Source organism: Paenibacillus sp. DS2015 (genome assembly GCF_050433705.1).
In the GTDB taxonomy this organism is placed as follows: Bacteria; Bacillota; Bacilli; order Paenibacillales; family Paenibacillaceae; genus Paenibacillus_AQ.
The window spans coordinates 1-57,671 of record NZ_JBNPWS010000007.1 but is presented as its reverse complement, the minus strand read 5'-3'; the positions used below and the strand labels follow the sequence as shown (position 1 = coordinate 57,671).

Here is a 57,671-nt window from a genome sequence, read left to right as displayed (position 1 = left end):
CCTGCTTGGAACAGATTAGTCTTGGACTCCACAATTTCTCCAACAATCCCACCAGCAATGACTTCATTAAGGTTATAGGGTGGAATATATGATTTGGAATCATTCATTCTTCCGCGCATGTAGGGGTCCACCGATAAGTAAAGAGTACGTACAATAACCTGTCCTTCTTGTGCCTCAGCCACAGGAATATCTCTGAATTCAAAATCCTTCTTCGTTGGCATACCTGTAGGACGCGAAGCTAAGAGGACTTGTCTATTTTGATATTGCTGATTCATATGATCACTACTCCATTTATATAGATTTTTAAAAATACTATAAAGATTATTTCCCTACAATGATAAATTGTAATACAATGACTATCACAACTTATAATTAAATAGTTTTAAAACTTTCAAATCATTGCTCAAAAATGACGGGTTTCAGGACATATTATATGCTGTCCAAGAAACCCGGTAAATATTCGGTGAAAGTATCTTCTCTAAGATGACCCATCTTATTCTGACCATTTCGTATGACACTTACTAGATCAGCTTCATATAAAATCTTGAGATGGTATGACACATTGGATTTGTCCATACCTATCGATTCAGCGATGGATCCACAGGTATTGTTGTCCCGATGCAGATGAAGATATCGAATCATTTCAATTCGTTTCACTTCTGCTAATGCTTTAAAAATCTTAGCCCTTTTTTCATCATCTTTTAAAGAATATAGTTTGATAGTCATAGAACTATTGTATTCCTCTGTTCTACTTAAGTCAACAAGCCTAAGGATAACGCCCCGCTACTGTCATGAATACCACTTAAGGAAAACCTCTGCTATTGCCTTCCCAGCAGTACCATTAGGATGAGGATCATAGGTTGAACTCATATATTCTGACTTAACTAAATGATCATCAGGAGCATCTTGCGACAGAACTTCTGCAAGGTCAAAGACACGATCTACCCCCACTGGTGGCTCAGTACGAATCTGTTCATTCACTTCTCTCCAGGCTCGTTCCTGTGCTCCATTGAAGTTAAACGGAGAAACTGTACACAGTATAATAGAGGTCCAAGGGTTATTGTTCTTGATTGTAGAGACAATCCTTGTAAGCTCAGTTATGAGTTGTACAGCGGTGCGTTTACCTATATCAAGATCATTGACACCCAAAGCGATTACGACTTCATTCCCCTGTTGTGCTTTATTGAGCCAAGGACCCTCATCCACTGCATCATAGGCTCTCGCCCAACCGGAGCCGATATTCCACACACCCACTGACGCTCCAAGTCCATCCGCAATCCGAGCGACCCAGTATTCATAGTTATCTACCCCTGTTCGAACACCTTGAGTAATAGAATCACCAAAGAATAATAGTTGCTTCTCCACCTGTTTGTTGTAACCTATAAAGCTAGGCAATACTAATAGATTCTCCGATTTCTGAAAAGAAGTAGATGATACCTGTTGCGCTACATCTCCGGGAGTATCATATGCAGTAACTAACATTTGCTCTGTGTTATAGGGTACTGTTTTTCCAGATGATGTTGTTGAAATTGCCCATGTAAATACTAGATAATGTCCTTCAGGAATATCAATGTGAACCTCATCACTCCAGAATTCCTCCCCGGGCAGAACGGTTTTGTGAACTTGACCTTCAAAAGTAATAGGGACTTGGGTGCCCACGACCACATCGCCAGTAGGCTCTACTCCACCATCTCCCACAAAGGCTGATTCTATTCTCCACTCTCCCCCTAGATCACTAGCGGAAGCGACCCCTCCATTGTCCCACGTTGAGTCAATGGCATTGCTGTGCCAGAACTTAAAACGCTGTAGACCACACTCTCTAAGTCGGATATAGGTTCTGTAAGTATGGGTAAACGGCTCTGTTCGGTTCATGATAAAGTTAGTGGCAGTTGATACAACTGTGGCGGATGTATAGTCATTCTGTATTAACATTTTAGTGGATGGATCCAGCTCTTCTATTTGTTCGAAGCAAATTTTTTTCAATTCATCAATCACTGTATCGACTTCAGCTGTAGTGGAGTACCTACCCAGACTGAATCGAATGGCACCTTGTCCAACCTCTTCGGATACGTTCATGGCCTTCAATACAGGTGAGATCGAAGTTTCTCCAGCATGACAAGCAGATCCAGTAGATGCAGCCACATCTGCTAGGGAAGCTATCATTTCATGACCCACTGCCCCCATAAAACTGATATTGAGCGTATTTGGTAACCTCTTCTCTGGATGACCATTTAACGTGATTCTATCTCCAAAAGTCTCTGTTAGTCGTTCATAGAAATAGTCTGTTACTTGCTTAACATGATTTCTAGGCGCTGGGTCCGATGCAATTTCACAGGCTTTTCCTAATCCAACGATATAGGCTGTGTTTTCCGTTCCAGCACGTCTTCCCTGTTCATGACCTGCGCCATGGATCAAAGGTTCAATGTTAATTCCATCTCGAATATACAGTGCGCCGATACCTTTGGGAGCATATAATTTATGACCTGCAATGGTTAAGAAGTCGACTCCTAACTCCTCAACATCCAAGGGCACCTTTCCTGCTGACTGTGAAGCATCTGTATGAAATAGCACACCGTGTTCTCGACAACATTTAGAGATCTCTTTGATGGGTTGAATCGTTCCAGTCTCATTATTCGAATGCATAACCGAGACCAAGATCGTCTGATCCGTAAGCTGCTGTCTAACGTCGTCAACGTTAACCATCCCATACCGATCAACTGGCAAATAAGTAACGCGATAACCCATCTGTTCTAGAAACTGACAGGGTTGGATAACGGCCGGATGCTCAACAGAGGATATGATAATATGCTTACCTTTATCCCTATAGGTGTGGGCTACACCCTTGATTACTGTATTATTGGCTTCGCTACCTCCGCTAGTAAAAAGAACTTCCGTAGGTGCACAATTCAGGAAATCGGCAACCTGCTTCCTTGCTTGAACTACGACAGACTTCACTTGTGTTCCTAAGGTATGACTGCTTGAAGGATTTCCAAAATGACCATATATGTATGGAATTATAGCATCGGCTACTTCCTTATCGACAGGTGTTGTAGCGTTATAGTCTAAATAGATCATTTCTTCAACCTTCCTCTAGTTCATGTTATATGCGAATACTATAGTAACGCGAAGGCTCCATTCACAAGTTGTGAAAAGAGCCTTAAGTTTAACATCATTTTTTCATAAAATAATCACATATCAAGTATTCTGGCTATTTACATCGTTTAAATAAGAAAGAACAGCAGCTTCTGCTTCATCTAAATTGTTTACCGAGATAATAATCTTCTCGATGTCTTCATACTGATTAGATGAATGCTCATATTTGGGGTCGTAATAATACTCTAGCAGTAGCGCCACAGCCTCACCGAACATATCAGCCTGCAGATTCTGTTCGATCTCTGCCGCAATCGGTATATGGATACGCGATTTGATGTTATGAAAGGCTGTAATATATTGTTCTTTAAATTGTTCAGGTTTGTAATCCTCAAGGATCTGTTGCACTCTAGATTCCATCGGCAGTTCTATCCAAATCTGTGTTCCTATTTCTTTCTGGTGAGCCAAGAACTGCGGCATCACAATTTTCCCAATTCTTTTGCTCTCGGCTTCAAACAGTACGTAAGGTGAAGGCTCTAACGCAATTAACTCCTCCAAAAGAAGAGCATCAAAAGTCTTCTGATTGTTCGCATGGAGTCCAATCTGCCCAAATATGGAGCCGCGGTGCCCTGCTAACCCTTCCAAATCTAATATGGGATGACCTAGATTCTTCAGGCGGTGCAAAAGGTTTGTTTTACCTGTACCGGTATACCCATGAATCACGTAGGACTTCGGTTTGAAGTCGTAGGTATCCAAGCTCTCTAATACCCATTTACGGTAAGCTTTGTAGCCACCAATCAATCGGTAAGCATGGATATCCATTAAGGATAATACCGTTGCAGTTGTACGACTTCGCATCCCACCCCGCCAACAGAAGACAGCCTTATCCCCTTCAATGGCTCCAAACTCTTTAATGAAGGTAGGTAACTTAGCCGAGACAATCTCTAGACCACGTTCTTTCGCAGCATGAACACTGACCTGCTTGTACAACGTACCCACTTCAGCACGCTCTTGATCATCGAAAAAAGGGATATTCAGACTGTCCGGCAGTGTTGAGTCTTGAAATTCGGAAGGTGAGCGGACGTCAATGACGGTCATCTGCTTCCTGTTCTTTAGCGCTCTTAACTCTTCTAGCGTAATATCCTGAAACAAATGTTGTCGCTCTCCTCTTATATCTAACAGTCATGAGAATCTTCTGACTAGATTTGAATTGTTATTGTGCAGCTATAACCGTAATTTGACCTGGGTGATCGTTCGTTACTTCTCCGATTAATGCTGCTTCTACACCCGCATCCGTAAGCTCTTTAAGCAATTGTTCACTTTGTTCTGGTGCGATGGAAATCAACAGTCCACCTGAAGTCACTGCATCACATAAGATGTAGCGGTTTAGTATATCCATCTCTTCTGGATAAAGTATAGATCCTTCTAGATGAGCATAGTTATTCTTCGTTCCCCCTGGAACAAAGCCCTTCTCAGCAAGTTCTCTTACTCTCGGTAGCATAGGTACAGATTCTTGTCGAATAACCAGCCCCAGACCACTTCCCTTTGCCATTTCCGAGGCATGTCCCAATAATCCAAAACCCGTAACGTCTGTACAAGCATGCACTTCATAAGGTGCCATAATTTCGGCAGCTGTTTTATTTAGTGTCGACATAACTGAAGTAAGACGCGCTGTTTCTTCAGGAGATAGCTGATCTTTCTTAATCGAAGTCGTTAAGATGCCGACACCAATGGGTTTTGTCAGAATCAGCATATCACCCGCTTGCGCTGCTGCATTCGTTCTTACTTTGTCTGGATGCACGAGTCCTGTGACGGCTAAGCCAAATTTCGGTTCTTTATCATCAATAGAATGACCACCTACAAGCGTAGCCCCTGCTTCCTGTACTTTATCGGCGGCTCCACGCAAAATATCTGCAAGTATGCTTTTATCCAGAACAGAAATAGGAAAGGCTACTATATTAAGAACTGTAAGTGGCTTACCACCCATGGCGTAAATATCACTCAATGCATTAGCTGCCGCAATTTGACCAAACGAATAGGGGTCATCCACAATCGGTGTGAAAAAATCAACGGTTTGCACTAACGCTAGCTCATCACTCAAACGATACACGCCCGCATCATCACTTGTATCTAATCCGACTAGTAAATCGGGGTTACTAACGGTGGTAGGCAGACTGCGAAGAACCTCCATCAGATCGGCAGGACCAATTTTGCAACCGCAGCCCCCTTTTGAAGATAATGAAGTTAACTTTATAGTTTCAGCTTGAGACATCATGACTCAGCTCCTTTAGTTTTAATGAACTACATATAATCTTACACGATGTAGCGAGCATTGTACAAAAATTTTAAGTACCTTCACTTATTCTTTTATGTTATGATATTAATCTTGAATTTTAAGTATATGGAGGTCAATATGAATTATGTCAGCAATTTCCAATCCTTCTCCGCTTGGCAACAAGCGTCCTACGAACTATAAATCAATACTATTAGTGTTCATATTTGTGCTCATTGCGATTGCAGGTCTATCCTATGTCAAATGGTGGCCATACTATCACAAGGCTATAAAGGCCGCAACCGAACATTCAATCGGTTCTTCGATATTAACAGGCGATCTGGCCACTGCACCTGCTCCTTCTATCCAAGCAGCATGGGATTATGCAGTCGCATATTTCCAATCCGTGTGGAAAGCAGCCGTTCTCGGAATTTTGCTGGGCTCTTTGGTACAGGTACTCATTCCTGCGAAGTGGCTAATACGAGTTCTAGGTAAAACAAGTTTTGGAAGTACCGCGATAGGTGGCCTCGCATCTATTCCAGGTATGATGTGTACCTGCTGCGCCGCACCAATTGCTGTAGGTCTGCGTAAAAGGAATGTTTCCGTAGGCGCCAGCCTGGCATTCTGGCTCGGTAATCCCGTGCTCAATCCGGCTACACTTATCTTTATGACCTTCGTGCTCTCGTGGAAATTCACAATCATGCGTATCGTGTTTGGGTTGATACTGACGTTTGCAGTTAGTTATTTTGCGAATCGATTTGCTGGTGCTTCCACGGTTCCGCAAACGGTCGATGATGCGGTTCATAAGACGTCCGAACCCGAAGGTCCGCTTATGTCACGTTGGTTAAAAAGTGCGGGTACGATGCTTCTAACGGTTGTTCCTGCCTACTTCATTAGTGTCGTTCTCCTTGGTGCAGCACGTGCGTGGATGTTCCCTGTTCTCGGAGAAGGCGCTATGAATGGTATTCTTGCCATTGTTATTTTTGCGATTGCGGGTACGTTGTTTGTTATTCCAACCGCCGCTGAAATCCCGATTATCGCTACGTTCCTTTCCTTTGGATTCGGTACGGGCGTGGCGGGTGCGTTGCTTGTTACGCTTCCGTCTATAAGCCTTCCCTCTCTGCTTATGGTGTACCGGTCCTTCCCTCGTCGGGTGATCTGGTTCGTATGCATTTCTGTCGTCGTTTTGGGTTTACTCAGTGGCGTAATAGGAACGTTCATATTATAAAAAAATAGCCAATAAAGATTATTATCCTTATTTTCCCCTTTAAGCAGACACTCCAAAAAAATCCCTATCTTATCATAGGGAAAGAGTTAACTTAGAGGGGATATTTTTATAGAAAAATAGGACAAAATTGTCCCTTAAATAACCCTTGATATTACACACCAGATACACCGGATATTATACACCCAAATAGTAATGTTTGAGTGGTCTTAATTGATCATCAAATTCATAGACAAGGGGAATTCCAGTTGGAATATTTAAATCTGCAATGCCGTTAGAGGGGATATTATCCAGGTATTGGACAAGTCCTCTAATGGTATTCCCATGGGCAGATATCATCACCTTCTGATTCGCTAGTATCGAGGATTTGATAACGTTGTGCCAGTAATTTAGAACTCTTCGCTCAGTGTCCGCCAAATTTTCAGTCATGGGAATCTGACTGACGATATCTTTGTATCTGGGATCAAGTCCATCATACCTCGTATCACTTAGTTCAAGTGCAGGGGGGCTAACGTCAACAGATCTTCTCCAGAGATAGACTTGATCTTCACCATACTTTGTAGCTGTCTCTGCTTTATTCAACCCTTGTAGCGCGCCATAGTGCCGCTCATTCAACATCCATGACTTATGTACAGGAATCCACATCAGATTCATCTGATCAAGTATGATCCATAATGTTCTTATTGCTCGTTTAAGGACAGAGGTATAAGCCACATCGAACGAGTATCCATTTTCTTTGAGAATCTCTCCGGCCTTTCTTGCTTCGACTAGTCCGTTTGTAGATAAATCAACATCCGTCCATCCCGTAAATCTATTTTCCAAATTCCATTCACTTTGACCATGACGAACGAGCACAATTTTCCGCATCATTATCCCCCTGTATCTTATCTGTTTAATTATTGAAGATTGAATCTCTGGCTTATCCTAAGGGACGTAATCCGATAACGAAGTTTAATGATACGTGGTGGTCCACTTACTAATGATTAATGTTATGATCATAAGTTTTCCGTTTAATACCCGATCTATGAAAATATGAAGGATCATTAGAAAAAGAATCGGTAAAAACCGAGAATAGCCGGCACCTGCCAGCTATTCTCATGACTTGAATAATATGAATACTAGTCCATTCTGGAACCAGTATTGACCTTCTCTAGGATCAGTTCTGCTGTCTTCTCACCGTTCGCAATACAATCTGGAATGCCAACACCATAATAAGAACATCCAGCAAGGATAACATTCGGATAGCTCATCGCCATCTTCTTCTCGAGTGATTCGACGATCTGATGATGTCGGATGTGATAATTTGGCATCACATCATGCCATTTCGTCACATCATAGGTTACAGGATAACCTGTTATGCCAAGACTAGTCTGAATGTCTTGCAGTGCCACCTTCTGTAGCTCCTCTTCAGAGAGTTTGATCAGCGCAGCATAATGAGGTCCAGAACTTTTATAAAAGAGTCTGACAAGCAGGCGTTGATGTTCTGATGTATGCGCCCATTTGCGACTTGTCCACGTACAGGCATTACATTTCACATCATCACTGTTGGCTGTAATGAATCCCGTACCATCCGCAGGTAATTGACTATCAGGGATATCGAATCCTAAATAGACACTAATTAGTGAACTGTTAAATAACTGATTGAAATCCTCATTCAATGACTCGTCTTGAAGCAGAGCTTGTGCTGTGGAATGCATTGTTCCGAGTACAACCATATCAGCATCTAAAGTGCGTCCATCAGCAAGAGAAACACGGTATTGCTCTCCTCGCTTTTCGACTTTTTCCGCCGGAACGCCCTTAATAATCTCTGTATCAGACAAGTGCTCATCCATAGCGTCAATCAAAGCAGATACCCCACCCTTGAAAGACATAAACTTCTTATCGCCATTTCCTTGGAACTTCGCCTTATTGGCAGATAGACCTTGAATAATACTGCCATATTCATTCTTATAATCGATTAAATAAGGAAGGGTTGATGCAATCGTAAGATCATCTAAATTCCCAGAGTAGACTCCCGAGAGGACCGGAGAAATTTGCTTTTCAACGAGTTCTTTTCCAAAGCATGCTTCCAGAAATTCACCCACAGAGTCATCCTTCGTGAACTTATCATTCGGAGTGTATAAATCTTTCAGCGCTTCAACCTTTCCTTCGGCAGAGATGAGTTCCGTGCTGGCAAGTGACTCAATAGTTAGCGGTATGCCAAAAACAGAATCCTTCGGAATTTGCTTCAACTTACCCTCTGTATAGATATATGATATTCCAGTTGCGTTATACACAACCTCATCTTGTAGCCCAAGCTCTTCAATCAGAGGTGCGACGTTGGTCTTACGCGTTACAATAGAATCCGCTCCTGATTCCATTGTGAAATCTCCATCATGTAGCGTTCTGATCTTACCGCCTAATCTTTCACTGGCTTCAACCAATACGATCTTAATGTCCAAGTTGCTATTCTGCATGGATCTATTTAAATAGTAAGCGGTGGACAATCCGGTCACACCCCCACCGATCACGACGACTGTTTTCAAAGCGATGACACCTGCTTCCGTAGTTAATTTCTGTTTCAATGCAATTGAGTTCATTATATCATAGGGTCTTACAGAAAATTATATCCCCATCGTGACGTTAATCTGACAATGGTTGCTTACAGAATAGGTTACAAGAAAAGGAGCCAGCCGTTAGGATGACTCCTTTGTTATTATATTTTACCAAATAATAGTTCCCTACGCTTTCCTGTCAATAATCTAACAAAAATCCCCTCTACGTTTCACTCATTCCCGCATGATCACATGAGGTGTTGTTCGAGTGTTAACTTAAGGGGATTAATGTTACATCTGTATTATTCTTGAGAGGGTCATCTACTAATTAACACGTTCTTAGTATGCGCTCCAACCTGAATCTGCGGCAATAATCTGTCCATTCACGAAACTTGAATCATCAGAAGCTAAGAATAATGCAACAGTAGCAATTTCCTCCGCCTTACCCATACGTGGGTTAATAGCCATCCCAAGCTGTTGACGAGAAGCACCAAATGGATTGATATTCGTCATAGATGAACCAATATTGGTCTCAACTCCACCCGGTGCGATCGCATTACAGCGAATTCCCTTTTGTGCATACATGAAGGCAGTGTTTTTAGTGAAGCCAACAACAGCATGTTTAGAAGCGGTATAGGCAGCTCCTGCACGAGCACCAAATAATCCACCAGCAGATGCAATATTTACGATTACACCATTTCCTTTTTCTAAAAAGATAGGCAACACTTTACGTGTCGACCGCATAACACTCGTTGTGTTAATCGCAAATATTCGTTCCCAGTTATCATCTTCTATATCTCCAGCAGGTTCAAAATTATCCATAATACCCGCATTATTCACTAGGATATCCACTGTGCCGTATGTACTAACCGTGGTGTCAATTAAACGCTGGATATCTTCTTCTACAGCAACATTTGCCTTGACTGCTATAGCCGTTCCACCATTGGACTTAATTTCCTCAACAGTTACATTTGCACCATCTAGATTTAAATCAGATACGACTACTTTAGCACCTTCCTTAGCGTAAAGTAGTGCAATAGCTTTTCCCATTCCTGAAGCTGCTCCCGTTACAACAGCAACTTTGTCTTTGATTCTCATAGCAAATCCTCCAAATGTTCGAATGTGGAACTATCGTGATGTTATTGAACAGGTGTTTATTATTTAAAATCTATTTATAGTATAATAAAGAATATTAAATTTATACAATCGGCAAAATGAAGGATATTTGTTGGTTAATAGACACTTCAATAATGATCTGTTCAATATTTTATTTTTTTGTCGAACAAAGGAGACTTAATATGCTTAACATCGCGAGTAATAATGACAGAAGAATTAGAAAATCAAAGACAGCTCTCAAAGAATCACTACTATCGTTAATTCACGAGAAAGATTTTATAGACATTTCTATTACGGATATTGTTACTCGTGCAGACCTGAATCGCGGGACATTTTATAAACATTATCAATATAAAGAAGACCTTTTGGATGAAATGATTAATGATGTCATGGCTGAATTAATTGCATCGTACCGTGATCCATATCGAGATATTGAAGTTTTTGAGATTAAATATCTTACTTCTTCAGCAATCAAAATATTTGAACATGTTAATGAAAATTCAGATTTTTACGCACTTATATTGAGAGCGAATAAATTACACTCTTTGCAAAATAGAATATGTACTGAGCTAAAAAAACTCTTCTTACATGACTTTTCCAATAGTCAGCCTAATTCTAAAATAAACCGTGAATTCCTTGCTAGTTTCAAGCCCATGCGATCTTAGGGATCATCACGGAATGGATGAATAGTGGGTTTAAATACTCTCCTGACTATATGGCTGAACAACTAATCGAAATCATAAAGTATTATCCGATAGATGGAATTTATCATATAAATAACAAGGATATGGCATGAATCAAAGTAGAAATATGAGCTCACGCCTCTGACCGCCTATCGCTACATAAAGTTACCAGAACAATAGAAAGACCGCTTCCCCGATAGATACCGAGAAGCGGTCATGGCTTAATAATTCCTATTTAGTTGTCTATATGATCGTATCCAACCCTCTCATACGTACATCCAAGAATATTAATTAATGTAGTTAAACATTCACATAATTAACCCTGTTCCCACTTCAATAATACCATCTATTTTAGAATAAATGACTCGATAAAATATGATCGTCGACCTTGACTAAGATCTTCGTGATTTTCTCTTTGCCATTCATCAAATAGTATAGAATTAAACGTTAACTTCAGTCTTCAACGTATTCAATTCAGTTACACGTAATCGTACACCCCGCCGAATATTCTGTACCGACTGTGCGAGAGTTTGGGAATTCGTACCCTCTAGATCTAATGTAGAAACAAAACTCATCGCGTCTAGATGAGGAATACTGCTTACCACGGTATCTCGTGGGATCTCCGTCTCTGTACGAATGGAGACGCCTTCCGATAGGAGACTGTCCAACTTATCATATCCCTTGTAGCGATATGTGCATGATGGATCAAGAGGGTTATCCTGTAGATAAATACGCATATTGCAGCGAGACTTATCCGCTTGGTTTAACAAGGTATGCGGCAACCCTAGCGAATCCCCATTCATTAATATTTCCGCCCAGACCTTCGTCATATCCAGACCAAAGACATCGTTAATTTGCGGAATAATATTCCACCCCCCGAAACGGGCAGCTGTTTCGATAATACCCACTTGCCTGTTCTTCATTAGCTTGACTTCGGTATGAGTTGGGCAATACTGCAGGCCCAGACTTTCATTCGCTTTGCGGCAGGCATCTACGATGATTCCTTGGGCTTCAGCATCCAGTACACTTGGCACAATATGTGACGTTTCCGTAAAGGAAGAGAGCATCGGTGTCTTATCGGTAATGGCAACGGGATGGTATTTACCATTAACCATCATTCCTTCTACAGAGACATAGTCAGCATATAGAGGATTATCATACCAATCCGTATTGCAACCTTCCATATATTCTTCTACCAAAAACATGCATTCTTCATTAAAGAGCTGCGAGTCTCTCGTATTTGTCAGAATATCCTTCTGAACCTCACGAAACACCTCTACCGGATCACGTGTACCATCCAGAAGTGTTACCCCAATAGAGCAAGCCAGATATGTGGGTTTGAGTACCAGTGGATAACCAAGTTCTCTTACAGCGGCTAACATATCTCCTTCTGAGCGGATAGCACGAAATTCAGGAGATGGCACGCCCACGATGCGAAACATCTCACGCATGGTATGCTTGTTACGTGCTCTGCGTGCTGCATCAACTCCAGCAGAACGAAACCCCATTGCTTCGGCCGCCCGAGCGACAGACAGAACCATATTCTCGGCTCCCCCAAATATCATACCCTCGACTTTAAATAATTGAGCATAGTGAATCATCTGACCTACCATCTCTTCTTCAGAGAGTGTATAAGCCTCAGCCCCCGTGTATGTCACCCAATCCGGATGATGAAACCCACCGGAGGTATACCCCCTGCCTTCTTTGACGACGCCCGAGGCATAACGGTTAATAGAAGCCATATAATGGCTAGTTACAGCACTCGGACGGGGAATATAGACGAACACATTAGCGACTGCAGATAATGATTGCAAAGATGGCGGAAATCCGCCCAGATCACTGACAAGCAATATATTTTTCATTAGAGGCTTCTCTCCTTCAAGTCGGAATAGGTTCAAACGGACAACATACTAAATGAAAGTAGAGAGACTATATAGGTGAAGGTTCTAAAGGTTTAGCTTCGATATGGAACAGATCGATGGCTTTATGAATAGCGGCTTCAACCTTCGCTTCACTATCACCACGGAACATATATCTTCCACTAATATGATAATAAGAGCCTTTTCCATCCATAATCTCACCGGGCTCCGGTATTTGTTCATGAAATATTTCCGGGATTAGTCCCTTAAGGCTACTCACTTGAACAACTTCAGCCGGTACACATGGGGGTTCAGGAAACTGAAGTAAGCCACCATGAATACCCATCTGCGGAATGGTTATCTTGTTGAACGTTCCAAGTTCAATTTTGATCCATTCTTCGCACAAATTAACTCCGTATAATTCAAGTGTAAGGAATGGCGTCTCTGCTCCACCCATACGGGCGCCAATCTCTAAGAATACAGCTTCGACACTATCCCGATCAATGACTTCTAAATGAAAGCATCCATTTCGGAGTTCTAAAGAGTGCAGTACCGCTTCTGTGAACCGGGTCATTCGATTCTTCAAAGGAAGCCTGTCCGTTACGATAAAAGAACCATTAGGAATTCCCTGAGAGAAAGCCAAACAGCCATTAACATATTGAGATATAGCAATAAATTGTAATTCGCCATGCTCAATTAATCCATCTATATGGAAAATTGGACCGTTGATGAATTCCTCACATTGATAGTTCTGTGATTCATTAGCTTTTTCGATAGAGGTAAGAGCCTCTTCAAGCTCACTCCGGTCTGAGACGCGTCGCACACCTTGACTGGCAGCACCTAGTCTAGGCTTAAGAATAAGCGGATAACCGGTCTCCTCTCCGAACGCGATCGCTTCTTCAGGAGTTTCATAGTCCAAGAACCTCGGGATACGCACTCCATCCGCTTTGAGACGCTCCTTCATCACAATTTTATCGCGATACAAGGCTACCTTTTCTTCAGAAGTGCCCGGAATCCCGAATTGTGAACGAAGCTTGGCCGCGTTAATTAGATCATACTCAGACATCGCAATCACAAGATCCACTTGTCCATACATGTCTATCGTTTGCTTCATCGCAGCTTCTAGAGATGTGTAGTCTTCAATATCTGCTAATTCATGTACTTGTGCCGCTTGATCATGATAGGCTTCTATATCTTTGTAACCACGCGCATTCACTAGGTAAATCACATGATGGGTGCTATGATCAATCACTTGACTGTAATTCACAAATCCTCCTAGAATATAATCCCCAAAGCGGTGAATAGCGACAATTACTTTCTCCTTCTTCATATTCAGGCCTCCGTTTTTCTAAATTGTTATATAGTCCATTTATCGTACTCCTGGGTTATAGGTTGTTTCGAATATTTCTCTGACTGTGCGGTAAAGAAGATAGCGGCAATAACAATCCCCATGCCCCCTAAATGATTCCATCCCATCGGTTCGTGCAGAAGTATGTTCGAAAGGAGGAGTGATGAGACAGCAATCATCCCAGTAAAAGAGGCTGAGGTGGCGGTTGAGACTACGGATATACCGTAATACCAGAGCACGAACCCAATCACGGTAACAACCACTGCTAAATAAACAATACAAAGCCAATCTGTAAAAGAAGGTCTTCCAAAATCATACGAGGCTGCCTGATATATACCCATTGGAAGAAATAAGGAGAATCCCCATGTGGTCACGTATGTCGTGATTGCGAGTGGAGATAATTTCCCTGACAGACTTTTACCAATTAACGTAAACAGTGCCTCACTAATTACTGCAGAACATAGGAGCGCATAGCCTATCCACACTAATCCTCTACCCTCAACTGATACTGAAGTTGTGTCTAGCCATTGAATTGTTGCTACACCCACAACTGCCATAACCACTCCGATCCAAGACCGTAAGGACATCTTCTCCTTGAAAAAAAACCATGAGAGCAGTGAGATAGCCATCGGAGTCGTGCTAGTGATAATGCCGCTCTCTATAGCTGGGGTCCGTTTCAGACCAAACAACAAACATATGTTGAAGAGAAAAACACCTGTTAAAGCTTGTATCAGCAGAAGAAGGAATTCTCGCTTGCCTAATTTAGGTAAGCCTTCTTTTAGAATAAGAATAAGTATAAGTAGCATAGACGCTAATCCAAACCGAAGAAGAGAAGCCAGAAATACAGGGAATACCTGGGTAACCCATTTGCCCACCACGATTGAACTTCCGACAGTTGTCATTGCAACGGACATCGCTATATATGCTTTTGTGGCACCCTTCATCCCTGCATTCCACCCCTCGTTGACGTTTCGCTCTTGTTGCAACCCTCGAATCGATGTTCATGTGGGTTTGCCTACACGCTGCTGCTCCTAATCACACAGGACTAACTTCTCGGTGTTCAACATGTGTAGTTTTTGATCATGAAGTTTTTGAATACTCTTGATCTATGTTAGATAACTTTCCTCATTTACTGGATTGCGCAGTCTGTTATCTACTTTTAAGAACGATTCCTTTTGCCTCTTTAGCCAGCGAATCAGCAGAACCTGCGCTGTTCCTGACACTACGAACAATACCCCTAGAAGTGTAAACATCATCGTTCCATTCCAAGTCGTGTATATAAGACCGCCAATTACAGGTCCAAAGGCAAGCGGGAGTTGCATATGCAGACCGAAGATTGAGAAATAGAATCCTCGTTTGCCTTCTGGAGCCAAGCTCGAAATTTCTTTTTGTAAGTGTGGCCCTACAAGCATCTCGCCGATAGAAAAGATAAATTCGAAGATAAACAAGAGTGCTATATATCGAGAAAATCCGTAACCCATAGCAACAGTCGCGAACAAAGCATAAGAAAGGCCAATGATTCGATAGGTCAACAAAAGTTCTGTCTTCTTGGTTAACCATAGTTGCAAGGTGATAACCATAATGCCATTAAAGGTCATAAGTGAAGCTAGAATATCGGTCGAACGTGCAAAATGATCAGATAAATGAAACGGAAGAATGGAAATAACCAGAGCATAGATAAGCCCAATGGGCATTGCTAATAAAGTTATTCCATAAAGAACTTTATGATCTAATATACGGTCATATGTCCGTACAGTGGTCGTATGATGTTCCTGATGCAGTGACTCTGGCACTCTAAGAAATACCAGAAACATATAGGCTAATAGAATAGTCGCACTGGCTACAAAGACAACCGTACTGTTCCATTGAAACAAGAGTAAACCGATCACAGGACCGAAAGCTGCGCCGACATTGGACGCTGTGTGTAATAAAGCGAATACCTCTGTCTGCTGCTCCTGCGAAACGACGTCCGAGATCATAGCATTCGCTGCCGGTGTAAATAATGCAGAACCGATACCCATAATAGCGGTAATGATAGCGAAAGCCCACACACTATCTGCCATGGTATATGCTCCGAGACCCAGAACCTGAATCAGCAATGCAACAAGCATCACGGGTTTACGCCCGAAACGATCACTGAGTCCCCCGCCGAAGATTCCCATGATCATCCCGGCGAAGGGTTGAAGACCCATAACCAGCATGGCACTGACTAAAGAACCGCCCAGTTTATCATATAGATATATGGCCAGGAATGGCCGGATAATAAAAGTTGTCATGGCGTTGAGTGCATTGCCTAATACCCGAATCCAAATGGCCATATCGTAACGGCGTATAAGTGAAGTACGCTTGTTACCGTTATTCATTGGCGTCTGCACTCCCTTCAGTCTGCAATAATGAGCGTCGTCTCACAGCGATAAACACGCTTTAACAACTCTAACGCTTCTGTCAGTGCATCTTTAACTGCCTTTTCTTCTACTCCCGGAACCTGACAGCCCAGAAGCCAGACGTCCTGCGTAGTGTCCTTCACCTTCTGTGATTCACCATCCCGATAGCAAAAGCGAGACAATATTTTCTCACGATCCGCGAGAACTAATAATCCTTCCGGCAGTTCCTCAGGTTCACTCTCCCCTAGTCCCTGAAATGCCTCTCCCCCCTGGGTAAACGTCAAATGAATTTCCCCACTTACACATTCAGCATCGAATACGCCAAGTGGTATCAAATGTTGCAGGGCAGCTACATTAACTGCATCCACGATGGGATGGATACGGGGAAGCTTGTCCAGCTCCTCTTTGATGAAAAAGCGCTGAATCAAATTTTGCACAGAGGGGGGATATTTTTTAGGATTCAGACCTATAAGCTGATAAAAATCCTGATAAGCTGCCATGATCGGTGTTGCTGCTACTTCCGTTTTACTTTTGCCACGCCATGTGGAATGGATCAATTCCCATTCTTCTGCAAAATCCACCTTAGATTCATGCTCAATTGGAGAAAGTTGAAGATGTAAACCGTAAACTTTAACTCCTACTAAACGATCCTCAACTTGAGGGCTCATTGTGATTAGACTGTACATATCCATGCTCCTCTGTAAATATATCTATTATATTCCGACAAGGCTGGGTTCATTTATGGCTGACATAGAATCGCCTATTCTTACAACGGTTGGAACATCAAAGGCTGCGAACGCATTACGAGTATCCAGAATAGGAACACCTGAGTCGATAATCGCAGACAGATCATAAACGGAATGTGCAGTAAGAAGCACAACACAGTCATATCCTACCAATTCATTGTTGTCTATGTTCTTCTGAATCTTCACAACTTGTCCCTTATCCGTCCGTACTTGTTCGCAAAATGGGTCATTCGCTACCAATATAGCGCCTCTTTCTTCCAGCAGTTCATAAATTTCAAGCCCTGGCGATTCTCGCCAATCACTTACGTTCGGCTTGTAGGCCATGCCTAACAGCAAGATGCGTGAACCCTTAATGCTTTTCCCTTTGGTATTTAACACATCCCCTATTTTCTGCACAATGTACCTTGGCATGTTTCGGTTCAAATCCTGAGACAGCTCTATAAAGCGACTGAAGAAGTTTTCACCTTTTACCTTCCATGATAAATACATCGGGTCCAATGGAATGCAGTGGCCTCCAATACCTGGTCCAGGAAAGAATGGCATAAATCCAAATGGTTTAGAGGAGGCAGCTTGAATAACTTCCCACACATTAATACCAATCCGGTCACACAATAGAGCGATCTCGTTAATAAAGGCAATATTCACACTCCGGAAGGTATTCTCTAGTAACTTAGACATCTCTGCTGCCCGAGTCGTGGATACTCTCACAGTCTGTGCACAAATAGTTGAATATAGCGCATCACCGAGATCTAGACAATTAGGGGTCATCCCCCCGATTACTTTCGGTGTATTATAAATGTTATAAGTGGGGTTACCAGGATCTACCCTTTCTGGTGAGTAGCAGAGGAAATAGTCCACTCCGACTTTCAAACCAAGCCGAAGTAATTCATTGGCGATCAACTCTTCGGTTGTACCTGGATATGTTGTGCTTTCCAGTATAACCAGTGCATTTGGTTTCATAAATTTCTTTAATTCTTCAACGACAGAACGGATGTAGGAAAGATCAGGATCTTGATTTTTACTGAGTGGAGTCGGAACACAAATACTAATCACATCTTGCTCCCGGATAACTGATAAGTCACAGGTTGCACGGAATAATCCAGCCTCTATTACATCACAAAGATCATCTATTCCTGATATATAACTTTCCCCATCATTAAGCGACTGTACCTTCTCCTCATTGAGGTCAATCCCTGTAACAGCAAATCCCTCATGGGCAAATGCTAAGGCGAGTGGTAGCCCTACGTACCCCATGCCTATGACTCCGATGCGGGCCTCTCTATTTTTGATCATCCCTATAAGGTTCAATTGATCCACTCCTTCTTCTCAGTTACCTATACCAAATGCAATCAGCATCTCTACTTCCAGTTTTAAATCATCAGCGGTCAACGTATCCATAGTGGAGATCAGGATATTATAGTGGTTGGGAAAATGACAATCGTCAAAACCAAGAACAGTTCCAATGACCTGATCCTTAATCATCACCGGATCTCCTCGGCCGATAACCCCACCGCACTTCATTTCCGCAAATCCCAGAAAGCCAACTCGGTCGATCCGATCCCCATTTGTTGCTTGATGATGTGTAGTGGTGACAATCTCATGAATCTCTCCTTGCTGTACACATCGTGTGTCAAATTCGATGAGACGCATACCCCGATCTTCCTGTGTATGAAATAAAAGACCTACGAATGTACCCTTAACGATCCGCTTAACCGCTTGATTCATATTGTCATGGGCTCTGCATGATAGGTATCATGTACAAGTCGCACTGCATCTCGCCCATCTTCCCCATGGCATTCGCCAGTAGAGACCTGATGCTGGAAATCAAGTAAAATCTGTTCATATTCATGATACAAGGATGATTTGAATTCTTCGAATCCTGCCAACATGTCTGCTCGAATGGTCTTCCCATTCTTCAAATGAATCACGACATCTTTCTTTTCTCCGTGAGGATAGGCCCAATCTAAATGCACGGATACAGGAACCCCCGATTCCGTAACCAACTCTACTATTGCCTCTACATCTACATGATGCTTGTTGCGTGTAATGGCAGCAGATGTAACGTGAAGTCGACCGAGAAAGAAAGCCAATGTATCGTATACATTCGGGCCATTGTCAGCAATACAGCCGCCCCCGCACCGTTCAGGCTGCAAGTACCATTGGTCATCCCCAGCGTGTTCTTCTATTCTTTCAAGATAACTCGCTGTCACTCTAACAATCTCATCATCAAACTTAAGTTTCTTCAAGGCATTCACGAAATGGATATTATAACGCCTGTGAAATGCGGTAAACATGGTGAGCTCAGCTGTTATAGAAACATTGACTAGCTCTTCCGCTTCATCCATATTCATGGTCATGGGCTTTTCGCAGCATACATGCTTGCCCATTAATATCGAATCTCGACAAATTTCAAAATGCTTATCGTTGGGTACATTAATGATGACTGCATCAATATCCTCACGTCTCAGCATTTCTTTATAGTCGTTATAACAGGGAATTCCCTCCTGTCGAAAGGGCTTTAGCCGTTCTTCGCTTAAATCACAAACTGCTATAAGGACAGGATTGTCTAACGTATTCCGTAGCGCATGTAAATAAAACTTGGAGATAACACCCATACCTATAATTCCAACCCGTAGTTTCATTAATTGATTTCCTCCCCATATGCAACCTTGATCGATTCACTTTGCTTCGGCTTCTTCCTTAGAAGTAGGCAATGTAACATTCAATTGAGATCCCAAACGTACCAACTGTTCATAAACCACCTGATCGATGGTCACCTCATCCGTTTCGTGCCGCATCGTTGCTTCCATATAACCGGGGTAAATCACCTTTTTCTCCGGCGTGACTGGAGGACAATCTAGCAGCGTTTGCAACATCTGATCCATATGTGATGTAAATTCTTCCTGCGGTCGAAATGCAGCCACATCTATAGCTAGGAAAAAATGTCCGATATTCTGGTCCTCTTGCCCAGCATCCTTAAGATTCTGCTCTAAAAGTCTCGGATCTGGTCCCACATCTGCACCAGATAATACTCCACACAGAATATCTACCATTAGAGCAAGCCCATATCCTTTGGCTCCACCGGTTGCAAGCGAACCTCCGAGCATTTGCAAATGACCTGTACCTTGATCAAAAGCTGCAGGGTCAGTTACTGGTAAGCTATTGTCATCTATGAGCCATCCCTCTGGGATTGATTCACCCCGACGCTCTGCGGAACGAATCTTACCTGTTGCCACTACGGTCGTACTCATATCCAACACAAAAGGTGGCAGAACGCTTGCAGGTGCACTAAGAGCAATGGGGTTAGTCCCAAGCATGTTCACCTTACCGTTTAAAGGTCTGGCGATCGTCTGTGTTCCCAGATTAGTCATCGCCATTCCGATCATTCCTGCCTGCAATGCTTGTCCTGTATAATAACCGGCACTCCCGAAATGAGACGAGTTGCGGACAACGACACATCCTATCCCAGCTTCTTTGGCTTTGTGTATGGCTAGATCCATGGCCTTCACACCGGCAGTTAAACCAAGACCATGATTCGCGTCAATAACCGCGGTAGCGCCCGCTTCAGCTACTACAGTCTGCTTGGCAGTGGGGTTCACCCGTCCATCCAATAGACGTGCCACATAAATCCGTTCCAAATTAGTAACTCCGTGCGTGTCAAAGCCATTCTCATCCGCATAACAGAGCACACCTGCCGCAACATGACTGTTATCAGCATCTACACCGCAAGCTTCAAACACTTCAGTTACGAATTGATGTAAGCTATCCTTGTTCATTTTCACTTTGTTATTCTTATTCATATTCCTTAACCACATCCAATCGATTCATATTTCTCCTGTGGGTACCATATGTTATCAGTAATTTTCTGATTTCACTTGCGTAACGTTCAAGATCGTCTAATGTTACAAATTCTCCTTCAGCATGAGCTAAATTGTTACCAAGACTCCCAGGCCCATATACAATCGTATAATTTACGCTATGCTGGGCCCACATGGCATCACATGTGAATGCTTGTCCAATCATCCCATCGGGGTTACGTAACCAGCCTAATCCATCAAGAAATGCTTCCCACTCCGGGTGACGATTGTTCAGAACAGGCAGCCCTTGCTTTACCCAAGTGAGTTCGCAAATATCTTCGGCCGCTTCCGCCGTATAACGTGCTGGAGCGATTCCGCTAAATTCAATTGCAAATTGTTTGAGTAGCTGGTGAACAGCCTCTTCCACAAGTTGACGAATCCGCCGTCCACCTTCGATCGAATGATAGGCGAAGTTAATAAGTAACCGACCGGTTCCATACACTTTGTTATGCATCATACCCGTATGAATGCCTGCAAGGCACATTTTCCCCCCAGCACCTTCAATTGGACCTGCTAACCGAGCGAGCATATGTTCAGCTAGATAACTGAGCAAAAGAGTCGCGTTATGTCCCGCTTGCGGGGCATCATCCGTCGAATCCTGTCCATGAATATCAATCCTTGCAGTCATGGAAGTGGTCGATTGATCAAAGAAGACACCGTCCGAGGGCTCCGCGAACAAGTTGAGGCTACCTAACCAGCCTTGATCCGCAAGTAGCTTCGTCCCATAGACTCCCATGGCCCCTCCTTCTTCCCCAGAAACACATTGAATAAGTAGGCTGAATTCGTCCAACCATGTGGGATGATCCCGCAGGGCCCCCGCAATGCCAGCAAGTAGTGCAACACCAGGCCCCTTCATATCGACTGCTCCACGTCCAGTGAACCGTCCATCCTTGTACGACACAGGCAGAACGCCATCGACAGTATCCATATGAAAGTTAAACATCAGCGTTTCTTCAACCGGTCTCTCTGGGCCCCATCGCAGCACCAGATTCGGTTGAGATTCCCAAAAGACTGGCCCCATCTCAGTAGCGCACTCACTTACACTCAATGGCAACATATCTGCTTCCAGTTCAAGTGGTTCGGGGGGAGAATGAAATACAATTTCACAACCTAACCGCTCCACAGCGAATTTCGCGTATTCCTCTTGTGCTTGTGCAATCTCTGAGGGTTGTTTGAGTTCCAGCGGTGAAATCGTGTTGATCTGGAGCAGTCTCATCAGTAATGTGGAATATTCCTCTGTAAATAGAGTACTCATATCTGATGCTCCATTCTTGTATCCTTACCTGGTGCTCCTAATCCGTTGCCCTGATACCCTATGTGAAGCTCCTGTAACAGCTTCTCAAGTCTTCTTCCATAAGCAATATAAGAGTCCTTATGATTAGTAGAACTATTGTTTTGTCTTAGATGTGGGATGAGATGCAGATGCGGTTCAATGGACAATATGCCTTTATAGTTCTGTTCCTTCAGCCAAAGTAAACATTCCTTCACCTTAGAATCACCTTCACCCGGCAAAGTGTAACTTTCTTGCCCATCCTTCCAAACCCCGTCTTTGATATGAACATGCTCGACATATTTCCCAACCTTAGTTAAATAATCGAACGTATCATAGCGGTATGCTATGCCGTTTCCCGTATCAAACATCAGGCGCAGATGTGGACTGTTAACTTCCTCAACAAGCGCTAACGCGTGTTCTGCACAAGTACCGGCCCAGCCGGAGCAATTTTCATGGAGGAGTATAATCCCAGCATCCATCGCCATTTCCGTCAGCTGGTGCATTCGTTCCATCACCCTTTGCCGCCATTCATGATCCGGCAAACCGTCATTGGGATAAGACATAATTCTTACATATTTGGCTCCGAGCACAGGCATTCGGTCAGCTAAGATCTTCAATTCTTCCAGATCAGGTTCAAATGCTCCTGTAATAGGTCTTTCCCAATTAGCAATACGTGAGGCCACCGTAGTAACTTTCAATGAAGCTTCTGAAATCCCCCTCCGTACCTTCTTTAAGAGAGTAGTATCCCAATCACTTAGAGCTCGTCCCTCCACCGTGCGAATTTCAATCTCTCTCCAACCTAATTCCATATGTGCCTGCAGCTGAACCGCAAGTTCCGCACCAGCTTCATCACTAAGACCTGACAGAGTCATGCCGCTGGGTCTAGACATGAACGTTCACCTTTGTACAAAAATCCGCTACAGCAGACATGACCTGGAATACATGATCATCTGGCATCTCAGGATATAGTGGTAGTGCCAAAGCCTTGCCCGTGATCGCTTCCGCATTCGGAAAGTCACCGGGTTGGTGACCCAAATAAGCAAACGCGAGCTGAAGTGGTAAAGCCACAGGATAATAAATTTGTGTCTCGATGCCACGTTCCAAGAGAAAAGTCCGTAGTTCATCTCTCTTCTCCGTTTGAATGACATAAGTGTAATAGACCCGTTCTTCGTGCGACGCCGTAACGACTTGTAACATAGGTGCCCAACTTCTGAATGATTCATTATATAGCCCTGCAATCTGACGCCTCCGATGAAGCAAATCGTCATAGCGGTGTAACTTGTGTAGTAGATAACTTGCGACAGTCTCATCCATTCGGTTGTTGTATCCCACTAGATGATGATAAAAACGAGTAATGCCATCCTGTCCATGGTTGCGTAGCATGCGGCTGACTCGTGCCAACTCATCGTTGTCCGTGACAATCACTGCACCGTCTCCTATACCACCAAGAGGTTTGGCTGGGAAAAAAGAATATAGCCCTGCATCCCCAATCATTCCTGCTATAGCACCCTTTTGACGTGCTCCTAAGGCTACGGCGCTATCTTCCAGCACCATTAGATTATGCTTACTAGCGATTTCTTGAACCGCTTCCATATTAGCCATAACAGAAAACAAATGCGTTGGAATAATCACTTTGCTTGCTGGTGTTATTCTCTTTTCCAAGTCCTGAGGATCTATCATTCCAGTTAATGGATCTACGTCGACAAAAACGGGACGACCACCGAGTAATCCGATGGCACTGGCTGTTGAAATGAAGGAGAACGCTGGTGTAAGAACATCCACCCCGGGTCCCACACCCATCGCCTTCAACAGAATCGTAAGGGCCGAGGTCCCATTAGCTACTGCTATGGCATGCTTGGCACCCGTATACTGGCGAATAGCATCTTCAAATTCCGTAACTCTTTCCTTGAGAATGAAGTTATCCGAGATGCCCACTTCATACACAATTTCCTTAATCTTTTCCCGATCTTCCTCATATCGACTTGCATAATTGAAGAATGGAACTATCATTATTCATCCCCCTTTGCAAAAAAAAGATGGATTTGCTCGCATACCTCATCCACTTGTTCATCCGTCATGTCTGGATACATGGGTAGACCCACTGCTCTTCGTGCTGCTTGCTCAGCGTGAGGCATATCCCCTTCTTGGTATCCGAGGTGAGAGAAACATGGCTGCGTGTGGAGTGGAAACGGATAATAAACTTCAGTACCTATCCCGTGCTGAGTTAAATAAGCTACTAGGTCATCACGCTGCTCGGTTTCCAATAGGTACACGTAATATACAGCGTTCGCTGTTTCATCCCCACGCTTCTTGATGAGCGGAGTATGCACTTGCGAGATATTAGCCAGTTTACGATTGTAGAGGGCCGCCAAGTAGGCGCGACGGGCAATTTCCTGTTGCAGAAATTCCAGTCGAACAATCAGGATAGCTGCCTGAATATCATCCATTCTACTGTTATATCCGACTCTTTGATGGATATATGGAACCCCTTCGTTCTGACCATGTATGCGCAGAAGACGTGCCTGATCCGCAATCGTGTCATCATCCGTCAGAATCAGCCCAGCATCTCCAATAGCTCCCAGTGTCTTAGTCGGAAAAAATGAGATTACACCCGCATTACCAAGTCGTCCGGCATGTTTGCCTTCATGGAACATACTAATCGCTTCGGCACTATCTTCGAGTACCAACAGGTTATGGCGTTCTGCAATCTGTCTAATCACTGTCATATCCGCCATCTGCGTGAATAAATGAACCGGCATAATGGCTTTTGTACGTTGCGTAATTTGATGTTCAATCTGTTCCACATCAATGGTGTATGTAGAAGGATCAATATCGCAGAAGACTGGAGTCGCGCCCACATGTGCGATACTTGAAGCCGATGCAAAAAAGGAATAACAAGGAACGATCACTTCGTCACCGATACCCACTCCGGCAGCGCGTAACATGATCATTAATGCATCCGTTGCATTTCCAACAGCAATGCAGTGTTTAGCACCCGTGAAATTCTCCAGCTTTCGTTCCAGTTCTTGAACCGTAGGGCCATTCGTAAATTTGCCATCATCAATAATTTGATCCAGTCTTTCAGAAATAAAAGGCCATTGTTGTTTGAAAGACGTAGACCCCGAAAAAAAAGATACACTCATGCTCTCACCCCATATTGACCAGATTATAGGACTGACTATTACCTTCAGTTATTTCTGCTTCAGCGGTCAACAACCCGCATTGTTTCTTAGCCTGACAAATCATTGTTACGACCTGAACATTGAAATCTAGATCACTAACCGGTTTCACCCCTTGCCCAGAAAAATAACGATAATATTCTATGAATACTGCTGATAAAGGGTCATCGTGTAAAATCTGTTCTTCTAGCACATGTCCATACCCGTCGCAAATCTCTAGCCAAGAATGGCTATCATCTTGTGCTGAAGGGTAATATCCGAATATAACATGACTATCAAAATTCAACTGAATTCTTCGTTTCCTTACGGGAGTTGCTAGATTCGAACTCAATCTGGAGACTAGACCGTGGTCATGCTGGAGTGTCAGCTTTGCCATCCCCATATGGGGGATCACGTGCTCACCAACTTGCATATCACGAACCTCAGATTCAATGACCTGTGCATCTTTTCCCCCAAGCAATAATGCCAAAGCTACCAGATGGGGAATCTCCACATCAAAAGCATTATGATGACTTGGATTCGCCAAGGTACGTGATAGCCGTGATTTGTTCTGTTCTGCTGTCAGAAAACGGAGCGGGCCATAAATGCCTGATTGAATCAATGAATGAATACTCCGAGTCAGCGAGCTGGAGAGCCAGTTCGCTACCACCAATATCTCGCATCGGTAACTATTCTGGATTTCCCGAATCACTTCTAGCTCTTGTTGGGTTGTCGTCAGTGGCTTTTCCATCATAATCATCCGATACCCACGTTTGACGACTTCAAGCAGTGTCGTAGTATGCAGCTCGGGCGGTGTACAGATGTGCACTACCGTATTAAAGAGATCAAAGCCCTTGACCTCATCCAGACGAGAGAAACCCGTTAGAATCGGATTGCTTGAACCTATTTCTGCAAATCGAGGGTCTACAACTCCAACATGTGGATTAAAGAGATCCTCGTTATTCTCCATCAGGTAAGCCTTACGAAGACAATGATAATGAAGACCCTTCCCCGCTCTTCCAAATCCGATAATCAAAGATTGAAGCATTAACGAACCTCCTTCATGAGTCTTAAGTCGGACCCCGGGGTACAATTTGGCAAGTGCGAAAGCACAGCCTATTATTCTCTTTTATATTAAATAGGGGTTGGAGTTTTCCGTGTCGCTTGTTTCATTTTTTGAATAAAACGGCGTACCTCTACTTCTGTCTCGTGAGGTTCAGAATGTCTGATTACATTAATCAGCGCACTGCCCACAATGGCCCCATCTGCATATTCACTTACTTCACGCACATGCTGTTCATTGGATATGCCGAAGCCGACAGCAAGCGGTAGCGTAGTAACGGTTCTAGCTTGTTTAATAAACTGTGGTAAGTCCTCAGACATGGATTCCCGCTCTCCTGTAACACCCGCCACGCTAATACAGTACAAGAAGCCCTGACCCTGCTCCACAACAGCAGTCGCCCGTTCTTCACTCGTCGTCGGAGCTAGAAAAAAAATGACTTTCAATCCTCTGGATTCAAAAATTTGGACCCAAGACTTAGCCATCGTCGAAGGTAAATCCGGAATAATAAAACCGTCCACCCCAGCATTCTTCGCATGCTCTGCCAATTGATCTAACCCATAAGCAAGAAAAGAGTTGCAATAACCCATCAATACGATCGGTGTCTCCATACCAGAATCTCGCAATGTTCTAACCATCGATATACAGGTCCTTAAGTTCGTTCCATTCGCAACGGCAGTTAAGCTAGCTTCCTGTATCGTTGGACCATCCGCCAATGGGTCAGCATAAGGAACTCCCAGTTCTATGAGGTCTGCTCCGGCATCAGCGATCGCACGAATCAGAGACTCTGACTCTCCAGCTGTTGGATATCCCACTGGAATATAAGGAATAAGAGCACACTCCCCTTTTACCCGCAAACGGGCAAACATCTCATCAATACGGCTCATAGCAATACCTCCGATTCCTTGATTTGTTCCAAAGCTGCAATAGCTTGAGTCAGGTCCTTGTCACCTCTGCCGGATAAGTTAACTAAGATGAGCGCATTGTCGGGTAAATCACGAATTAATTTAAGTGCATAGGCAACAGCATGCGAAGATTCAAGGGCTGGAAGAATACCCTCCATCCGGCACAATTGCTCAAAGGCTAGCAATGCCTCCCTATCATTAATCGATGTATACTCGACCCGTCCGGTATCCTTCAAGTAACTATGCTGTGGTCCCGCACCTGGGTAATCCAGACCCGGAGCAATACTATGAGTTTCTAGAATTTGTCCATCTTCATCTTGAAGCATATACGTCATGCTACCTTGAATAATACCTAGAGTACCCTTGATCAAAGGTGACGCGTGTTTCCCCGTCTCAATCCCTTCTCCAGCAGCTTGAACGCCGATCAACTTGACTTCGGCATCATCCAAGAATGCATTGAACATACCAATGGAATTGCTTCCTCCGCCCACGCAAGCGATAACGTAATCCGGTAATCGTCCTTCTTCATGAAGGATTTGTTCTCTAGCTTCTTCTCCAATAACGGACTGAAAATCACGAACCATGTCTGGGAATGGGTGAGGTCCTACGGCCGATCCGAGTAAATAATGAGTATCTTCAACATTGGTTATCCAGTCACGAATTGCTTCGCTAATCGCATCTTTCAGTGTCTTTTGACCGCTGTGTACCAAATGTAGTTCAGCCCCAAGTAACTTCATCCGCTGTACATTAGGAGCCTGACGTTCAGCGTCTACTGCTCCCATATACACGACACATGAAAGTCCTAACAAACCGCAAGCTGTCGCAACAGCAACACCGTGCTGTCCTGCACCTGTCTCCGCAACGATCCGAGTTTTCCCCATTCGCTTAGCCAGAATTGCCTGTGCTAGAGCATTATTAATTTTATGGGCACCTGTATGGGTCAAGTCCTCACGTTTTAGATATATCTTGGCCCCCCCCAAATCCGCCGTAAGGCGATGAAGCTTAGTAATGGGAGTCGGTCTACCGACGAAGTTCTTTAACAGTTGCGATATTTCGTCACGGAAGTCGGGCTCATCTTTAATTCTTTTGTATTCCCTATTCAATTCTTCCAAATTACGAATCAATGTCTCTGCCACGTAAGCACCACCATATTGACCAAAAAATCCTTCCATATGTTCTGATCGCCTCCCTTTATCCATTCTGGTGTTCAATGATTTCTAGACCAGCAAATTCCCGAACGCGTCGTGTAATATCGTCTGCTTTTAGTAAAGCTTCACCCACCAATATGGCATCAAAGCCTCTATTCTGAGCTTCCACGACATCTGCCGGGTTCGAGAGTCCGCTCTCGCTAACGGTAAGAGTCGTATCTGGAATAATCGATCGAATCTCTTCAGAACGCTTCAAATCAACCTCAAAAGTCTGCAAGTCCCGATTATTCACACCGATAATCCTTGCCTTGGCTTCAACAGCTGCAGCAGCCTCTTTAATCGTGAAGCATTCAACTAGAGCCTGCATCCCTAGATCATGAACAGTACTTATCATTTCAGATAGTAACCCTGAGTCTCCGATACTTCGGACAATAAGGAGAACCGCATCAGCTCCTACCGAACGAGCCTCGTATATCTGGTAGGGATCAATAATAAACTCCTTGTACATCACTGGCAGATGAACAGCGGGGTCATTTGCAACTCGTTCCACAACATGCGCGCCTCCGCCGAAAAACTTCTCATCAGCCAATACAGAAATGGCTCTGGCTCCATTCTGAGAATAGATACGAGCTAACTCAGTCGCTGTAAATTGGCTTGGAAACTCCCCTTTAGACGGTGATTTCCTCTTGATTTCAGCAATCAACGAAATCCCCGGCATTTGTAAAGCACTGTAAAAGTCTCTTACCGGTCTGGCTTCACGTAATTTTCCCTGTAAATCTTCCAGGGTCCGAACCCGCTTCTTCTCATCAATCTCTACACGTTTGTTCGCTATAATCTCATTCAACATGTACATAATCGACTGCCCCTTTACGTAATTTTCTGCTACCCTTCACCATTGCCTGTAACTGTTCTGCGGCTAGACCTGAAGCTATAGTCTGTTCTGCCATCCAGTAGCCTTCCCGCAGATCAGCGACCAGCCCTGAGATCATTAGCGCTGCCCCAGCATTCACACATGTTACTTTTCGAATGGACCTGACTTGTCTACTACCCTCAAATAACTGTTGCAGTATGGTGACATTCTCGTCTACAGTCCCTCCCTTTAACTCTTGTATGTCAACGTAACTCAGACCAATAGATTCTGGTTCCCATAGCGTTCTATTTACGGACTGGCCCTTGACTTCATAAATCAACGTAGGGGCAGATAGGCTGATTTCATCCATTCCGTCCATGCCATGTACCACTAATGCATGTTCAGAGCCAATGGATGAAAGAATATCTGCGTATACGGGAGCCAAAGAGGCATTAGATACGCCCATCAAACGCCTTCTAGGTTGAATAGGATTACCGAGTGGACCCATCAGATTAAATACAGTTCGAAACCCGAGTTCACGCCTTAACGGAGCCCATGCACTAATCATTGGATGATAGGCGGGTGTGAAAAGGAAGGCGAAACCATACTCTCGTAGCCAGTCTGTGGCCTCCTCTTGTGTCAGATCAATGCTTATTCCTGATGCTTCCAAAAGATCGGCACTACCACAAGCACTACTAGACGAACGATTTCCGCATTTAGCTACTTTGGCTCCTGCTGCACTAGCCGTAATTGCTGCTGCCGTCGAAATATTAAACGAACCTAGCATATCTCCTCCTGTGCCACAAATATCCACAGTATCTGCATACCCCGCTATGGGAACCATCTGTGCCCACATCGCCTTCAAGAAACCTAGTAGCTCTTCTTTTTCTGTTCCTCTGGCTTCCGTAATGCCAAGAAAAGCAGCAACATGGACAGGGTTTGCAGTCCCAGACAGTATATGGTTCATACATAATGTGGCCTCTGACTCCGACAGAGGCTGTTTCCCTAGCAATTTCATGAGAACGCCTTTGATCATTCATATGCACCTCCTACGATTACTAAATCAATGTAGAATATACCAACTTATAAGAGACAAATCTCACAAAAGGGTTAATCTACCAGATATCATTAATCTAGTAAATTAAACTGATATACCCACACTGAGTACACCGTAAAAAAAGTAAATATTGTGTCCATTATTCGCGCGGGTTCATAAAGAAATTTTTATACAATTATTACATTTTTTGCACTTTAAATGTTTCTGTTGCTAATTATAACTCTATCTTAATTTGGATGTCAAATTTATACACATAAGTTATTTTAATGCTATTTTAGTACAAATATCTTATAAATATTTCACTGATAGAATCACTTATCCGTACAAAATAGAGGTGCAAACGATTTCATCTTTTATAGAAATCAGCTAGCCACACAAATAAAAAAGACCACCACAAATGTGGTAGTCTTCCCGTATACAATCTAGTAGAAATGCCTTTTGTCAATCTATTGACTAATGATCCGCCATCAACAACGCTAAGTCGCCCAGTTCCGTTGATAGTTTAACTTTCGGTCCACCAGTTCCTAGTGAAGCTTCATCAACATTAGACAAACCAGGTAATTCAATGGTTCGTTCACCTAATCCGCTTCTTAAATTCGTTTGGATTGCTGCAGGCGCAATTTCCGTTGTTATCGTTATATTTCCCAATGATGTTTGCGCATCAATATCACTTTCGAAAGCTTGTAATTGAACATTGATGTTTCCAAGGCCCGTTACACTGTAAATGTCCCCTTGCAATTTATTTGCCGTTATACCACCGAGGCTTGACTCCAAAAACGATTGCTTAGTCTGTATTTTCTCAACATTTATGTCAGCTAAATCCGTATGTACCTGGAGTTTCTCATATTCCTTTTGCGGTAATTGTACTAGGAGTTCATATGCTCCAGAGTTAATCACAAATAAACGCTTCTTTTCGAATTCTTCTGCTTCTATCGTGATCTCACTTCCATTTTCCTCCACTGATAGTCTGTAATTATCTTGATATCTCTTTTCTGACTTCCCTTTCATATGAACTACAATTTCCGTTCCGTCATATGGAACAATATTAACATCACCCGTATTAGACATAATGCGTATGTCCGTTACGTTAGATGCAGATATTGAACGTGTATGATCAATCACTGCTAAATTAAACGGAGATAGATTGAAACTGTACATCAGCATATTCCCAATGACGGAAACAATGATCAGAAGAAGAGCAAATTGCATGACCCTTTTATATTTTCTCTTCAACGCCAATTCCTCCTTACCTTGTTCAGATTGTAATTCAAATACCTGATTACTAACCTATAGTACAGAGCCGTGCTTCTCAGGGCTCCAAGAAGTATGAGCAGTCCAATACCAACAAAACCGAGAATTAAGAAAAGTTCTTTCACATACGTGACTGTAAAGCCATCTTGTATTAACAAAAGAATGGGCGAGATCAATAAGAATACTGAGAAGACAAATAACGCTAGAAGAACTGATAAACCTAGTATAAATGGAACCAATACAAGTAATAAATTGAGAACCCCAAGTCCTAATGTGGCAAACACGGCTCTCGTTACACTATTCAACGATGGATTTACTTGCGCTTTTGTAATTTCATATTGAACCAAAGCCTCTTTCGCAATCACATGAGGCTCGCCGAAACTTTTGATAATGTCACTCTCCGTACGACCTCTGAAATGCGCTTGTTCGAAATGATCTTCATAGTCTGCTAATATTTCGTTCAGTTCTTCTTTTGGTAGCACTTTCAATAACTTACTAAGTTCGATTAGATAGATCTCTTTGTTCACCCCATTACTCCTCCTCAATCATTTTTTCTACTCCTTTAGAGAATTCCTTCCATTCTTTAATAAGATCATCTTTTAAATTAATACCTTTGGGCATCAGCTTGTAGTACTTTCTTGGAGGACCCTCTGTTGATTCCATAAGGTACGTCGAGAATAACCCTTCTTTAGTAAGCCTTCTTAGTAACGGATAGATCGTTCCTTCGGAGATCTCGAAGTTCTTTGAAATTTCTTCAACCAATTCATATCCGTACATATCTTTCTTTGCGGTCAAACTCAAAACACATAACTCCAACACACCTTTTTTAAACTGTACGTTCATGAATATATATCACCACTTTACTTAGTACTGTACTTTGCAAGGTACCACAGAAAAGATAATAATTTACTTTTATGAATAATACAATCTCAATTTACAGATGATGGGTATTCATACAATGTCTATCCTCATTATCGTATTTATGAGTTATAGTCCAAAAGGATTTCACGGTACTAGAAATGGAGCGCTTAGCATAAAATACTACAAGTGCTGAGTGCTTACACTCTCTTGTATTATCTACATTGAACTTTTTATTGGGCGAAATCTGAACATAAATCCCTTTAAATTCGTGCTGCTCATGATCTGACCGCATTTGTTCGTAAAGTGACTTTCATTAATTTGTGTGCAAACGTTTGTAATTTAATCAAATTCATTAAATCATCCTAATCCTTGAACTTTTTGTGAATATGGGTATTTTGGCTATTCTTTATAGACTTTTTCCATAGGAATATGCTACCATATGTGTGAAATCGCTTGCAACAATTCATAGTTTCAAAGATTGGGACAAACGTTTGCACCTAGATAAGCAACTACATCATGTTTATAAAGGAACTCTATAATATAACTTGGGAGGCTTTTCAATTGAGTGAGAAAACATTACCAACAGTAGCTTATTTTAGCATGGAGTACGGACTTCATTCCGATTTCAAAATGTATGCGGGTGGTTTAGGCATTCTTGCTGGAGACTATATCAAGGGAGCAAAAGACACGAATATGCCGATTGTAGCCATCGGGTTGAAATGGAAACAAGGCTATACTGACCAACGTATTGATGCAGAAGGAAAACCTTACGACACGTATCATAACTATGTTTACGATTTCCTTGAAGATACTGGCGTTAAAGTAACGGTTAAAGTTAGAAATAGCGATGTCGTGTGTAAAGTATGGAAAACCGAACATTTCGGTAATAACCCCCTCTACTTGCTTGATACGGATATTCCTGAGAACAACGATGCCTGGATTACAGGTCAGCTGTACGGATGGTTTGGTGAAGAACGGATCGCGCAAGAAATTGTAATAGGAATAGGCGGCGTTAAGGCGATGCGTGCGCTTGAAATCCCAATTGACGTTTACCATTTCAATGAAGGACATGCCGCTCTTGCCGCTACCGAATTAATTCGCGAGAAGATGTGTGCGGGCGATACCTTCGAAGAAGCTTGGAAAGCGACTAAAGACGAAGTTGTATTTACAACACACACACCTATTAAAGAAGGAAATGAAACTCATCCACTAGACCGTCTAGAATATATGACGGCTTTCAATGGGCTGACGCGTGACCAAATGGAGCGCATTGGCGGCAATCCATTCAATATGACTGTAGCTGGATTACGTCTCTCCCGTATCTCCAATGGTGTAGCTCAATTGCATGCAGATACTTCCAATAAAATGTGGAAAGAGGTTGCAGGTAGATCCCCTATTATCGGCATCACTAATGCTATTCATACACCGACTTGGGTAGATGAACGTATCACGCGTGCCTTCGAAGATGGCGGTGACCTATGGGCGACACATATGGAAATCAAACATGAGTTGATTGATTTCATTAAAGAACGCTCTGGTATCCAACTGGATGCAGACAACTTACTCATCGGATTCTCACGTAGAGCGGCACCATACAAACGTAGCGATCTAATCTTCTCGACACCTGAAATCATTGAACCTTATCTGAAATCCGGTAAAATCCAGATCGTTTTCTCAGGTAAAGCCCATCCATTAGATGATATTGGTAAGAAAATTGTTAGTAATCTAGTATCTATGATGAAGAAATATCCAAAGAGTGTCGTATTCTTAGAAAATTATGATATGACCATTGGTGCCATGCTTACCCGTGGCTCAGATATCTGGCTTAACAATCCACGTAGACCCCTTGAAGCTAGTGGAACCTCAGGAATGAAAGCTGCGATGAACGGTGTACTCAACTGCTCGATTCTAGATGGATGGTGGCCTGAGGCTTGTATCGACGGTGAGAACGGTTGGCAGATCGGAGATGGCTTCGAGTCGACTGACTTCGAAGAGTTAGATCGCCACGATACTGAAGCTTTGTACGACACTTTACTTAATAGAGTGTTACCTACGTATTATGAAAACCGTCCAAAGTGGATCTCCATGATGCAGAAGAGTATTGAGACAACTCGTGAAGAGTTCGCAACCAAACGTATGCTTGACCAGTATTTTAACGAAATGTATATTAAAAAAGCTTAATCCAAACTTCATTCAATGCAACTCTAAATAGCAAAAAGCCGATCATACTCTTTCTTGAGAATGACGGCTTTTTTGCTATGCTTATCAAGGTTTGTAGATAAATCCATTTATCCTAACTTCAATCCGCCCAGACTTGCCCCTTTGCCAAATAACCGCTCGATATTTTTCTCAACAACTGGATCGGCAATTAATGGTGGTGCTTGATGTGGCTTAATACGTGCGTCAATAATCACATTATCACACGCCCAATGCTTATTCTCGTATTGACTATTCACACCATATATATCATGCGAAGGATTACTGCGCGTAAACGTAGCCCATAGGAAGTTCTGGATGGTCGCACTCATGAATGAGCTATCATCACTTAGAATGATCATTGGACAAGCCGGGATGGCTCCCTTGGCTTGAATAGCGTTACATAAACCTTGTAATTCCTGCCCTGCTTGAGCATAATCCTTAAACTTCGGTCCTTGTAAGACCACAACACCTGGCATAATTAATTTAGCGTTCTCAAACCCACGAATGTCTTTCAAATCATCGGGAACCTCTTTGCACAAGTCCCTTTTCTTATCTCCATAGGCTGCGAATACAACTTTACTACCACTGTTCAATCCGGTTCCTGAATAATCTAGCGTATCAATCGTCGTATTGGTATGGAAATGAATGTCTCGACGTAGATCGATACGTTCTAAAATATAGGTTAAAAACTTCACTTCTTTGTGTGTATCCACAGGTTGATCCTCTTCAGCCGTTATAAATAAATATTTTGCCAAACTCAGTTGCCCTGTTCCTAATATACGATTAGCTATCGTGAGTATCTCAGTCGGCTGTTTGACTTTCTGATAAGGCGTATAGCGCTCACTACCAATCGCAAAAAGCAATGGATGCACGCCAGTAGCATCAACGGCATGGACTTCTTTGACACCTGGAATTTCATGTTTGATCGCATCCCCTGTTAACTCATGGATGAGTTCACCAAATGAAGTGTCTTCTTGTGGCGGACGACCCACAACAGTAAACGGCCATATAGCATTCGCCTTGGCGTATACTTTATGTACTTTCATTAATGGAAAAGGATGAGTAAGACTGTAATAACCTAAATGATCGCCAAACGGTCCCTCTGGTTTCGTCTCTCCAGGATGAATCTCTCCAGTGATTACAAAATCAGCATCATTACTAATACAGTAACCATCAACATAACTATAGCGAAAATTACGTCCTGCAAGCAATCCTGCAACAGTCATCTCGCTCAGACCTTCTGGTAAAGGCATGATAGCTGACAAAGTATGCGCTGGAGGGCCACCAATGAAAATGCTCACTTTAAGCGGAACACCTAATTTGTTGGCCTTATCCTGATGTATTCCAATACCACGATGAATCTGATAATGCAGTCCAATTTCTTTGTTCATCTCATAATCATTTCCGCTTAATTGGACACGGTACATCCCTAGATTAGAATTCATAATCCCCGGTTTCCCTGGGTCTTCAGTATACACTTGAGGCAGTGTGATGAACGCTCCACCATCCATAGGCCAATGTTGGATCAGAGGAAGGTCAGATATCTGGATTTCCTGTGTCGTAGTGGGTAAGCTACCCAACTTTTTCAAAGGGAGGGCTTTCACTGCCGCCAACCCATTGCCTATATTTCTAAAGGGTTGTTTCAACGCTTTCATGGGATCGTCACGTATAGCCATTACATTCTGTACCGAAGCCCATGTATCTCGGAACATAAACTTACTTCGTTCTAATGTACCGAAGAGGTTGGATGCCGCTCGAAACTTCGAACCTTTTACATTTTCAAATAATAACGCTGGACCGCCAGCCTCATATACTTTCATGTGAATCGCAGCCATTTCAAGATAGGGATCCACTTCTTCTTGAATACGGACTAGATGTCCATTCTTTTCTAAATCAATGATACAATCTTCTAAATTGCGATACATAATCGTTAGCTCCATTCTCTATTCATTACTACATGATAACACATTATGATGTTCGAATTCCTTTTAAAATCAACCTACTTATATGTTGACATAGGAGCTACTGGAACAAGAAAAAACGAAGCACCCTTCCCCCTGTTCATAGGTTGAGGCACTTCGTTTTTTTGAATTATTGGAAACTATATGATCCATTCATTACATCTAATTTAGGAATGAAAGTCTTGTCCTCTAAGGACTTCGTTGACATAACCAGCACGAATGACAAAATCCCCGAAATGTTCGCCGTCGTGTCGTTCCTTCCCATATTGACTAATGATCGGTTTCAGCGATGCTAGAATCTCAGTCTCGCCAATGTTTTCTTTATATAACTTATTTAGACGGTCTCCGGTAAATCCGCCTCCCAAATACATATTGTATTTACCAGGGGCCTTACCAATGAAAGCAAGCTCAGCCAGCATCGGCCGGGCACATCCATTCGGACAGCCCGTCATGCGTATGATGATTTCTTTCTCGCTCAGACCAGATTCCTCAAGCATAGGCTCAATTTTATCCATCAATGTAGGAAGGTAGCGCTCTGATTCAGCCATCGCTAGTCCACAGGTTGGGAAAGATACACAAGCCATAGAACTTCTCCGTAACGCAGAATAATGGAGTCCATCTGTGAGCCCATACTCTTTGATCATGGCGTCGATCTTTTTCTTTTTCTGTATGCTCACATTAGAAATAATCAGATTCTGGTTTCCCGTAAGTCGGAAATCTCCAGTATGCACTTTGGCAATTTCCCGAAGTCCCGTCATCAGAAGGTAGTCATCCTCGTCTTTGACCCGGCCGCTCTGGATAAATAGCGTGAAATGCCATTTCCCATTACTGCCCTTCACCCAGCCATATCGGTCTCCGTTATGGTCGAAATGGTAAGGACGTGCTTCCGCTAGACTCCAACCTAAACGATTTGTCAGTTCATTAATGAACCAATCTAAGCCGCGGTCATCGATCGTGTATTTAAATCGAGCATGCTTCCGAACAGCACGATCACCATAATCTCGTTGAATCGTGACTGTCTTCTCTGCTACGTCGATCATCTGCTCCGGTGTGCAGAACCCGATTACTCTATTCACTTGAGGATATGTCTTAGGATCGCCATGAGCCATCCCCATTCCTCCACCTACCGCGACGTTGAATCCGATTAGACGTCCCTCTTCGACAATTGCAATGAGACCCAGATCTTGTGAAAATACATCAATGTCATTCGAAGGAGGAACAGCAATACCGATCTTAAACTTACGTGGTAAATAAACAGCACCATAGATCGGTTCTATTTCTACATCATTATCTTGGCTATCTACTACTTTCTCCCCATCAAGCCAAATCTCGTGATAGGCCCTTGTTCGTGGATCAAGATGATCACTAACCTTTGCGGCCCACTCGTACACCTGAGAATGTACCTCAGATTGATACGGATTCGGGTTACACATCACATTACGATTCACATCTCCACAAGCGGCAAGCGTGCTTAACAATGCATCATTTACTTCACGGATCGTATTCTTTAAGTTCCATTTCAATACGCCATGTAGCTGAAACGACTGACGGGTCGTTAGACGAATCGTGCCATTGGCGTACTTTTGGGCAACAGTATCCATCATTAACCACTGTGCCGGCGTAACCACTCCACCGGCAGCGCGTACACGTAACATGAACTGATAAGCGGGTTCCAGCTTCTGTTTCAAACGCTCGTTGCGCAAATCGCGATCATCTTGCATATAACTGCCGTGATGTTTCATCAAACGATTATCATCTTCGGGTATAGAGCCTGTGATCGGGTCTTGTAATGTCTCAGTAAGACTTCCCCGCAAATATTGACTTCTGCGTTTGATTTCTTCTACATCGCTGTGCGGAGCACTTTGCGTTGACATCAAATTATTCTCTGACATGTAAGGTTTCTCCTCTCGTGATCTTTGGGACACCTCTTAGTAAACATCCCGCTGATAACGTTTCTGCTGTTGCATAGCTGTTAAATACTCCGCTGCTTTCTCGGGGCTAAGACCACCCTCTCGTTCGAGGATCGTTAGTAGGGCCGCATTCACATCATGGGCCATCTTCTTCTCGTCACCACAGACATACACGCATGCGCCTTCTTGTAGCCATTGATAGAGCTCTTGACTCTTCTCAAGCATCCGGTGTTGTACGTATACTTTCTTGTCTGTATCACGCGAGAAGGCGACATCCATACGTGTCAGCACGCCATCCTTGAGCCACCGTTGCCATTCTGTCTGATAAAGAAAGTCTGTCGAGAAATGCTGGTCGCCGTAGAATAGCCATGTCTTACCTTCAGCTCCAGTCTCCTCTCTTTCGCCCAAGAATGCTCTAAACGGTGCAACACCCGTACCAGGTCCAACCATGATGATCGGTGTATCAGAATTCTCAGCGAGCTTGAAATTCGGATTATGCTGAATATATACAGGTAATGTGTCGCCTGACTGTACTCGTTCCGCCAGCTGAGTGGAACAGACGCCGTAACGTTCTCTTCCTTGTGCTTCATAACGAACGGTACGAACCGTAACGTGCACTTCATCTGGGAACGACTTAGAACTACTTGCAATGGAATATAAGCGTGCAGGCATTTTTCGAAGAATCGAAACAAAATCACCAGCGGCTATACCTTTCAAAGCGTAGTCTTGAACCAAATCTAATAGATCATGCTCGTCCAGATACGTTCTAAGCTCTACTTCACGTCCGGCTTCCAGAAGCTCATTCAGCCCAGTACTCGAAGTGAGATTCGCCAATTGTGTTAGTAGTGGCTTCGTTAATACTGTAATCTCGAAATGGCGAAGCAATGCTTCACGCAATGAACGCTGATCACCATTCTTATGTACTGCAACAGACTCTTCTGCATTCCAACCCATGGCTTCGATCAATTCCTCCACGAGACGAGGATGGTTCTCTGGATAGACACCTAAGCTATCTCCTGGTTCATACTGAAGATTCGATCCCTCCAGCGATATTTCAAGATGGCGTGTTTCCCGATCTGATCCACGGCCATTCAGATTCAAATTCTCTAGAACTTCAGCCTGAAAGGGATTCGTTCTTGAGTATTCTGACTCCGCATCGACTAGAGACCCATTATTTGCGACATTAGCAATTGGTGAGATCGTAGATGACTCACTTAAGGAACTGATGATTTGATTCATCCACTCCGCCGCAGGCTCGTCAAAGTCCACATCACAATCGACACGAGGGATAATCCGTTTGCCGCCCAGCTCTTCCAGACGCTTGTCGAAATCTTTACCCGTCTGACAGAAGAATTCGTATGATGTATCTCCCAACGCGAGTACAGCGTACGATAAGGCTTCTAATTGAGGTGCTCTTTTGCCATAAAGGAACTCATAGAAAGGAATCGCGTTATCTGGTGCTTCTCCTTCACCGTGAGTACTGACCAGAATCAACAAATTTTGAATTTTCTTTAAGCTATTCGTTTTGAAGTCGCCCATCGACGAAAGCGTTACCTGAAAATCACGCTCCTCCAATTTCTTGGATATCTTCGTTGCCAATCCACTACAGTTACCGGTCTGTGATCCGAACAGGATAGTTACTTCTTTAGAAATTTGAGTTATGTTCGCTGTCTCTGCCACAGATACTGACGGAGCTGTGCTTGGCGTCACCGCTACAGCTGATCCCTGAACTGCTGTTAGATAGCCGCTTAGCCAAATTTGTTGTACTGCTGTTAGCGTAGGTAAAAGGCGATTGAGTAGTTCTACTTGTTCCTGATTAAAAGGACTGTTCGTTACTTGAAATTCCAACAATTTCCACCTCACGTAGGATACAATGATATTAATTCTCAGTAATACTATCAAATTAATTTTATACTCTCTTGAAACTAACACAGCAGCTACAAGGGGTCAATTAGAATGTTCTTATAGGTTCTATCAGTTATATTGATAAAAAGCGACAATGACGACAAAGGAACATATATTAGCTTGGTCGATAAGATTTAAAGGCTCTCTTTCCAGCTTCCAATTAGGAGTACCTAGAATCGATAACACCAGCTTTTACGACATGGATAAGGATGGAACCGTAGTTCACGATAGCTCGTCCGTAGGTCCATCTTGGGCAATCCCAACGTGCCTAAATCATTCTGCAGTGATCATTGGATTGAATTACAACTATATAGAGGCCGCCTGCTCAAGCGCTCGAATTACCACTAGTAACTCCCGCTTCGTTTCAGCGTCCGTAATCACACCTTCTTTATTCAGTTTCAAAGTGATATACGGTATCATCATCGTTCCCTTTTCTACAATCTCAGCACTAATCATTTTAAGTGTAAGCAGAAGTGAAGCATGCGCTTTATCACCTCCCATAGGAGAGGGTGATGCACTAATAACTGCAGTAGGTTTATTCACAAACTCACCTGAGGAAACAATCCAGTCCAAGGCATTCTTCAAAACACCAGGGACACCGTTCCCATACTCCGGTGTACATATAAGCACACCGTCTGCCTCCTTAAGTTGTGTTCTCAGTTCTACGACAGGAGCAGGTCCCTCATTGATATCAATGTCAGGATTAAAATGCGGCAAGTCGCCCAACCCGCTATAGATGGTAAATTCCATATTTTCCAGGGCTAATGCGATAATGGCATTCATTAATGCTGAATTGGAGGACTTTTGACGAAGGCTTCCCGATATAGCCAAAATTTTAATATTTTTGTTCATCTAACACATCCCATTTCTTCTGTGAATTCTAAACTTGTAACAGTCCTGTTCTCAGAATCATATTTATATTCTCGTTTAAGATAAGATTGATATTACCATGTTAGGCGAAGTTATATCGTATATCAAGAAATAACGATTGGGGAGATTATGGATAATATCTTTGTATATCTGGAAAACTACACAATGTTGTTCTTTACCAAAGGAGGTGTGTATATGAGCAACTCAAAAAATAATGAACCCACGAAAGCAGAAGTCCAAACAACAAAGTTAAACAAATTGCCTCTTCCAGGTAAATTCGATCCGGAATTTTCCGCAGAAGAAGCTGCCGAGGTGTTTGAAGAACATACCTCTTCTACGAACAAATCACAGAAACAAGGATAAACAAAAATCGGCCTCACATTTCAAATGGAATGTGAGGCCGATTTTTTGCTTATCCCCTAGGAAACGATTCATGGTTACATTTATATGCTCATACTTAAGAGTCTAAACGAAACCAGTAGAAGAAATAAATAAGTGATGCCTACGGTACGAGTATCCAAGCTAATCTCAACATTCTTCATATAATAAAATTGTGCTATACGCTATTACATTCACACAATAATCATCTCGATTACCGAGATCCTTCGATGTCCGAGATGATCTAATGGCAATTTATTGGTTTTAGGTCAACAATCTATTTATTCCAAGGAGGATTTGAAAAATGCAATTAATAACACCGATGACGGAAGAAGGAATCAGACCTCACATAGGTAAAAGAGTATGTGCTGTATTATGTAATGGATGTCATTATTCTGGAACAATCACAGATATAAGGGACGGTCATATCATCCTAGATGGCCCTACTAATCCAAGTGCGAGGGTATGTAACGTAAAGACTAAATCTAAATCCAAAACAAAGTCCAAATCAGCTTCCGTTTCCGCATTCTATCCAGGCTATGGCTATGGCTATGGTTTTGGCTTTGGAGGGGGATTGGCTTTATCCTTGGGACTACTTGCACTGTTATTTTTAATTTAACTTATAAATCTAATGATCGTTAGGTGTACTAAAAAAGAAGAAACTACTTCCCAACAGAAGTAGTTTCTTCTTCATTTTCACGGATCGTATTACACCTAGAATTTACTAGGTTGAGAACATGATTTATTCACCCGTTACGGCGAACATTCGAATTTACTTCACGGACTTTATAAACAAATCAATAAATAATTAACCACAAATAAAGTCCTAATAGCGTGATAAATAGCGTCGGAATCGTTAATATCATTCCTATTTTAAAATATGTTCCCCAGGCGATCTTGACCCCTTTAGATGATAGAACATGAAGCCATAATAGTGTGGCTAGCGAACCAATTGGAGTGATCTTCGGACCTAAATCGGAACCAATAACATTAGCATATATCAATGCTTCCTGCATCACACCTGTTGTATTCGTAGCCTTTATAGCCAGTGCATCAATCATCACTGTTGGCATATTGTTCATAATCGATGAAATGAAGGCTGCGATGAATCCCATAGACATCGTTGCGATAAATAATCCTTGGTCGGCTGCCAACTGAATCACAATGGATAATAGGTCGGTTAATCCAGCATTCCTTAGTCCATATACGACTACGTACATTCCAATAGAGAAGAACACAATCGCCCATGGTGCACCTTTAATCACTTCTTTCGTGGGTACGTGGGGACTTCTTCTTGCCAGAAGTAAGAAAAGGATCGCAATTACTCCAGCCACAACCGATACGGGGATATTCAAAAAACCGCTGGCAAAGTAGCCAATTAAGAGTACGGCCAGAACAATCCACGAGAGATTGAACATTTTCTTATCCTTGATCGCTTCAGTAGGATTTTTTAGTTGCGCAGCATCGAAGTTTCTCGGGATACTTTTTCGAAAGAATAAATAAAGTACTAAGATACTAGCCACTAAGGAAAATAGTGTAGGGACAATCATGTGACCCGCATATTCCATAAATGTAATACCAAAGAAATCAGCAGATACAATGTTAACTAAGTTACTAACCACAAGAGGTAACGAGGTTGTGTCTGCGATGAATCCACTGGCCATAATAAACGGGAACACTTTTTTCTCATCAAAATGCAGTGCTCGAACCATCGCAAGTACAATCGGAGTCAAGATTAAAGCGGCACCGTCATTTGCAAAAAATGCAGCAACGATCGCTCCAAGAATAGTGACATAAATGAACATCCGAATTCCATTACCTCTAGCCGCTCTAGCCATATGTAAGGCAGCCCATTCAAAAAAACCTATTTTGTCTAAGATCAAAGAAATTAAGATAATGGCAACAAAAGCTAAGGTAGCATTCCATACCATTAAGGAGACATCCAGCACATCACTGAAGCTCACAACTCCTAAGAGTAATGCTAGGATAGCTCCACCACATGCAGACCACCCAATAGATAAATTTTTGGGTTGCCAGATGACAAAACCTAATGTTATTACAAATATGATTATTGCTAATATTACAGAACCCACTACTCAAACCTCCATTTATTATGCGAATCACTTAAGTCACGAAACACGATATTACTCACACACTGAGATAATCAGCTTCTTGTTTAATCGAGAGAGTATTGTCTTCGAATCAGGCATCTGCCCAAGAACGGCTTGGATATATGGCTTGTCCTCAACGTTTAATGAATAATGTACCCATTGTCCCCGTTTACTCTCTTTCACTATGCCCTGTGCTCTCAATTTCCTCAGATGTTGACTAATCGCAGGTTGTGAAATATCAAAAATCTCAACAAATTCACATACACACCATTCGCGCTCTTGTAGAAGTGATAACATCGTGAGACGTGTAATATCCCCAAGAAGCTTCAAGTTATCTGCAACCTCCGTAAGTTCCTCCACGGTCACCCTTCCTTTCCAATCATTCATTCATAAGCATATGCTTATATATTATATCTGGATCAACGAATACGCAAGAAATAAACAATCACTATATAATACTTGCATTATGCAATTATATAACTATAATGGTATCAGGAGGTGAACCTCGATGGAGAACGCTCGAGAGTTGTTTCAAATCATGACGCGTCGTTTTGGTCTACTTAACAAAAATTGTTGTAGTGTCGGGGGTTGTGATATCTCATTAGTACAAAGTCACTTGCTTTATGAAATTGATCGACAACATAACCCCTCCATGCAGCAAATTGCAGAAACACTAGGAACGGATATTACGACCTTTAGCAGGCAAATACAATCTCTAATTAAGATGAATTTGGTTACCAAAATGGCTGATCCTACGGATCGTAGAGTCTTTACCCTGTCGCTAACAACGGAAGGAATGATGATTGCTAATCTGATCGATCAACAAATGAACGATTATCTGGAAGAGATCTTTTCATATATGACGGAATTTGAGAAAGAATCAGTATTGCGGTCGGTGGAGATAATGAATGAAGCTATGGGGAAATCAAGTCGTTGTTGTGCCCCTATCAAAAGCTGATTTGTCTCGTTATATAATTGCATATAACAATTAATATTTCGGAAGAAAAGGGAGTGTTTGCTCGTGGATAAATTAATAAATGACCAAATACGTAAGAATGTAAGAAGCAGGTATCAACAAATCGCCGTTCAAAAAGTAGCTGTGAATTCTTCTTCACACTCGTCAGAAAGCTGCTGTGAGAGTCCCACAGATTTCAATGCAATATCAACAAAACTAGGTTATTCCAGTGATGAATTGTCCGCTGTTCCTGAGGGTGCAAATATGGGCTTAGGCTGTGGTAATCCACAAGCCATTGCCGCATTGATTGAGGGTGAAGTCGTTCTTGATCTTGGTAGTGGCGGTGGTTTTGATTGCTTCTTAGCATCACGCCAAGTTGGGGTTAACGGTCGAGTCATCGGTGTCGATATGACACCCGAAATGGTCAGCAAATCTCGAAGTAATGCCATCAAAGGGGATTTCCTTAATACAGAATTCCGTCTAGGTGAGATTGAGCACCTTCCTGTCGCAGACCATACCGTGAACGTTATAATCTCGAACTGTGTCATTAACCTATCCCCTGACAAGCAACAGGTGTTTAATGAAGCCTATCGTGTTCTACTGCAAGGTGGGCGCCTTGCCATTACCGACATCGTCACTTCGACTGAACTTCCAGCAGATATTAAAAACGATATGAATGATTTATATTCCGCATGTATCTCTGGTGCTTCATCCATTATGGAGCTGAAATCGATGCTTCAGCAAAGTGGATTTATTGATATTTCAATTGAACCGAAAGATGAATCAAGATCCTTTATCAAAGACTGGGTCCCGGGTTCTAATATCGACAACTACATCACATCTGCATTCATTAAGGCCATTAAACAATAGGCACGAGTCAAAGACAACCACATTAACGTGATATGGAGAATTAATTTAAAACAGAAAGAACCTGATGTGTACCCTTCAGGTTCTTAAATGTTCTCATAAGCTACCACACATCGAAGTTTCGTCTTTGTTACCCTTCAAGTTCCACATCCAATCGGATGATTTCAGATCGACTGGCGATACGAATCGGGGGTCCCCATGTACCAAATCCTGAGGATACAACAACATGCATAGTTTGCTTAAGCATATAGCCCCAGACGATTCCCCACAATATTCCCCAAGTGTATATCAGAAGCTACGGCAATGGTTAACTTACCTCTCCCTCTTCCATACTTAGAGATGGGTATACCATAAGTGCGAAGGATCGGACTCCATGCGTTATAAGATCCCCAGCTGAACAGAATAACCAATAAGATAACAGTCGTCCACCCAACAATTGGGATACAAAAGGTTTCAGCATACCCTACTCTTCTTAATAACCATGCTGCGATATCTGCAAAAGGTAAGAGGATGATCAAGAATTCCATAAAGGCTAAATAATATGACCCTACCACTTTAAGGAGGCGACCTGCCGCATTATGTTTACCCCACCGACCTAATAGATAAGAGCATACAAGAATACTGAACACGATCGAGAATCCTATAGCGGATATTGTAGTGCTGTAATGTGAAAGGAATATATAGACGTTCCAAACAATATAGGCATTCAATCCTCCAAAGATGATTATAATCATCGTAAAACTAAGAATCATTCGTAATACTCGCTTCATATGTATTACATTCCCCTTTTAAGATAATCGGTGCGTTGAATTTTTAGCGGATATGTGTCAATATCATACTCGTTATTTTCGTTTCATGCTACGAATCATTTTTTTAGTTTCCTGATCTATGCGGAATGACTCTGTTATTTTTTGTAAAGCTTTGTTAAAGGTGAAATCGTCGAGTGAGTTACTTTCTAAGTAGATCAGCGTAGGTTCAGGCAGTTTCACATAACAGCTGGATAATGCCCAAGCCACAGCCATTTTCACATAATAGCCCTCGTGTTTGACGTTATCCAAACATTCTAGAACTCGAGTGATATACTCTTCTTCGATATAGAAATCTAGTAGCATGACCACACCAAACCTTAATTCATATTCTCTATCTGATGATAGAAAAGGTTGCAAGAAATCCCATACCTGTTGCCTATTCATTTTAGTGAATTTTAGCCCTGTACAAAAACTATCGCACACCGACCAATTATCAATCTTGGGGACAAAAGTTGCCACATAGGGCAGAATCTCTTTAATATCTGCCTTTATATAACCCATGACCATACCATGTAACATGACTTCCTCAAAGTATTCACTTTCCGCCTGCTCCAGATAAGTTCGCCAATCTCCCTTAGCAATTGTCTTGGCTAACTTGCGGAGCTCTGGTAAACGTACACCTACGACATTATTGATATTCGGAATAAGAGCTGAACTGAATTTTTGATATTCCTCGTCTACCATCTCTAATATTTGTTCCTTAATCGATATCTCCATCTGGGTTCTCCTTGTCACTATCTTCCAATATTTTTCTAACTTAATATACTCCTTAATTTGAATTCATTCTAGCTTTGTTTTAACTACATCCCTGCCTATTCAAAGATATGGCCCACAGATATATGGAAGCAATTGAACCCAATCTACTTATGTTGAATGCAAAGCAGGCTTCTTCATAGTCATCCCCCTTACTTGTATTTTAACCTCATTAATGAGCGTTCTTCACATGCTGTGATATAACAGCAAGATAATGAAATGACTATTGCCAAGAATAAAATAAAGATGTATTGTGCACATTGTATATCCATTATAGATATTAAATGTACACAATGAAGTCAAGCGGAGGTGAATCCATGAAATTAACAACAGGTGTCGAGCAAGCCATCTGTATCATCGTATTATTATCTACCCAAGACAGTCGTTCACCATTGGCTTCGGATGAGATTAGTAAAAAATTAGATGTATCCCCATCCTATTTAAAGAAAATCATTCGTAAATTAGTAGTTAAGCAAATTGTCACTTCGGTTTCAGGTAATAATGGCGGTATCTCTCTTGCCAAAGAACCACAGTATATTACAGCGCTCGATATTATCGAGGCTATGGAAGGTCCTATTTCCATATTCTCCGATTCAGGGCTGATTGCTAAAGTCTTTAAAGATGGGAAATATTCCAAGAAAGGAACGGCAACGTTGTTGAGCGTCTTCGATGGAGCAAATCATTTATTACGTGATTACTTTTCCAAGATTACGACAGCCGATCTATTAAAAGAAATTATGGAGCAATCTGGACTGCCAGAACTAGATTGGAATACGACATCATTAGCAGATTTTCTTAAGAAAGAGATGAAACACGATGAAAATGCTTAAAATTGAATGGGGAAATCTGTTTAAAAATAGGATTCTTCTTGTGAGTCTTATCGTCATGATGTTCATACCCATCATGTACAGCGGTATCTTTCTAAGCTCCGCTTGGGATCCATATGGAAAAACAGCTAACTTCCCAGTTGCTGTGGTGGATCAGGATATACCTGCAGAGTATGGTGACAAAACGTTGGATGTTGGAAACGAACTTGTGAAAGAGCTACAAGGAAATGATGACTTTGAGTGGCACTTTGTGGGTCAAGAAGAAGCTACTAAGGGATTGGAAGATGGCGATTATTACATGGTCATCACGATTCCTGAAGATTTCTCTAGTAATGCTTCAACAGTCATGGATCTTGAACCTAAGCAGATGAATTTGAAGTATGAGGTTAGCCCTGCACGAAATTACTTCGGTAATGTTGTCGCGTCTCAAGGGGGCAAGCTACCTTCGGAGCACTTGTGCTCGATGCGATCATGATATGGGGAATGGGTTTACAAGTAGATCATATAGGACAATTCATACTCATCTCTATTATCTCTTCTGTGGCTTTTATGTTCTTAGTTATGCTTCTTACTGTAGCATTAGGTAATCCTGGACGTTTCTTGGCCATGATCCTACTCGTGATACAGCTTGGTGCGAGCGGCGGTATGTTCCCTATGGAACTGAACAATGGTTTCTTTAATGCTATTCACCCTTACTTACCCATGACTTTCGCTGTAGCGGGTCAACGCCAAGCCATAGCATCTGGTATGGGTAATGGAGTCTTTGGAACAAGCATTCTGATCCTGATCGGATTTATCGTTCTCTTCAATCTATTGTTGATTCTTACAATGAGTGTACGTACACGCAAAGATCACAATATTTCAACAGAGAACGAAGCGATAGCATTATAGAATATCCGTTGAAACACAAAGTCCTTTGTATCACGGAAAATGGAGAGCATTAATTTTGTGTAAAGATTATATTCAACATGATAACAAAAACATTCCTGTAGATTCATCTTCAGGAATGTTTTTTACATTTCATAACACTATTCTTGAATGGCCGCACAGGCTATCCGATCACCGGAATTCCCTGATGGATCGGTTACATAATCATCCGCCTTCTCGTGGATCACTAGGGCCGATCCTCCTGACTTCAACAGGGAGTTGGATGCACCTCTTGTAAGTGTGACCGTGTTGCTCTCTAAATCAGCTATTACGCTTCCATCCTCTTTGACATCAATGTTCAGTAGATCACCCGCATGGAACCCCTTTGGATTGTTGAACCCGTGTTCTTTAAGGTTAGGATTCAAATGCGCCCCTGCAGTTTTAAAGTCAGGAATCTCACATTTACCCACTTCATGAAAATGGATTCCATGTAGGCCTGGGGGGAGATTCTTCGCTTCGATATGTATCTGTACAGCATCAGATTTTTGAGTCAATAAGGTAGTACCTATCTGTTCACCCTTAGTGTTAATGATATTTGTCTTCACCTGCGATTCTTTCGAATTGGCGAACGCAGCTGGGATCACGAAAGCAATCACCAATAGTAGAATACCAAGCAATCCAACAACATTTTTCTTCATTACGTTATCGCCCTCCTTTATCTGAATGGGTTTCCTATTTATATGGTTACCTTTTTCCAGTAAAAGAAAACATGAATTCTCACAAAATTAATTCAATCTAATAATTCGTATTAGACAAAGCCATTTAGGAAATGAAACGATCTCAAATATGACTTTTCATGATTTGCAACGGTAAGAATTGGTGAAATCTGTTCATATATCGTACCAACGTTCTCAGTATCGCTGGCCAATAGTGCCGTTTTATCTAGTATTGCGGCACATCCCACTACTTACGCATTGGAGTATAAGATATGTTCTGAAAACCAAAATGTAGCAATGGCTCAATTCCACAGAGTTCTCCAAAGATAATACTTGTAAGACCTTGATCTAGTTCCCTGAACTCCTCACACATGATGTCATGCTTCACAACAGTAGAAGTAATACTAGTCAAAAGCTCCACTTGCACGCAATTGAATGGCTTAATAAGATGCTTTCTTTTCTCGTCACCAATATAGTTCTCATTTATCACTATGCTTTCTAAGATATCCACGGCCGATTCTAGGTCGTCATTAGTTAGCATATAATCGAATTCACCAATCAACGACTTCTCATACTCCACTGCTTTCTCACGCTCGACGGCTAGTTCACCATCCCGTAATTCTAAACGTTTATGTCTAATCTGTGTAGAGGGGGTCTTGACAAACACAGTAACACAATCATCCCCAAACCTACGCTTGAAGCTCATGGCACCATCGACATTAATATCAACAATAGGCGATAGATCTTGTTCTAGTGCTTCTAGATAGGGCTTTTCTGGGCTACCATAAAAACTACCATAGTGCTCGCTATACTCAATGAATTCATTATTCTCTATCATCTGATTAAACTGAGAAACTGTACGATAAAAATAATTAATGCCCTCCTGCTCTCCGGTCTTTATCTCACGTGTCGTCACACTTGGAAAATAAATTAGTTCATTGTCCAACCCCAACACTCTATTGATTAGGGTGTTCTTACCAGCACCAGTGTGCCCACTAATAGCAAAAAGTTTAGTCATAAACTCAACCCCTAATATGTATTAAAATAACTAACACATTTGTCATCCTCGTACAAATAATAATTTTTTCCACTCAAGCTATTATAACCGTTACGGTCTACTTTAGGTACAGGCGCTAGCCTGTACATCCTCCCCAACTTTCTATTATCAACTTAATATAAAAATAGAAGTTGAAGCTTGTCCTTCTGCTCTCGTTAAATTGGTCTTTGGTCTAAATGATCCATCCACATAACCATTAATTAAATTGCTAATAGTCAGAGTTCCCACTTCACTTCTAGCCCAAACTGATATCTTGTCGGAATCAATAAAACTTGGCACCACATCTAAAGTTGCGTCCCCATACAAAACGTTGGCTAGGATCTTAGTTGCTTGTTCTCGAAGATCAATTCCCCCAATCGATAACTTCCCAAATTTAAAATAAAGGTATATGATTAATTAATAGTATTAATCTTTTTAATTAATGCCATTAACCAATAGTTTGCTCTCCACAAGTTTTCAAAGGTACACAGTGTGCTCAGCATACTTTTTGGAGACTTAGGTTAATACTATATGGTAGCTATTTAAGACGATAGACAAAAAATTGATGGAGGCTATTACAATGACTGAATTCGTAAAATCGATTACCTCACCTAGCAAATTTCTTTCCGGACGTAATTTGCTTTCTAAACTGAACGATTATATAAAGAATTACGGAGACAATGCATACATTATTTGTGATGAATTTATTCTAGATCGTGCTAAAAAAGAAGCAGGATCTTCCATAGAATCAGCAGGCGGAAAAGTAACCTTCGAGAAATTCAACTACGAATGTACAAAAGAAGAAATTGAAAAACATCGCGAGTCGGTCCGTAACGCAGGAGCTAACATCATCGTTGGAATTGGTGGGGGTAAAACTTTAGATACAGCCAAAGCAACCGCCTATTATGAGAAGTTACCTGTCGTAATCTTCCCTACCATTGCATCTACAGATGCTCCATGTACAGCTCTAGCTGTTATCTATAAAAAAGACGGTTCTTTTGACGAATATCTCTTCTTGCCTAAAAATCCTGATATCGTTCTTGCTGACATTGAAATATTGGCTGCCGCTCCAGCACGCTTCTTTGCAGCTGGAATTGGCGATGCTCTCGCAACCTATTTCGAAGCTCGTGCTTGTTACCAATCCAACGGAGATAACCTCGTGCTAATGAAGCCATCTACTACAGGACTTGGCTTATCACGCTTGTGCTATGATACCTTGCTGGATAATGCCGTTAACGCTAAAAAGGCGGTAGATAAGAAAGTGGTAACAAAAGCGGTAGAAAATACAATTGAAGCGACAATCTATCTCAGTGGTGTCGGCGCAGAATCTGGTGGACTGGCAGCGGCTCATGCGATTCATAATGGTATGACTGCAGTTCATTCCCTACACAAAGCCCAACATGGTGAGAAAGTAACATTTGGCCTTCTGGCACAGCTCGTACTTGAAAATGCTCCAAAAGAAGAATTAGAGACCGTTATCCAGATCATTAAGGACGTTCAGCTTCCACTCACCTTAAAAGATCTTGGTGTTGATAAATTTGTAGAATCCGAGTGGCGTCAAGTCGCTGAACTGTCATGTGCACCTAATGACACTATGATCAATATGCCATTCCCTGTAACTCCTGACGATGTGTATAATGCGATTGTGGCAGCTAACGCAATTGCCGAATCATATAAAGAACAATAAAGGAACTATGACCCAACGAACCGTTTAAGTGGCTCTTTGGCAGTCTAACATGTGTTTGCAGGTCTTCCTAATATAAAAAAAAGCTCTGATCGCGAACGACGCGAACAGAGCTTTTTTTCCATTGTTGCTAGGACACGCCTACGCCAATCTCGGTGTACCTCTATTATCGGTCATTATTCATCAACCGTTTCTTAATCCGTCCCTTGTCACACATTACTTATACTGTGGTAACCAGTCTCCATGGGCAGTGATCAACTCATCACACATGCTCACAATATCATCCATTGATAACTCGGACGCCGTGTGTGGGTCCAGCATGGCTGCGTGATAGATATGCTCTCTCTTTTGTGTAACGGCCGCTTCTATCGTTAATAGCTGTGTATTAATGTTTGTGCGATTTAATGCTGCACATTGTGGAGGTAAATTACCTACGAAAGTTGGCGTTACTCCACTGCTATCAACAAAGCAAGGAACTTCTACACATGCTTCTCTCGGCAGATTGGTGATCAATCCCGTATTCATCACATTACCACCTATTTTGAATGGAACATTGGTTTCTATGGCTTCTAAGATGTAGGATGCATATTCGTGTGAGCGCTCATGCTGAAGTTCTTTATTATTGACCAATTCTTCACGCATTTCCTGCCATTGATCGATTTGTTCTACACAACGGCGTGGATATTCATCCAGCGGAATTTGAAACCGTTCAATTAATTCAGGATAATTACGTTTGATAAAATAAGGATGGTATTCCGCATTATGCTCGGACGACTCAGTAATATAATAGCCAAATTTCAGCATCATTTCATAACGGACCATATCTGTATGATGTTCTTTTTGCTTGTCCGCTGCGCGTCGTTTGATTTCAGGGTACAGATCTTCTCCGTCTTTCGTAACCTCTAGCAACCAAGCCATATGATTAATACCCGCAATCTTAGCCTGAACCCCCGTCTGATCCATTCCAAGAGGCTCAAGCAAGCCAGCAACACAATGTTGTACACTATGGCATAGTCCTACGGTCTGCACGCCTCCATAGGTACTCATAACATTCGTCAGGACTGCCATCGGATTGGTATAGTTCAGGAAGAGCGCATCAGGACAGACCTCTCTTACATCAGCTGCAAAATCCAGCATAACCGGAATAGTACGCAAATTACGGAAAATACCACCAATGCCAACCGTATCTGCAATGGTTTGACGTAGACCATACTTCTTCGGAATCTCGAAATCTGTAATTGTGCATGGATCATAGCCACCCACTTGAATCGCATTAATGACATATTTAGCTCCACGCAGTGCTTCTTTGCGATTCAGGTAAGCTTTCACAGTACAGGTACTGCCACTACTTATTTTTATATTATTTAACATGTTCTCCGAATCCGTAAGCCGTTGTAAATCAATATCAAACAAAGCAAGCTCGAAACCCTGCAGCGCTGTAGTCTTCATACAGTCACCCAATACGTTTTTGGCAAACACAGTGCTACCTGCTCCGATAAATGTAATTTTATTCATGTAGAATATTCCTCCTTATAGTTGATGAGAACGATACTGACATAACTATGTAATATGCTACAACAGAATGATCATAGCCTATTAATGCTATACTGACAGTATTATTCGCTGCTCTCTTCTATCTTCACTATAAATTAATAAGAGCATAATGAGTATGGATAAATACAGGCAACATATGGATCTTTGTTGCATTTAAACTAAGTCCGTAATAATCTAATTTTATTGCAATCTATCACAGGAGGACGTCAATGGATCCCGAACATTATGACTTTACATCAGGTTTTAATCCCTACCCTGATGAACTTGACCTAACCGTATTGTTTAGCGGCGAAGGTAAACCGCTCCCGTCTCATAAGATTGGGCCATCTGTTCACGATTACTATCTCATTCATACGGTCATGGAAGGAGAAGGCATCTTTCAGAGTGGCAATATCTCTTATAAATGTCAGGTAGGTGACACATTCGTTATTTTTCCCGGCTCACTATTCAGCTATCAGGCAGACATAGATGCTCCCTGGCATTATGCCTGGGTAGCTCTGCAAGGAAATACGGCTCTGCAGCTACTTAGCGAGATTGGCATTACTCAGAATAGACCCTTGTTACACTTAGAGCATCTGACAGAGATCCACTCCATATATGAACGTATTCGTTTGTCTTTTCAACAATCTGCTTATCCACGTCTGGAAAGTCTAGAGGCCTCAGGTTGGCTGCGGTTACTGCTCCATCAGTTCGGATTAACGAATAGAAGTATTCTACCTGTGCTTCCCAAGGAAATGCCTGATGTCATTGACCGTCAGATCGATCAGGCGATCCGTTGGATCTCACTGCAGTTCCATCAACATATTAGCATCGAACATATGGCCACAACCCTAGGCTATCATCGGGCTCATTTATCCAAAGCCTTCAAACAGAAGACCGGAATGTCTCCTAAGCAATACTTATTGAAGGTAAGAATGGATAAAGCAAAAGATTTGCTTAGTGGATCTCTAACGATCGATCAGGTATCTTCATCGGTTGGCTTTAATGATGCGCTTTATTTCTCTAGACAGTTTCACAAATGGAGTGGTATGTCACCTACAGAATACCGCCAGCTCAATCGAAAGTCGTAAGGACCAATAAGGTGTAGAGATCCCTATCCCATTGTTTCTCCAAGATGAAGTGTCGTATCGGATATCCTTTGAAAATGTCATAACCCTTCCTATGGAAATCGATTATACTAAATATGTTGTATATATTTCCAAATAAGGAGGGTGAATTGTGAGTTCAAATTATCCTATACGACCAGCCAGTACTAAACATCATTCTACATATGTCTCCGTTAGATGGATAAACTGGGTTGTTATCCCTGTACTTATTGGAGCTTCTATCTTAATCGGTCTACTACAGATTAAAGCCCCTAGTCCTGTCGATTCTAAGGCTCCGTTAGATCAGTTTTCTTCCGCCCGAGCGATGGAAAAGCTACACATGATTGCGAAGGAACCACACCCTATTGAGACACCTGCGCATGATAAAGTACGCGATTATCTGATATCAGAGCTTGAAAGTCTCGGCTTAAAACCTGAAATACAGATGTCCCATGTGAGTTCAGCTTTCTCTACTGAAAATTTCAACTTGTCAGGGAACATTGAGAACATCATCACGCGTATTCCAGGTACAGATCATAGCAAAGCCGTTATGATCACAGCACATTATGATACCGTACGCACTGGGCCCGGTGCTTCTGATGATGGTGCAGCGATTTCAGCGATGTTGGAGACGGCTCGTGCTGTGCTGGCGACAGCTCCTTTGAAGAATGATCTTATATTGCTAATGACAGATGGAGAAGAAACGGGATTACTCGGGGCTAAAGCTTTTGTTAAAGAACATCCGTGGGTTAAAGATATTGGTCTTGTACTTAATTTCGAAGCTCGTGGTAACAAAGGTCCTTCATTTATGTTTGAGACTAGCGATCAGAATGGGTGGCTTATTCAAGAGTTTATTAAAGCAGCTCCTCAACCCATCGCATACTCATTCATCTATAATATATATAAGTTAATGCCCAATGACACGGATATGACAATGTTTCGTGAAGGAGGACTTGCAGGACTAAACTTTGCCTCTGGGATGGGGTTAGATGCCTATCACCAACCTATCGATACTCCGGAAAATCTAGATCAATCAAGTCTGCAACACCATGGCGAATACATGCTTAGCTTATCTCAGCATTTTGGGAATTTGGATCTGAACCAAATTGAACAAGAAGATCGCGTATACTTCAATATCGTGGGTTCAACCATGGTCAGTTATCCGCAGTCTTTAGGCATCTGGTTGATGACATTCGGCGTACTGCTGTTTCTCATAACAGTGTGGTATGGACTTCGTCGCCGGAGGTTGAGTCTTAGGGGCATAATGGGAGGTTTCTTCATTTCGCTGCTCAGCATGGTAATCGTAAGTGGAGGGATTACACTCTTATGGGACATATTAAGATCAAATGTTTCAGATAAACAATATGAATCTATTCTGCTAAACCCTCATATTAGTATTTACTATCTGCTGAGTGTGTTATTCCTTACGTTTCTCGTGGTGTTCGTGTTAGTTCGTTGGCTTTCACAATATATTCGTACGGAGAATGTATGGATTGGAACACTATTGTTATGGCTTATTATGAGTGTAGTAACGACAGTATATCTGCCTGGCGGCAGTCATCTGTTCATCTGGCCACTCCTATTTAGCCTGATTGGATTGAATTTGTCGCTTGCCATGCGGGAAGGCGCTTGGACATGGACCTCGGTTCTATTTGCTGTACCTGGTTTCATTCTCCTCACCCCCATTGGGTACTTGATGTATATATTGTTAACACTCCATTCGGCAGGAGTCCTGATGGCGGTTGTTACGCTAGCGCTCTCTTTGATTTTCCCTGTGATATGTACGATAAAGAAACCCAAACTAGGTGAGTGGTTAGCATAGACAACAAGAAACTGATGTTGACTTCCGATAATGTATAATGGATTATAGTATATTAGATTCTCAAGCACATCATGATTATTGAAGGAGCGTGCGTATATTATGATCATTCAACTAACTCCACTGGCAGAAGATAGATTGAAAACAAGTCTTGGTGATCAACCAGGGTACTTCAAACTTTTTTATGACACGGAAGGTTGTGGTTGTGATGGCATATCCGTGTTGTTGATCATAAACGGACCAGATAGCGGAGATATTAACGTCGACGCCGGCCTAATCCCTTTACTCATCAACCCCCAGCAAGCGATTTATTACGAAGAATTCATGCGACTTGATGCAGATCCTAATTATCCTTCTTTTAAATTGTCCAGTGATTCTATGGTTTACAGTACGAATGTTACAATACGAGATATTCGCTAGACTCCAACTCCAAAAGCCGTAGGGGAATCCGCAGCGATTATTACTCCTGTTGTCAGCAGAAAATAAAGTATTAGACTGGGTTTCATTTTCTAACGTCAGTCTAATACTTATTTTATAGAGTCTGGCGGTATGACAATTCGAAAAGTCGAGTGGAATATAGACACTATCGTATCCCGTTAGATTCCTGTAGATGGATAAATTTCAGCTTTGTAAAAAAACGAGCGCCTCTGTACGATGGAAGTACGCTACGGGTCAAAAGCCCTTTAAT

General features: G+C 42.2%; 54 protein-coding genes and 1 pseudogene (1 of these 55 running past the window's edge). 14 read left to right on the top strand and 41 right to left on the bottom strand.

The annotated features are described in order from the left end of the window. From J2T13_RS08625 to selD, 5 genes are all read right to left on the bottom strand, one after another. Window positions 1-275, bottom strand: the start of a protein-coding gene (locus J2T13_RS08625) for an NADP-dependent oxidoreductase (RefSeq protein WP_429370292.1). It extends 751 nt beyond the left edge of the window; only the first 275 of its 1,026 coding nucleotides appear in the window; the start codon lies at window positions 273-275; its stop codon lies off the left edge, out of view. A gap of 154 nt (window positions 276-429) precedes the next feature. Beyond that, the gene (locus J2T13_RS08620) at window positions 430-726 is read right to left on the bottom strand and encodes an ArsR/SmtB family transcription factor (RefSeq protein WP_429370290.1); all 297 of its coding nucleotides are present in this window, start codon (window positions 724-726) and stop codon (window positions 430-432) included. A gap of 63 nt (window positions 727-789) precedes the next feature. Further along, window positions 790-3,075: an IscS subfamily cysteine desulfurase gene (locus J2T13_RS08615; protein WP_429370288.1), complete on the bottom strand. Its 2,286-nt coding sequence runs from the start codon at window positions 3,073-3,075 to the stop codon at window positions 790-792. A gap of 120 nt (window positions 3,076-3,195) precedes the next feature. Further along, the gene (gene mnmH, locus J2T13_RS08610; protein ID WP_429370286.1) at window positions 3,196-4,242 is read right to left on the bottom strand and encodes a tRNA 2-selenouridine(34) synthase MnmH; all 1,047 of its coding nucleotides are present in this window, start codon (window positions 4,240-4,242) and stop codon (window positions 3,196-3,198) included. Between the two features lie 61 nt (window positions 4,243-4,303). Further along, on the bottom strand, window positions 4,304-5,365 hold the full coding sequence (gene selD, locus J2T13_RS08605; RefSeq protein WP_429370285.1) for a selenide, water dikinase SelD: 1,062 nt from the start codon (window positions 5,363-5,365) through the stop codon (window positions 4,304-4,306). 145 nt (window positions 5,366-5,510) lie between these two features. Here selD and J2T13_RS08600 point away from each other — a divergent pair, with 145 nt between their 5' ends. Further along, a complete protein-coding gene (locus J2T13_RS08600; RefSeq protein WP_429370283.1) occupies window positions 5,511-6,590 on the top strand; it encodes a permease in 1,080 nt (359 codons plus the stop codon). Between the two features lie 174 nt (window positions 6,591-6,764). Here the strand turns inward: J2T13_RS08600 and gpmA are convergent, their stop codons facing one another. From gpmA to J2T13_RS08585, 3 genes are all read right to left on the bottom strand, one after another. Continuing rightward, on the bottom strand, window positions 6,765-7,454 hold the full coding sequence (gene gpmA, locus J2T13_RS08595; RefSeq protein ID WP_429370509.1) for a 2,3-diphosphoglycerate-dependent phosphoglycerate mutase: 690 nt from the start codon (window positions 7,452-7,454) through the stop codon (window positions 6,765-6,767). Window positions 7,455-7,705: 251 nt separating this feature from the next. Beyond that, window positions 7,706-9,112 (bottom strand): protoporphyrinogen oxidase, encoded by a 1,407-nt coding sequence (locus J2T13_RS08590; protein WP_429370507.1) that lies wholly within the window; start codon window positions 9,110-9,112, stop codon window positions 7,706-7,708. Between the two features lie 348 nt (window positions 9,113-9,460). After that, entirely contained in the window at window positions 9,461-10,219 is a 759-nt protein-coding gene (locus J2T13_RS08585) for an SDR family oxidoreductase (protein ID WP_429370281.1), read from the bottom strand. Window positions 10,220-10,335: 116 nt separating this feature from the next. Here J2T13_RS08585 and J2T13_RS08580 point away from each other — a divergent pair. Then, window positions 10,336-11,033: pseudogene (locus J2T13_RS08580) on the top strand (TetR/AcrR family transcriptional regulator). 327 nt (window positions 11,034-11,360) lie between these two features. Here J2T13_RS08580 and J2T13_RS08575 read toward each other — a convergent pair. The 21 genes from J2T13_RS08575 to J2T13_RS08475 all read right to left on the bottom strand — a co-directional run bounded on the left by J2T13_RS08575 (window position 11,361) and on the right by J2T13_RS08475 (window position 32,659). Further along, entirely contained in the window at window positions 11,361-12,782 is a 1,422-nt protein-coding gene (locus J2T13_RS08575) for an ATP-grasp domain-containing protein (protein WP_429370279.1), read from the bottom strand. A gap of 67 nt (window positions 12,783-12,849) precedes the next feature. Beyond that, window positions 12,850-14,109 (bottom strand): ATP-grasp domain-containing protein, encoded by a 1,260-nt coding sequence (locus J2T13_RS08570; protein ID WP_429370277.1) that lies wholly within the window; start codon window positions 14,107-14,109, stop codon window positions 12,850-12,852. Window positions 14,110-14,135: 26 nt separating this feature from the next. Continuing rightward, window positions 14,136-15,071: a DMT family transporter gene (locus J2T13_RS08565; protein ID WP_429370275.1), complete on the bottom strand. Its 936-nt coding sequence runs from the start codon at window positions 15,069-15,071 to the stop codon at window positions 14,136-14,138. A 162-nt stretch (window positions 15,072-15,233) separates the two neighbouring features. Beyond that, the gene (locus J2T13_RS08560) at window positions 15,234-16,490 is read right to left on the bottom strand and encodes an MDR family MFS transporter (RefSeq protein ID WP_429370273.1); all 1,257 of its coding nucleotides are present in this window, start codon (window positions 16,488-16,490) and stop codon (window positions 15,234-15,236) included. Window positions 16,491-16,507: 17 nt separating this feature from the next. Then, window positions 16,508-17,197 (bottom strand): B3/B4 domain-containing protein, encoded by a 690-nt coding sequence (locus tag J2T13_RS08555; protein ID WP_429370271.1) that lies wholly within the window; start codon window positions 17,195-17,197, stop codon window positions 16,508-16,510. A gap of 27 nt (window positions 17,198-17,224) precedes the next feature. Further along, complete coding sequence (locus tag J2T13_RS08550) at window positions 17,225-18,550, bottom strand: nucleotide sugar dehydrogenase (protein ID WP_429370505.1); 1,326 nt, start codon at window positions 18,548-18,550, stop codon at window positions 17,225-17,227. Window positions 18,551-18,583: 33 nt separating this feature from the next. Beyond that, the gene (locus J2T13_RS08545) at window positions 18,584-18,982 is read right to left on the bottom strand and encodes a DUF6917 domain-containing protein (RefSeq protein WP_429370269.1); all 399 of its coding nucleotides are present in this window, start codon (window positions 18,980-18,982) and stop codon (window positions 18,584-18,586) included. Next, window positions 18,979-19,899 (bottom strand): Gfo/Idh/MocA family protein, encoded by a 921-nt coding sequence (locus J2T13_RS08540; RefSeq protein WP_429370268.1) that lies wholly within the window; start codon window positions 19,897-19,899, stop codon window positions 18,979-18,981. The genes J2T13_RS08545 and J2T13_RS08540 overlap by 4 nt, the downstream gene beginning before the upstream one ends. Before the next feature lie 36 nt (window positions 19,900-19,935). After that, complete coding sequence (locus J2T13_RS08535) at window positions 19,936-21,057, bottom strand: Ldh family oxidoreductase (protein ID WP_429370266.1); 1,122 nt, start codon at window positions 21,055-21,057, stop codon at window positions 19,936-19,938. Next, the gene (locus tag J2T13_RS08530; protein ID WP_429370264.1) at window positions 21,050-22,369 is read right to left on the bottom strand and encodes a M20/M25/M40 family metallo-hydrolase; all 1,320 of its coding nucleotides are present in this window, start codon (window positions 22,367-22,369) and stop codon (window positions 21,050-21,052) included. Before J2T13_RS08530 ends, J2T13_RS08535 begins: the two co-directional genes overlap by 8 nt. Then, on the bottom strand, window positions 22,366-23,277 hold the full coding sequence (locus J2T13_RS08525) for a sugar phosphate isomerase/epimerase family protein (RefSeq protein WP_429370262.1): 912 nt from the start codon (window positions 23,275-23,277) through the stop codon (window positions 22,366-22,368). Before J2T13_RS08525 ends, J2T13_RS08530 begins: the two co-directional genes overlap by 4 nt. Next, on the bottom strand, window positions 23,270-24,397 hold the full coding sequence (locus J2T13_RS08520) for a DegT/DnrJ/EryC1/StrS family aminotransferase (RefSeq protein WP_429370260.1): 1,128 nt from the start codon (window positions 24,395-24,397) through the stop codon (window positions 23,270-23,272). Before J2T13_RS08520 ends, J2T13_RS08525 begins: the two co-directional genes overlap by 8 nt. Continuing rightward, on the bottom strand, window positions 24,397-25,530 hold the full coding sequence (locus J2T13_RS08515; protein ID WP_429370258.1) for a DegT/DnrJ/EryC1/StrS family aminotransferase: 1,134 nt from the start codon (window positions 25,528-25,530) through the stop codon (window positions 24,397-24,399). Before J2T13_RS08515 ends, J2T13_RS08520 begins: the two co-directional genes overlap by 1 nt. A gap of 4 nt (window positions 25,531-25,534) precedes the next feature. Then, window positions 25,535-26,593, bottom strand: coding sequence for a Gfo/Idh/MocA family oxidoreductase (locus J2T13_RS08510; protein WP_429370256.1), 1,059 nt, complete (start codon window positions 26,591-26,593; stop codon window positions 25,535-25,537). A gap of 86 nt (window positions 26,594-26,679) precedes the next feature. Next, window positions 26,680-27,492 carry a tryptophan synthase subunit alpha gene (gene trpA, locus J2T13_RS08505; RefSeq protein ID WP_429370254.1) on the bottom strand — a complete coding sequence of 271 codons (813 nt, stop codon included), beginning with the start codon at window positions 27,490-27,492 and terminating at the stop codon, window positions 26,680-26,682. After that, window positions 27,489-28,682: a tryptophan synthase subunit beta gene (trpB, locus tag J2T13_RS08500; protein WP_429370252.1), complete on the bottom strand. Its 1,194-nt coding sequence runs from the start codon at window positions 28,680-28,682 to the stop codon at window positions 27,489-27,491. The genes trpA and trpB overlap by 4 nt, the downstream gene beginning before the upstream one ends. 19 nt (window positions 28,683-28,701) lie before the next feature. Beyond that, on the bottom strand, window positions 28,702-29,511 hold the full coding sequence (gene trpC / locus J2T13_RS08495; protein ID WP_429370250.1) for an indole-3-glycerol phosphate synthase TrpC: 810 nt from the start codon (window positions 29,509-29,511) through the stop codon (window positions 28,702-28,704). Further along, window positions 29,495-30,544, bottom strand: a complete 1,050-nt coding sequence (gene trpD / locus J2T13_RS08490; RefSeq protein ID WP_429370248.1) for an anthranilate phosphoribosyltransferase — start codon at window positions 30,542-30,544, stop codon at window positions 29,495-29,497. Before trpD ends, trpC begins: the two co-directional genes overlap by 17 nt. Before the next feature lie 474 nt (window positions 30,545-31,018). Next, window positions 31,019-31,798: a DUF4097 family beta strand repeat-containing protein gene (locus J2T13_RS08485; RefSeq protein ID WP_429370246.1), complete on the bottom strand. Its 780-nt coding sequence runs from the start codon at window positions 31,796-31,798 to the stop codon at window positions 31,019-31,021. After that, window positions 31,795-32,343, bottom strand: coding sequence for a DUF1700 domain-containing protein (locus J2T13_RS08480; RefSeq protein WP_429370244.1), 549 nt, complete (start codon window positions 32,341-32,343; stop codon window positions 31,795-31,797). Before J2T13_RS08480 ends, J2T13_RS08485 begins: the two co-directional genes overlap by 4 nt. Before the next feature lie 4 nt (window positions 32,344-32,347). Next, complete coding sequence (locus tag J2T13_RS08475) at window positions 32,348-32,659, bottom strand: PadR family transcriptional regulator (protein ID WP_429370242.1); 312 nt, start codon at window positions 32,657-32,659, stop codon at window positions 32,348-32,350. Window positions 32,660-33,238: 579 nt separating this feature from the next. Between J2T13_RS08475 and glgP the strand changes: the two genes are divergently transcribed. Beyond that, a complete protein-coding gene (gene glgP / locus J2T13_RS08470) occupies window positions 33,239-34,858 on the top strand; it encodes an alpha-glucan family phosphorylase (protein WP_429370240.1) in 1,620 nt (539 codons plus the stop codon). 107 nt (window positions 34,859-34,965) lie between these two features. On the opposite strand, the gene J2T13_RS08465 is transcribed toward glgP, so the two are convergent. The 4 genes from J2T13_RS08465 to J2T13_RS08450 form a co-directional block, all read right to left on the bottom strand. After that, entirely contained in the window at window positions 34,966-36,801 is a 1,836-nt protein-coding gene (locus tag J2T13_RS08465) for a UbiD family decarboxylase (RefSeq protein WP_429370503.1), read from the bottom strand. A 203-nt stretch (window positions 36,802-37,004) separates the two neighbouring features. Next, a complete protein-coding gene (cysI, locus tag J2T13_RS08460; RefSeq protein ID WP_429370238.1) occupies window positions 37,005-38,729 on the bottom strand; it encodes an assimilatory sulfite reductase (NADPH) hemoprotein subunit in 1,725 nt (574 codons plus the stop codon). Window positions 38,730-38,765: 36 nt separating this feature from the next. Then, the gene (locus tag J2T13_RS08455) at window positions 38,766-40,595 is read right to left on the bottom strand and encodes an assimilatory sulfite reductase (NADPH) flavoprotein subunit (RefSeq protein ID WP_429370236.1); all 1,830 of its coding nucleotides are present in this window, start codon (window positions 40,593-40,595) and stop codon (window positions 38,766-38,768) included. Window positions 40,596-40,958: 363 nt separating this feature from the next. Further along, window positions 40,959-41,504 carry an NADPH-dependent FMN reductase gene (locus J2T13_RS08450; protein WP_429370234.1) on the bottom strand — a complete coding sequence of 182 codons (546 nt, stop codon included), beginning with the start codon at window positions 41,502-41,504 and terminating at the stop codon, window positions 40,959-40,961. Between the two features lie 213 nt (window positions 41,505-41,717). Here J2T13_RS08450 and J2T13_RS08445 point away from each other — a divergent pair, with 213 nt between their 5' ends. Both J2T13_RS08445 and J2T13_RS08440 read left to right on the top strand, forming a co-directional pair. Then, a complete protein-coding gene (locus J2T13_RS08445; RefSeq protein WP_429370232.1) occupies window positions 41,718-41,885 on the top strand; it encodes a hypothetical protein in 168 nt (55 codons plus the stop codon). Window positions 41,886-42,204: 319 nt separating this feature from the next. Next, a complete protein-coding gene (locus tag J2T13_RS08440) occupies window positions 42,205-42,519 on the top strand; it encodes a hypothetical protein (RefSeq protein WP_429370230.1) in 315 nt (104 codons plus the stop codon). Window positions 42,520-42,697: 178 nt separating this feature from the next. Here J2T13_RS08440 and J2T13_RS08435 read toward each other — a convergent pair whose 3' ends face one another. Both J2T13_RS08435 and J2T13_RS08430 read right to left on the bottom strand, forming a co-directional pair. Beyond that, on the bottom strand, window positions 42,698-43,993 hold the full coding sequence (locus tag J2T13_RS08435) for an arsenic transporter (RefSeq protein ID WP_429370228.1): 1,296 nt from the start codon (window positions 43,991-43,993) through the stop codon (window positions 42,698-42,700). A 51-nt stretch (window positions 43,994-44,044) separates the two neighbouring features. Continuing rightward, window positions 44,045-44,398, bottom strand: a complete 354-nt coding sequence (locus J2T13_RS08430; protein ID WP_429370226.1) for an ArsR/SmtB family transcription factor — start codon at window positions 44,396-44,398, stop codon at window positions 44,045-44,047. 121 nt (window positions 44,399-44,519) lie between these two features. On the opposite strand from J2T13_RS08430, the gene J2T13_RS08425 reads away from it, so the two are divergent. After that, on the top strand, window positions 44,520-44,969 hold the full coding sequence (locus J2T13_RS08425) for a MarR family winged helix-turn-helix transcriptional regulator (RefSeq protein ID WP_429370224.1): 450 nt from the start codon (window positions 44,520-44,522) through the stop codon (window positions 44,967-44,969). Between the two features lie 63 nt (window positions 44,970-45,032). Then, window positions 45,033-45,836: an arsenite methyltransferase gene (locus tag J2T13_RS08420; RefSeq protein ID WP_429370222.1), complete on the top strand. Its 804-nt coding sequence runs from the start codon at window positions 45,033-45,035 to the stop codon at window positions 45,834-45,836. Window positions 45,837-46,072: 236 nt separating this feature from the next. Here J2T13_RS08420 and J2T13_RS08415 read toward each other — a convergent pair whose 3' ends face one another. Together J2T13_RS08415 and J2T13_RS08410 are read right to left on the bottom strand one after the other, a co-directional pair. After that, complete coding sequence (locus J2T13_RS08415) at window positions 46,073-46,603, bottom strand: hypothetical protein (protein WP_429370220.1); 531 nt, start codon at window positions 46,601-46,603, stop codon at window positions 46,073-46,075. A 72-nt stretch (window positions 46,604-46,675) separates the two neighbouring features. Next, window positions 46,676-47,359 carry a DNA alkylation repair protein gene (locus J2T13_RS08410; protein WP_429370218.1) on the bottom strand — a complete coding sequence of 228 codons (684 nt, stop codon included), beginning with the start codon at window positions 47,357-47,359 and terminating at the stop codon, window positions 46,676-46,678. A gap of 353 nt (window positions 47,360-47,712) precedes the next feature. Here J2T13_RS08410 and J2T13_RS08405 point away from each other — a divergent pair, with 353 nt between their 5' ends. The 3 genes from J2T13_RS08405 to J2T13_RS08395 are packed head-to-tail and all read left to right on the top strand — an operon-like array spanning window position 47,713 to window position 49,113. Then, window positions 47,713-48,225: an RrF2 family transcriptional regulator gene (locus J2T13_RS08405; RefSeq protein ID WP_429370216.1), complete on the top strand. Its 513-nt coding sequence runs from the start codon at window positions 47,713-47,715 to the stop codon at window positions 48,223-48,225. After that, window positions 48,212-48,697 carry a YhgE/Pip domain-containing protein gene (locus tag J2T13_RS08400; protein ID WP_429370214.1) on the top strand — a complete coding sequence of 162 codons (486 nt, stop codon included), beginning with the start codon at window positions 48,212-48,214 and terminating at the stop codon, window positions 48,695-48,697. The genes J2T13_RS08405 and J2T13_RS08400 overlap by 14 nt, the downstream gene beginning before the upstream one ends. An 8-nt stretch (window positions 48,698-48,705) precedes the next feature. Then, window positions 48,706-49,113, top strand: coding sequence for a YhgE/Pip family protein (locus J2T13_RS08395; protein ID WP_429370213.1), 408 nt, complete (start codon window positions 48,706-48,708; stop codon window positions 49,111-49,113). Between the two features lie 137 nt (window positions 49,114-49,250). On the opposite strand, the gene J2T13_RS08390 is transcribed toward J2T13_RS08395, so the two are convergent. From J2T13_RS08390 to J2T13_RS08380, 3 genes are all read right to left on the bottom strand, one after another. Further along, complete coding sequence (locus J2T13_RS08390) at window positions 49,251-49,787, bottom strand: superoxide dismutase family protein (RefSeq protein ID WP_429370211.1); 537 nt, start codon at window positions 49,785-49,787, stop codon at window positions 49,251-49,253. Between the two features lie 265 nt (window positions 49,788-50,052). Beyond that, window positions 50,053-50,823, bottom strand: coding sequence for a guanylate kinase (locus J2T13_RS08385; RefSeq protein WP_429370209.1), 771 nt, complete (start codon window positions 50,821-50,823; stop codon window positions 50,053-50,055). A 147-nt stretch (window positions 50,824-50,970) separates the two neighbouring features. After that, on the bottom strand, window positions 50,971-51,141 hold the full coding sequence (locus J2T13_RS08380) for an S-layer homology domain-containing protein (protein WP_429370501.1): 171 nt from the start codon (window positions 51,139-51,141) through the stop codon (window positions 50,971-50,973). A 280-nt stretch (window positions 51,142-51,421) separates the two neighbouring features. Between J2T13_RS08380 and J2T13_RS08375 the strand changes: the two genes are divergently transcribed. Next, entirely contained in the window at window positions 51,422-52,528 is a 1,107-nt protein-coding gene (locus J2T13_RS08375; RefSeq protein WP_429370208.1) for a glycerol dehydrogenase, read from the top strand. Between the two features lie 213 nt (window positions 52,529-52,741). Here J2T13_RS08375 and J2T13_RS08370 read toward each other — a convergent pair whose 3' ends face one another. Further along, window positions 52,742-54,040, bottom strand: a complete 1,299-nt coding sequence (locus J2T13_RS08370; RefSeq protein WP_429370206.1) for an alpha-glucosidase/alpha-galactosidase — start codon at window positions 54,038-54,040, stop codon at window positions 52,742-52,744. Between the two features lie 248 nt (window positions 54,041-54,288). On the opposite strand from J2T13_RS08370, the gene J2T13_RS08365 reads away from it, so the two are divergent. The 3 genes from J2T13_RS08365 (at window position 54,289) to J2T13_RS08355 (ending at window position 57,403) form a co-directional block, all read left to right on the top strand. Continuing rightward, complete coding sequence (locus tag J2T13_RS08365; protein ID WP_429370204.1) at window positions 54,289-55,149, top strand: AraC family transcriptional regulator; 861 nt, start codon at window positions 54,289-54,291, stop codon at window positions 55,147-55,149. A 148-nt stretch (window positions 55,150-55,297) separates the two neighbouring features. Next, a complete protein-coding gene (locus J2T13_RS08360) occupies window positions 55,298-56,986 on the top strand; it encodes a M28 family peptidase (protein ID WP_429370202.1) in 1,689 nt (562 codons plus the stop codon). Window positions 56,987-57,085: 99 nt separating this feature from the next. Continuing rightward, window positions 57,086-57,403, top strand: a complete 318-nt coding sequence (locus J2T13_RS08355) for an iron-sulfur cluster biosynthesis family protein (RefSeq protein ID WP_429370200.1) — start codon at window positions 57,086-57,088, stop codon at window positions 57,401-57,403. Window positions 57,404-57,671 lie beyond the last annotated feature (268 nt).

Bases quoted from the DNA above. Each gene is read 5' to 3' on its own strand.
- J2T13_RS08620 (WP_429370290.1), bottom strand. From the start codon at position 726: ATGACTATCAAACTATATTCTTTAAAAGATGATGAAAAAAGGGCTAAG.
- J2T13_RS08615 (WP_429370288.1), bottom strand. From the start codon at position 3,075: ATGATCTATTTAGACTATAACGCTACAACACCTGTCGATAAGGAAGTA.
- selD (WP_429370285.1), bottom strand. From the start codon at position 5,365: ATGATGTCTCAAGCTGAAACTATAAAGTTAACTTCATTATCTTCAAAA.
- J2T13_RS08600 (WP_429370283.1), top strand. From the start codon at position 5,511: ATGTCAGCAATTTCCAATCCTTCTCCGCTTGGCAACAAGCGTCCTACG.
- gpmA (WP_429370509.1), bottom strand. From the start codon at position 7,454: ATGCGGAAAATTGTGCTCGTTCGTCATGGTCAAAGTGAATGGAATTTG.
- J2T13_RS08585 (WP_429370281.1), bottom strand. From the start codon at position 10,219: ATGAGAATCAAAGACAAAGTTGCTGTTGTAACGGGAGCAGCTTCAGGA.
- J2T13_RS08575 (WP_429370279.1), bottom strand. From the start codon at position 12,782: ATGAAAAATATATTGCTTGTCAGTGATCTGGGCGGATTTCCGCCATCT.
- J2T13_RS08570 (WP_429370277.1), bottom strand. From the start codon at position 14,109: ATGAAGAAGGAGAAAGTAATTGTCGCTATTCACCGCTTTGGGGATTAT.
- J2T13_RS08565 (WP_429370275.1), bottom strand. From the start codon at position 15,071: ATGAAGGGTGCCACAAAAGCATATATAGCGATGTCCGTTGCAATGACA.
- J2T13_RS08560 (WP_429370273.1), bottom strand. From the start codon at position 16,490: ATGAATAACGGTAACAAGCGTACTTCACTTATACGCCGTTACGATATG.
- J2T13_RS08555 (WP_429370271.1), bottom strand. From the start codon at position 17,197: ATGTACAGTCTAATCACAATGAGCCCTCAAGTTGAGGATCGTTTAGTA.
- J2T13_RS08550 (WP_429370505.1), bottom strand. From the start codon at position 18,550: ATGATCAAAAATAGAGAGGCCCGCATCGGAGTCATAGGCATGGGGTAC.
- J2T13_RS08545 (WP_429370269.1), bottom strand. From the start codon at position 18,982: ATGAATCAAGCGGTTAAGCGGATCGTTAAGGGTACATTCGTAGGTCTT.
- J2T13_RS08540 (WP_429370268.1), bottom strand. From the start codon at position 19,899: ATGAAACTACGGGTTGGAATTATAGGTATGGGTGTTATCTCCAAGTTT.
- J2T13_RS08535 (WP_429370266.1), bottom strand. From the start codon at position 21,057: ATGAATAAGAATAACAAAGTGAAAATGAACAAGGATAGCTTACATCAA.
- J2T13_RS08530 (WP_429370264.1), bottom strand. From the start codon at position 22,369: ATGAGTACTCTATTTACAGAGGAATATTCCACATTACTGATGAGACTG.
- J2T13_RS08525 (WP_429370262.1), bottom strand. From the start codon at position 23,277: ATGTCTAGACCCAGCGGCATGACTCTGTCAGGTCTTAGTGATGAAGCT.
- J2T13_RS08520 (WP_429370260.1), bottom strand. From the start codon at position 24,397: ATGATAGTTCCATTCTTCAATTATGCAAGTCGATATGAGGAAGATCGG.
- J2T13_RS08515 (WP_429370258.1), bottom strand. From the start codon at position 25,530: ATGAGTGTATCTTTTTTTTCGGGGTCTACGTCTTTCAAACAACAATGG.
- J2T13_RS08510 (WP_429370256.1), bottom strand. From the start codon at position 26,593: ATGCTTCAATCTTTGATTATCGGATTTGGAAGAGCGGGGAAGGGTCTT.
- trpA (WP_429370254.1), bottom strand. From the start codon at position 27,492: ATGAGCCGTATTGATGAGATGTTTGCCCGTTTGCGGGTAAAAGGGGAG.
- trpB (WP_429370252.1), bottom strand. From the start codon at position 28,682: ATGGAAGGATTTTTTGGTCAATATGGTGGTGCTTACGTGGCAGAGACA.
- trpC (WP_429370250.1), bottom strand. From the start codon at position 29,511: ATGTACATGTTGAATGAGATTATAGCGAACAAACGTGTAGAGATTGAT.
- trpD (WP_429370248.1), bottom strand. From the start codon at position 30,544: ATGATCAAAGGCGTTCTCATGAAATTGCTAGGGAAACAGCCTCTGTCG.
- J2T13_RS08475 (WP_429370242.1), bottom strand. From the start codon at position 32,659: ATGAACGTACAGTTTAAAAAAGGTGTGTTGGAGTTATGTGTTTTGAGT.
- J2T13_RS08465 (WP_429370503.1), bottom strand. From the start codon at position 36,801: ATGTATCGCAATTTAGAAGATTGTATCATTGATTTAGAAAAGAATGGA.
- cysI (WP_429370238.1), bottom strand. From the start codon at position 38,729: ATGTCAGAGAATAATTTGATGTCAACGCAAAGTGCTCCGCACAGCGAT.
- J2T13_RS08450 (WP_429370234.1), bottom strand. From the start codon at position 41,504: ATGAACAAAAATATTAAAATTTTGGCTATATCGGGAAGCCTTCGTCAA.
- J2T13_RS08445 (WP_429370232.1), top strand. From the start codon at position 41,718: ATGAGCAACTCAAAAAATAATGAACCCACGAAAGCAGAAGTCCAAACA.
- J2T13_RS08440 (WP_429370230.1), top strand. From the start codon at position 42,205: ATGCAATTAATAACACCGATGACGGAAGAAGGAATCAGACCTCACATA.
- J2T13_RS08430 (WP_429370226.1), bottom strand. From the start codon at position 44,398: ATGAATGATTGGAAAGGAAGGGTGACCGTGGAGGAACTTACGGAGGTT.
- J2T13_RS08425 (WP_429370224.1), top strand. From the start codon at position 44,520: ATGGAGAACGCTCGAGAGTTGTTTCAAATCATGACGCGTCGTTTTGGT.
- J2T13_RS08415 (WP_429370220.1), bottom strand. From the start codon at position 46,603: ATGAAGCGAGTATTACGAATGATTCTTAGTTTTACGATGATTATAATC.
- J2T13_RS08410 (WP_429370218.1), bottom strand. From the start codon at position 47,359: ATGGAGATATCGATTAAGGAACAAATATTAGAGATGGTAGACGAGGAA.
- J2T13_RS08405 (WP_429370216.1), top strand. From the start codon at position 47,713: ATGAAATTAACAACAGGTGTCGAGCAAGCCATCTGTATCATCGTATTA.
- J2T13_RS08400 (WP_429370214.1), top strand. From the start codon at position 48,212: ATGAAAATGCTTAAAATTGAATGGGGAAATCTGTTTAAAAATAGGATT.
- J2T13_RS08395 (WP_429370213.1), top strand. From the start codon at position 48,706: ATGGGTTTACAAGTAGATCATATAGGACAATTCATACTCATCTCTATT.
- J2T13_RS08390 (WP_429370211.1), bottom strand. From the start codon at position 49,787: ATGAAGAAAAATGTTGTTGGATTGCTTGGTATTCTACTATTGGTGATT.
- J2T13_RS08385 (WP_429370209.1), bottom strand. From the start codon at position 50,823: ATGACTAAACTTTTTGCTATTAGTGGGCACACTGGTGCTGGTAAGAAC.
- J2T13_RS08375 (WP_429370208.1), top strand. From the start codon at position 51,422: ATGACTGAATTCGTAAAATCGATTACCTCACCTAGCAAATTTCTTTCC.
- J2T13_RS08370 (WP_429370206.1), bottom strand. From the start codon at position 54,040: ATGAATAAAATTACATTTATCGGAGCAGGTAGCACTGTGTTTGCCAAA.
- J2T13_RS08365 (WP_429370204.1), top strand. From the start codon at position 54,289: ATGGATCCCGAACATTATGACTTTACATCAGGTTTTAATCCCTACCCT.
- J2T13_RS08355 (WP_429370200.1), top strand. From the start codon at position 57,086: ATGATCATTCAACTAACTCCACTGGCAGAAGATAGATTGAAAACAAGT.